Below are 56,365 nucleotides of genomic sequence, written 5' to 3' on the forward strand. Positions count from 1 at the left end.
CCCGCGGCATGCGCGAGCGCGGCGACGACAGCTTCTTTTCCGCGCCCGACCGACACGCCATGACCCAGCCTTCCGCCACGCTCGCCGCCATCCTGCGCGTCATACCCCGGCGCTATCGAAGCGCGGCCCGGCCCGTCCCTGGCGCCGTCGCGCAGCCCGATCCGGACAGCCCCATCGCGCGGCTGGCGCGCGCCGTCGAACCGCTGCAGGCCGCCGACGCCTCTGGCCACGCACCCGAGGGCGCATTGCGCGACGCGTTCGTCGACGCGCTGGCCGCGCTCATCGACGAAGCCCTGCGCCCCGATGCCGGCGACCCCGTGTTCCAGGGCGCGCTGCTGGAATACCGCCACCCCGTCGTCCGTGAATACCTGGAACTGCGCCGCCAGGAAGCCGCCGACCAGCGCCAGCTGCGCACCGCCATCAACACCGTCGCGCATCCGGCCAAGCCGCCGCGCCTGGCGCCCGGCGCGGGACGCGAGTCCCTGGCACGGCTGCACGCCGAGATCTCGTCGGGATCGTGGCAACAGGCGGCGCAGACCGCGCAAGCGTTGCTGGAGCTGCCGCAGGTCCACGCCGACGCGGACCTCGCGTCCACGCTGCGCGCGCTGCTCGACGCCCCGGCGCTCGCCCGCCTGCAACGGCTCGACACGCTGGCGTCGGACCCGCGCGTGCGGCAGTACGAAGCGATCCGCGAGAAACAAGGCCCGCGCTCCGGCAGCGACGAGGCCAATGCGCAAGGCCTGCTGGCCAGGCAACGCGGCGTCGCCGTCGAGATCCTGGCCGCGCGCGCGCTCGAAGCGCTGGCGCGGCATCTGGACCAGGCGTCCCCTTCCGAATCACGCCATGGCGACGCATCGCCCCGCTACCGCGTGGTGACCTCGCTGCGCGTGCCGTCAGCCCTGGCCGCCAATGCCGATCGCGCCAAGACGGAGTGGGACGCGGTGCTGCTGCGCCGCGCCGACGGCAACGCGAGCGAGACGCCGCTTTGGGACGTCTGCCTGCTCATCGAGGCCAAGGCCTCCGTGGACGCCGCCACGACCGACCTGCCGCGCCTGTTGCGCGGCTTGCGCCTGCTGGCCCAGGCTGAACCGGACGCGTCCTATTCCTGCGCCACGCAGCAAGGCCAGGTCCGGCTGCGCGGCGCCTCGCTGCGCGCGCTGCCGCAGGAAATGAATGATCTGGCCGACGCCGTGCTGTACTGCTGCGACGCGCCCGACGAAACCTGGACGCCGGCGCTCAACGCCGCCGGCCGCATGCAGCTGCTGTCCGCGCCGCCCAGCCTGGCCTACGCCGCCCGGCTGGCCGCCGGCGAGCCGGCCGACACGCGCATGCTCGAACCGCTGTGGCAGGACCTGCGGCAGAACCCCCGCTGGCAAGCCATGCTGAACCTGGGCGCCACCCGCCGGCTGGCGCGCGAACTGATGGTGCATCCCGACGATCTGCTTGCATCGATCAACGCTTGAGCGCGGGCAAGGGCACCATGATGGGCTGTCCCGGCGCGCTGCACCCCATGTCGCAGCAGCGTCCGGGCTGGCGGTTCTTCGTGGCCGCGCGCGCCTCGTCGTGCAGCACGCCCCGCTCCAGCAAGCGTTCCACCAGTTCCACCTTGGAACCCAGGGGATAGTTGCGCCAGATCTCCTGCTTCATCGCCGCCGGCGAACCGCCGCCATGCAGGCTGATGACCGAATACCAGCCGCCCTGGTACGAGGCGGTCAGGTCCTCGATGAAGCGCGCCGTCTGGATGCGGCGGTCGTAGGGCACGGCGGGATTGGCCTGCAGCGCCTCCGACAGCCGGGCGGCCGTGGCGGGATTGTGGTCTTCGTCCGGTCCAGGCAGCGCCACGATCAGCCCGCCGGACACCTCGTGCGCCAACCGGTGCATGTCGTAGATCTGCGTGGCCAGCAACAGCTTGCCGATATTGCTGAACACCGGGTCCGGCATGAATGAGCCGCTGTGTTCATCGCGCGCGGCGTAGACGCTGGCCGCGACGCCACAGGCATAGAAGCCTTCCGTGATCTTGATCAGCTCGACCATCGGCTCGCGCAGATTGGCCTTGGCGTCCGGATCCAGTCCGTTGGCCTCGCACATCAGCGCGCCGGCCCCGATCAAAAGATCGCCGAATCCCGCCCTGGCCGCGATGCAGCTGTGGCGGTGATGGGTGGCATAGCTGTAGGTCAGCACATGGCTGTGCTCCCAGTCGCCCGCGTAGAACACGCGCTCCCAGGGCACGAACACCCGGTCGAACATCACCACGGCCGTGGCCTGGCCGTACTTGCGCGAGAACAGCGCAGCGCCGTGTTCCAGCTTCTCGCCGGGGCGTCCGGCCGGACGCGACACGAGGGTGATGCCGGGCTCGTCCACGCGCACCGCGCAACAGACCGCGAAGTCCGCGTCCTCGGCTCCCATGTTGCGGCTGGGCATGACCAGCAGCTCGTGCATGTACGGGCCACCCGTCACGATGGCCTTGGCGCCGCTGATGACGATGCCGCGCGCATTACGCTCGACCACGCGCACATAGGCGTCGGGATTGGGCTGCTGGTGCGGCTTGAGGCTGCGATCGCCCTTGGCGTCCGTCATCGCCACGCCCAGCGACAGGTCGCGGTCCTGCGCATGCGCCAGATAGGCCTCGAAGCGGGCGCGGTGTTCCGTGCCGCCCGTGGCGTCGTCGATCCGCGCCACGGCCTGCCCGATGCCATTAAGCGCGTCGTGCGCCAGATAGCGCTGGGCGCAGCCGGTTTCCTGGCACAGCGCCCGCACCGCTTCCAGCTTGTTCAGCAGGTCGCCGGACGACTCGTTGATGTGCAGCATCCGGCTGACCACGCGGTTGCGCCGCGATTGCGTGGCCAGCGCGATGGGCGCGACCTCCTCGCGCCGCGCGAAATCATAGGTGTAGGCCAGGGCATTGACGCCCGGCCGCAGGGACGGCTCGTCCGCGACGCTCTCTATCTCGCGTCCGTCCACATAGACCCGGGGTCGGTAGCCGCGCAGCGATTCGCGGTAGTCGTCGCCGGACATCAGCTCGGCCCGGCTGGGCATTGCGGCTTCATGCAGCGCATTCATCTCCACCTCCTGTGACCCGGTTCGCCAGCAGAAACGGCGGCAGGCATGCCGCCGGCCATCAACCCATGACGTCAGCCCGCCGCAGGATGCGTTGCGCGGCGGCCTGGCCGGTCCTGCCGGCCAGCGTGCCATAGTGCGATCCCCAGGCGCCCGCCGCATCGGGACCGCGTGTATCCAGAAAGGCATCCACGACCTCGTCCGTGCCGTGGCGCAACAGCTCGGCGCCTTGCAGCGCGCGCGCCACCGCCTCGGTCATGGGACGCGCCAGGAACTCATCCCGCGCCGCGTCGCGCGCCAGCCGGCCAACATGCCGGACCAGCGCGTCGAAGCGCGCGTCCTGGCCGGCCAGCGGCCGCAATTCATCGAACAGCGCGTCCAGCGTCCGCGCATCCCTGGCCATGGCGCGGCGCACGTCCATGCACATCATGTTGGCCGTGCCTTCCCAGACGCTGTTCAGCGGCGCCTCGCGATAGACGCGGGCCATCGGGTTCTCCTCGATGAAGCCATTGCCGCCATGGCATTGCAGCGCCTCGTAGGCGATCGACGGCGCGCGCGAGCAGTTGAAGTACTTGGCGGCCGGCGTGGCCACGCGGGCCAGCAGGCGTTCGTGCTCGCTGTCGCGCATCCCGTCCGTGGCCCGGGCCACGCGCAGCGCCATCAGCGTGCAGGCCTCGACCTCCACCGCCATGTCCGCCAGCACGTTGGTCATCATGGGCCGGTCGGCGATGGGCGTGCCGAACGCGCCGCGCGTCATCGTGTGCCGCAGCGCCAGCGTCAGCGCCAGCCGCATGAGGCCGGCCGAGCCGATCGCGAAATCCAGCCGCGTCAGGTGCGAGTGCGACAGGATCTCGCGGATGCCCTTGCCCTCCTCGCCCACGCGGATCGCCAGCGTGCCGGCGTACTCGACTTCGCTTGAGGCGTTGGAGCGGTTGCCCGCCTTGTCCTTCAGGCGCTGCACATGGAAGCGGTTGTAGGAGCCATCGGGCAAGGTGCGCGGCAGGAAGAAGCAGGTGACGCCGCCGTCCACCTTGGCCAGCGTGAAAAAGCCGTCCGACTGCGGCACGGAGCAGAACCACTTGTGGCCCGTCAACTCATACCAATGCGCGGCCGCGCCGTGGTAATCGTCCGTGTGCGAGTAGCGCGCCGTGGTCTGCGTCTGGCGCAGGTCCGAGCCGCCCTGCTTCTCGGTCATGGCGTAGCCGATGACCACGGACGGCTTGCCGCCGACCTCGCGCCGGCTGAACTCGTACTCGGTGCCCAGCGACTTCCGCTTCCAGACCGCCAGCGCCGGCTCGGCCTCGAAACCCGCATGGGCGGCGTAGGCCATGCCCGTGGGACAGCCGGTGCCGTGCTCCACCTGGTTCCACAGATACGACAGCACGGCGCGCGCATAGTGGCCGCCCGGCGCGTCGGCGCGCCAGGCCAGGTTCGGCACCTCGTGCTTCCAGGCCAGCGTCATCAGCGCGTGCCAGCTGGGATGGAACTCCACCCAGTCGATGCGGTTGCCATAGCGGTCGTGCGTCTTCAGCTCGGGCGCATGCCGGTTGGCCAGCCGCGCCAGTTCCTGCGTGTGTTCGTCGCCGGCCAGCGCACCCAGCGCCGCGCAGCGCGCTTGCGCCCACGGCGCCTCGCGCGCGATGGCGGCCCGCAACACCGCGTCGCCGGTGTAGGCGTTGAAACCGCAGGCCGGCTCGGCCTGGTTCAGGACCGCATGGGTGCGGTAGCGGTCGGCGGGCGTCGCGTCCGGGGCGGAGCCGGCTATCAGCGCGGCGGGAGGCAGGGGTTGGTTCATGCGCGTCTCCGGGGTAGCTGCCGCAATGCGCCGGCAGCGGTGGCCACGCTGGCGCAGGCCAACGTGGCGATCTGGTCGGCCAGCACGGCGACATCGTGCCGATAGGCCTCGGCCTGCGATTCCTGCTGGCGGTTCAGCGGCGACAAAGGGCCGATCAGGCCCTCCATGAAGCCGCCCACGATCACGGTGGCCGCGATGTCCGCCCGCACGTCGGCGCGCATCTCGCCGGCGGCCTGCCCCTCGGCGACGATGGCGCGGATCGTTTCGCTGATGGCGGCGCGATAGGTCAGCCGCACCTCGTCGATTTCCTTGTCGCAGGGCTCGGCGATCAGCGCGTAGGCCAGCCTTGGATTGCGCATGGCGCGCTTGACGAAGGTCGCCACCGCCGAATGCAGCCGCACGGTGGCGCCGCCGTCCGCCTGGGCAATGGCGGCCAGCACGTCCACCTCGCGCTGCGAGACCAGCGCCAGCACCTCGGCGAACAGTTCCGCCTTGGATGGGAAGTACCGGTACACCGTGCCCGTCGCGATGCCGGCCGCCGCCGCCACGCTGGCAACCTGGGCCTCGGTCCAGCCGCCTTCGCTCACCAGCGCGCGGGCGGCTTGCAGGATGCGGCTGCGGTTGTCCTGGAGACGGGCTTCGACTTCGGGGGTCTGACGGTAGGCCATGAAAAAATGAACCTTGATTCACACGATTCGATGAATCCTAGTTCATTTCTTTGGGGCGTACAAGGAATTCGCCCTTCCCCCGGGGATTCCACTGATGCGGCGACAACGCACGATCCTCGGGCATGGCCCGCCGGGTCCGGCCCTGCCGGCCTGCCAGCCACCTGAGCCAGGGCGCGGCATGGAATGCGCTCATCAGCGCGTACATCCAGGCCATGCCGTCGACCCGCCAGGCGTCGCCCCCGCACAGCATCCGCATGGCGGGATCGCCGTGCCAGGCGGCCAGCGCGGCCATCGCCGCGAAGACCGGCGCGGCGGCCAGGCACAGGCTGTCGGCCAGGCGCTTCATGGCTGGCCGTACTCGTCGCGGCGGCGCAGCCACATGCCGCTCTCGTTGCGCCCTTTCGGCGCGCGGTCCAGCCAGGCGTACATGCCCCAGATCGCGTCCGTGCCGCGCGAGTACGAGGAATAGCTGTGGTAGACCACGCCGTCCTGCAGCACGAAGGCGCTCATGCCCTCGCGTTCGCGCAGGTAGGTGGACGGGTCGGTGCCGGTCGTCGCCGCCCAGGATACGAATTCCGGCGGCGGCGCCGCGGCGGCCGCCAGCTTCATGGCGGGATCGTCGCGCCGGAAGTTGTATTCCGGCCCTTCGCGCTGCTGGGTCTCGGTGAACGAGGCATTGAAGTCGTAGTTGAAATCGCTGCCGGCCGACGAGGCCCACGGGAAGGTCCAGCCCATGCGCCGCTTGTAGATCTGAAGCTTGTCCAGCGGCGCGCGCGACACCGCCCACAGCATCACGTCGTGATGCGCCAGATGCGTGACGATGCCGTTGAAGCCGTCGGCGATCGACGAGCAGGACGGGCAGCCCGCCTTGTAGTCCGGCCCGAACATGAAGTGATAGACCAGCAGCTGCGAACGTCCCTGGAACAGGTCGGCCAGCGTGGCGCTGCCGGCATCGGTCTGCAAGCGGTAGGTCTTGTCCAGCCGTACCCAGGGTAGCGCCTGGCGCTGCCGCGCCACCTCGTCGCCCTGCCGCGTCAGTTTCTTTTCCGCGTCCAGCAGTTCCAGCCGGGCGGCCAGCCATTGCTCGCGTGTTCCGATCTGGTGCGCTTGCATTCGTCTCTCCTTGTCCCCTGTGCATACGCGCCATGAACGACGCGTCCCGGGGTGGTGAGAGAGATAGTGCGGCGGATCGGGCCGGCGAAGGGAGTAACAAGTCTGGCGCGAATCGGGGCGGATCCGCCGCGCCGGCGTGGAATCAGACCCGCGTCAGATGGATGCCGAAGCCTTCCTGCCCCTCGGCCAGCTCCGGCCGCAGGGTCAGCTCCGGGATCAGATAGTCCCCCGCGTTCTGCCTGCGGAATGGAATCGGCGCCGTGGTCCAGAGTGCGTCCAGCCGCTGACCCAGGGCGTCGCAAGCCGCCGCATGGCTTGCCGCATCGATCTTGCTGGTCCGGTAGATGACATAAGGCGGCAATACATCGAAGCCCGGGTAGAACAGGATGCCGTGCTGGATCGGGAACAGGATGTCGTCGATGGGCCCGTTGATGCCGCGTGGCGCATAGTGGGCCTCCCAGCCGCCGGCCGTGACGATCAACATGGCGCGCTTGCCCGCCATCACGCCTTCGCCGAAGCGATCGCCCCAATGCGTGTCGGAATGCTCTCCCACGCCGTAGGCGAAGCCGCAAGCGTAGACCCGGTCGATCCAGCCCTTGAGAATGGCGGGCATCGAATACCACCACAACGGAAATTGCAGGATGACCGCATCGGCCCAGCGCAGCTTGTCCTGTTCGCGCGCGATATCCACGCTCTGAGTGTCGCTCTTGAACGCCAGCATGGAATCGGCCGAGGCGTCGAAGCGCGCCCCGCGCCGATACGCCGTATTGTCGTCGGCGTCCAAAGCCGCCTTCCAGCGCATCGCGTACAGGTCGGACACCTGCACCGCGTGGCCCCCGCGTTCCAGCCGCTGGACGGCGTAGTGCTTCAATGAACCGTTCAGGGAGCGGGGTTCGGGATGGGCATGAACCAGCAGGACATTCATGATTGGAGGATTCCTTCTATTGATGGAAACACGATAGACAGCCCCGGGATATATTGGAAATGAATTCCTGATATCCCAGCTATATCCATGAATAATTCCTTGAAACGTATCGACCTCAATCTGCTGGTCGTGCTGGATGCCCTGCTGGCCGAGCACAATGTGACGCGCGCGGCGAGGCGCCTGCATCTGTCGCAACCCTCCGTCAGCGTGCAGCTTGCCAAGCTGCGGGAGATCTTCGGCGATCCGCTATTGCTGCCCGGCCCGCGCGGCATGCGGCCGACGGCCCGCGCCGATGAATTGCGCGTGCCGCTGCGGGACGCGCTCGACGCCCTGGGCCATGCCATCGCGCCATCAAGCCCCTTCGAGCCCGCCGGGTCCGCCCGGACCTGGCGCATCGCCGCCTCGGACTACAGCGAATCCACCATCGTGTTGCCGGCGCTGGCGGGCCTGCGCGCCGCCGCGCCGGGCACGCGGCTGGCGCTGCTCGAGCTGACTCCGCCCACGCTGACCCGCCAGGCCGAGCTGGGCGACATTGACCTGGCTTTCCATATCAGCGCCGAAGCGCCGCCGCAGTTGCGCCGCCGCGCGATGTACACAGAGCACTATGTGCTGGCCGGACGCGCCGGGCACCCGCGCCTGAAGCGCCGCCCGACGCTCGCGCAATTCTGCAAGCTCGACCATGCGGTGGTATCGCCCGATGGCGGCGGGTTCCATGGCGTCACCGACGAGGCGCTGTCCCAGCTGGGACTGAGCCGCCGGGTCGCGCTGTCCGTTCCGCACTTCCTGTTCCTGGCCGCCGCGCTGGCCAGCACGGATCTCGTGGCGATGGTGCCGTCCCGGCTGGTGCGCGGCAATGGCGCGCTACAAGTGATCGACCCGCCTGTCGACGTACCGGGCTTTGAGATGCTCATGCTATGGCACGAGCGCGTGCACCGCGATCCGGCGCACCAGTGGCTGCGGGAACAGATCGTCAGTTCATTGGCGTCCTGATCTTGATCCGCTGTCCATCGGGCGTCCCGCGCGTCGGGCATGCCATCGGCTTCAGATCCTTGCCCAGGCAGACCCACAATTCCCTGAGCCGGTTGTTCGAGGCCACGCTGACGCGCAGGCTGTCGGCCGGCAGCGTCGGATTGAGCCGCAGGAAGGCCTGCTTGACGTCCCCCGCCGTGGCGTCGAGCAGGCGGTTGGGCGACAGGTCGGCGTTCTTGCCTGCCATGTCGCGCACGGTGGGGCGATGCAGCGTGCCGTACACGGCCTGGATGTCCGAGAAATAGCGCTCCGGCGAATTCCAGCCGCAGGTGCCGTGCGCCTGCCACTCGTTCTGCATCAGCTCCACGCCCGGCATCATGCACAGATGCTGCTTGAGCACGGACGCGGGCACGGCGCCAGCGGCCTGGCAGTTGCGCGGGTGATCGCGGCCCGAGCGGGCCTGGCCGTTCTGGGGCCACAGGCCATGCACCACCCATTCAAAGCGGTTGCCGGAAAAACACTGGAACGACTGCTTCTGCCGCTGTCCCTCGGGCCGGTTGCGCTGGGTCTCGCAATGCTCGGGCGACCAGGACAGCACCAGCGCCAGATAGTCCGTGGGCAGGTCCTTGTTGACGTAGTCCACGCGCTTGGGCGAGGCGCGCTCGACCGACGCGGGCACGGCGCAGACCTCCTGGGCGCTGGCCACGGCGGAACAGAGGGACAGCAGCGCGAAGAGCCATGCGCGCGTGCTCGCGGCCTGCCTGCGGTTGCGATTCATAGACGTTCTCCTTGCCAGTCAGCCGGACGTTCGGCGCGAGATGCCTGTTTAAACCAAATCGCCGTGATCGGGGAAGCCTGGCTCTCCGGGTCCCATTTTTGTGTTTTCTTTGTACTTATTAAAAACGCAAACCCAGGGAATTCCCCAATAAACCTGCAGCAACGGAACCGAGTACAAATCCATTATTGTATTTTTTTTGTACTTTTTATGAAAATCGCACTCCTGGGTTGCGGCGAAGTCGGCTCCTGCTACGGACAAGCCTGGACCGCCGCCGGCCATCACATCATCGGCATCTGCGAACTGCGCGACGACGAGGCCATGCGCGCCCGCGCCGCCTCGCTGAACGCCGCCCTGCACGCCGAACCGGGCCCCTGGCTGGCCGAGGCCGACATCGTGGTGTCGGCGGTCTACGGCCATAGCGCCTCGGCCGTGGCGCAGGCCTGCTTCCCTTTCCTGCGCGTGGACGCCGTCTACGCCGACTTCACCACCGCCAGCGCCGCCGACATGCAGGCCGCTGCCGGCGCGGCCCGGGCGCGCGGGCTGGCCTTCACGGACGTGGCCATCATGGGCGCCATCGCCCTGCTGGCCGAGCGCACGCCGCTGCTGTGCGCCGGCCAGGGCGCGGACCAGGTGATCGCGCTGGCCGCCAGCGGCGGCGCGCCGGCCCGCGCCATCGACGGCGCGCCCGGCGACGCCGTGCGGCTCAAGCTGCTGCGCAGCATCATGACCAAGGGCATGGAAAGCCTGGCCGTGGAATGCCTGGTCGCCGCCAACGCCATGGGCCTGCGCGCCTCGCTCTACGAGGTGCTGTCCGACATCGACCGCACGCCGCTGACCACCTTCATGGACGCCTTCGTGCGCTCGCACGTGGACCACGCCGGGCGCCGCCACGCCGAAGTCCGCGAAGCCCGCGACCAGTTGCACGAAGCCGGCCTGGAGCCGCTGGTGCTGGACGGCGTGGAGCGCCTGTTCGCGCGCACCGCGCGCCATCTGGAAGCCGCCCGCGCCCAGGGCGGCGTCGAAGTCGAAGACACCGTCCCCGCGCGGCTGGCCTGGCTGGAGCAGCTGGCCCGCCAGCGCTGAAGGCCCCGCGCATCGAATCCCGGCCGCAGCGCGCGGCCGCACTTCTAAAAACACTCGAGGAAGACAATGAAACGCATCAAGACGCTCATCGGCGCCGCGCTCCTGGGCGCCTGCGCCGTGGCTTCGGCCGCCGACCTGGGCAAAGGCCCCATCACCATCATCTCGCCGTTCCCGCCCGGCGGCGGCACCGACACGCTCACGCGCATGATCGGCAGCGCCATCGCCGAGGAAACCGGCTGGAACATCGTCGTGGAAAACAAGCCCGGCGCCGGCGGCAACCTGGCGCTGGACGCCACGGCCCGCGCGCAGCCGGACGGCCACACGCTGGTCATGGCGCAGACCGACAACATCGTGCTCAACCCCTGGCTCTACAACAAGCTCAGCTACGACACCTTCAAGGACTTCAAGCCCGTCGGCCCGGTCGCGTCCTCGCCCAGCGTGTTCGTGGTGCTGCCCGAGTCGCCCTACAAATCGATCGCCGACGTGGTCAAGACCGCCAAGGCCAAGCCCAACTTCATCTCGCTGGGCATGCCCGGCGTGGGCGGCACGGGCGACCTCACCGGCTACCTGTGGCGCCAGGCCGCCGGCATCGAGCTGATGCACGTGCCGTATCGCGGCTGGGCGCAGGCCTATCCCGACCTGGCCAGCAACCGCATCGACATGTACGTGGGCTCGGTCGCCACGCTGCTGTCGCAGATCCGAGGCGGCAAGGTCCGCGCGCTGGGCGTGGTGGCGACCGACCGCTCGCCCGCCCTGCCCGACGTGCCCACCTTCGTGGACAGCGGCTATCCCACGATCAACCAATCCATCTGGTGGGGCCTGATGGCGCCGGGCAAGACGCCCGACGACGTGGTCGCCACGCTGAACCAGGCGCTGCGCAAGGTGCAGGCCAAGCCCGAGCTGGTCAAGAAGCTGGAAGACGCCGGCTACACCGTGATGAGCGGCACGCCGGCCGACCTGGCGCAGCGCCATCGCGCCGACCACGACGTGTTCGGCAAGGTGGTCCAGGACGCCGGCATTCCCAAGCAATGACGCGGATGCGCATCAACACCGACAAGACGGAAGCAGCATGAACGGATTCCAGATACATACACGCACGCGCGCGGTCGCGCCGGACCTGGCGGAACGGTTCCGCCGGATCCCGGTGGCCAATATCAGCGACTGCATGTCGCGCATGACCGCCGGCGGCCCGCGCCTGCGGCCCATGCACGGCGGCGCGGTCATGGCCGGCCCGGCGCTCACGGTCCGCACCCGCCCCGGCGACAACCTGCTGGTGCACAAGGCGCTGGACCTGGCGCAGCCAGGCGACGTCATCGTCGTCGACGCCGGCGGCGACCTGACCAATGCCATCATCGGCGAGATCATGACCAGCTATGCCCGCTCGCGCGGCGTGGCCGGCATCGTCATCAACGGCGCGATCCGCGACTGCGGCGCGATCCGGCAGGGCGCCTTCCCCGTCTACGCCGCCGGCGTGACCCACCGCGGCCCCTACAAGGACGGCCCCGGCGAGATCAACGGCATCATCGCGCTGGACGGCATGACCATCGCGCCCGGCGACCTGATCCTGGGCGACGATGATGGCGTGCTGGCGATTCCCTGCGACCAGGCCGAGGCGCTCTATCAGGCCGCCCAGGCCAAGCACGAGGTCGAGGAACGGATGCTGGCCGACATCGCCGCCGGCACGCTGGACACCTCGTGGATCGACGCGCGCCTCAGGCAGCTCGGCTGCGCGGGGGTCTGACGATGACAGCGCCCGCACAGCGCGCGTTCACGGTCGCGCGGCTGGACTTGTGGATCGATCCCGTCTTCGACGCGACCATCCAGGACGACGCCGCGCTGCGCCTGTCCGTGCTGGCGGCCGCCGCCGAGGATGCGCGCACGGCCGAGGGCCTGGCGCAGGCGCGGGCCTATCACGTCAGCGCCGCCAAGGATGAAGTCCCGCGCCGCTGGCAGGTCACGCAGGAGCTGCTCGCGGCCTGTCCGCGACTGCTGTGCGTGTCCTCCGGCGGCGCGGGCTACGACACGGTCGATGTCGCGGCCTGCACGCGAGCGGGCGTGGCCGTGGTCAACCAGGCCGGCGCCAACGCGGCCTCGGTCGCGGAAATGACCTATGCGCTGCTGCTGTCGCTGGTCAAGCGCCTGGACGAATCGGGCGCGGCCCTGCGCGCCGGCACGGCCCGCAGCCGCGAAGCGCTGATGGGACGCGAGATCGAGGGTCGCGCCATCGGCCTCATCGGCATCGGCGAGATCGGCCGCCAGGTGGCGCGCATCGCGCAGGGCTTCGGCCTGACGGCCATCGCCTGCGATCCGCTGCTGACCGCCGAGGAAATCCGCGCGCGCGGCGCCGAGCCCGTGGACTTCGACACCCTGCTGGCGCGGGCCGACATCGTCAGCCTGCACTGCCCGCTGGACGACGCCACGCGCGGCCTGATGGACGCGCGGGCCTTTGCCCGCATGAAGCCGGGCGCGCTGTTCCTGTCGACGGCGCGCGGCGGCATCCACGACGAAGACGCGCTGCTGGCCGCGCTGGACAGCGGCCACCTGGCGGGCGCGGGGCTGGACGTGTGGCGCGTCGAGCCGCCCTCGCCGGCGTCGCGGCTGCTGCAGCACCCCGACGTGGCCAGCGCCTTCCATACCGGCGGCGTCACGCACGAAGGCCGCCGCAAGGTGGCGGCGGGCTCCGCGCGCCAGATCTCGCAAATGCTGGCCGGCATCCGGCCCGAGCGCCTGCTCAATCCCGACGTCTGGCCCCGGTTTCTGGAACGGCTGGCGCAGGCGCGGGAAGGCTGACGGCGGCAGGCCGCGGGCAGCACGCCAACGATGGGCGGATCGTCGGCGCAGGGACGGTTGCGCATGAAACGGCTGCCGACGACAGATCGCCCTCGCCCCGCTGGACACCTCCAGTCGCGGACCGCACCCGCCGTCCGCTATAGTCCAGTCTTTGGATGACACGCCCGCCTCATCATGTCCAACGCCAGCGATCACGTATACGGGGAACTGCGACGCCGCCTGATGGCGGGTTCCTTCCTGCCCGGCGAGCGGCTGCGCGAAGAGCACATCGCCGCCGAGATGTCGGTCAGCCGCACGCCCGTGCGCAACGCCATCGAACGGCTGATCGCCGACGGCCTGGTGACGCGCGAGGAGCGACGCGGCGCCGTGGTGCTGGGTTGGCAGGACCGCGACATCGACGAGGCCTTCGAGCTGCGCATGCTGCTGGAACCCTACGCCGCCGGGCTGGCCGCAAGCCACGCCAGCGACGCGCAGATCGAGGAACTGGAACGGCTGAACCAGTCCATGCAGGACGCGGTCCGCTCCACCGCCGCCGATCGCGTGCAGCAGGTCCAGCAGTTGAACAACCAGTTCCACCACAAGCTGCTGGAAGCCGCGCAGTCGGCGCGCGTGCGCACCATGGTCGAGAACCTGCTGGACATGCCGATCATCATCGGCTCGTTCTATTTCTACGGCGACGACGACATGCTGCGCAGCGTCGAGCACCACCGGCAGATCATCGCCGCGCTGCAGGCGCGCGACGCCGAATGCGCCTCGCTGGCGGTGCGCTTTCACCTGGCGGCCACGCATCTGCTGTTCCGCAACCACCGCAAGGGCAAGGCGCAGCCGGCGGCGGCGGCATGACGCGCCCGCCCGCGCACGAGACGGGATCGCGCTGACCATGTCCGACAGCATCGGCAAGCCGCCACGCGCCCGGCGCGGCGTCCTGGGATGGGGCGCCACGCGGTCCGTCCTGGACGCGCTCGCGGCCCAGGACATCCCTTTGACGCCGGAGGAACGCGAGCGGGCGAACGCCTTCGCGCACGACGCGGACCGGCGCGACTTCATCGCCTCGCACCGGCTCGCGCGCGCCATGGCCGCCTCGATCATTGGCGCGCCGCCCGGGACGATCATCTTGCGGCAGCGCTGCGACACCTGCGGCGGCCCGCATGGCCGCCCCACCCTGCCCGATCATCCCTGGCTGCATGTCAGCCTGAGCCACGCGAAGGGCGTCGTCGCCGCAGCCTGCGGCGACCGGCCCGTCGGCATCGACCTGGAACGATGGAACGCGTCGCAGCCGGATCATTCCGACCTGGACTTCGCGCTCGCCCCGGCGGAGCGCAAGCGGCTCCAGTCCATGGCCGCATCCGATGCCGGCGCCGACGCCCCCATCACGCCCGCCGCGCTGGCCTTCCTGCGGCTCTGGGTGCGCAAGGAATGCCTGGTGAAACTCGGCCGGATCACGCTGGACCAGCTGGACAGCGTGGATTTCTCCGCCTTCATGCAAACCGAGTCGGTCGCGCAAGCCGCCGTGGCGCACTTCGAGCGCCAGGGCCTGCGCTACTCCGAATGGCTCGATCCGGAACTGAGGGTCGTGGGCACGGCGGTCGGCGACGGCCCTTTCGATATCCATCAGTTCCGTTAAGGCTCCCGCTGCGCGGGACAGCCCCCGGCGCGCGGCGGCCCCGGCGGCCCAGCCTCCCGACCATGTCCGATTGCCGTCCTAGTAGTCCCGCACCGCATCGAACCAGCGCTGTGCCTGCTCCTCGGTCACGCCCAGCCGCAAGGCCGAATCCCGCTGGCTGAACTGCCAGACGGCCTCGCCGATGTCGTCGCGCTCCGAGGTCTCGATGCCCTTCATCTGGTTGAAATGCGCGGCGAAGGCCGTGATCGCGGCCTGCGCCGCCTTGATATCCGCCGCGCCGTCGAGCGCGTCCCGCGCCGCATCGTAGGCCGCGTTCGCCGCCTTGGCCTGACGGCCGCTCCAACCCGAGAAGGGCCGCCCGTACTCGCTTTGCCACCATTCCGGCTTGCGCAACTGGCTGACCGAGGCATGGCCGGTCCAGGCCCGCTGCTGTCCACGCGCCTTCATCTGAGCCCTCAGCCGCTTGCCGGCGGCCTCGTCGACGTTGTAGGCAATGAAGCGGTCCAGCAGCGGCCAGCTGTCCAGCGGCGGCATGCCCTGCAGGTCAGGCGTGAACCGGATTTCCAGGGCCCGCAGACGAGGCAGCCGCAACAGCGCGTCCCAATCGGCGAAACGGCCCCACAGCATGAGCTGCGTCAGCGCCGGAAAGCGCTCGATGCCTTGCAGGGAAATCGCCTGTCCCATCGGCCCGCCATGGAGCGACAGCGACGACGCCTGTTGCAGCAGACCCAGGTCGGGCAGGACATAAGGCGCCATGCCTGGCCGGCGGCCCGGCGTGGGCGCCAGCGTTAGCGAACCCGGCGGCTCGCCGTCGGCGGTCAGGCGCGACAGATCGCCAAACAGGTGCAGCGCGCAACCCGGCGGCAGCGTCATGTCGAGATGACCGCCGCCTTCCTCCAGGCGCAGCTGCAAGGTCTGGATCCGCGCGGCGCCGGCGTCGACGCGGCGTGCATCGCCGAATGCCGGCGTCCAGCTGAATTGCTCGATGGGGCGACGCTCGGACCAGCCGATGAAGCCGGCGTCATTACCGTGATAGCCGATATGGCGCGGCCACGGCGATCCCGCAGGCGTGGCATAGGGATCGAACGCCGGCCAGTGGATCGCCGCGTCGGGCGCCACGTGCAGATCCGCCTTCTTGCCCATGCCGGCGGGTCCGATGACCAGATCGCCGCGTCCCGCCTCCCGGATGAGCACATGACTGCCCGGCTCCGTCAGGCCGAGCGCATAGCGCCCGGCATCGCTCACGGAACCCTCAGGCTGATCGGATACGTCCATGACTGCTGGCATAGATTGCTCCTGATGATATTTAGCATGCGACCCGGCGAAGGCCGGCGGCGCCCGACGCCCTGCTCGACGCCCTCACAGCGTCATGACCGGCTGGTCTTCGATCCGGAAGAACAAGGCGCGCGGCCCGAAGAAGTCCGATCCCTCCAGATACTCGAACTCCACGCGCTGACCCGGCTCGGCCACCGGCCCGAAGTGCTCGACCCGGTACATCAGGCCCCCGATGCGATAGTTGTGAACCAACGTGGAAACGTTCGAGTTGGTCGTGCGCAAGCGATAGGTCACGACTTCCTCGACCACGCCGCGCACGCCGTGCTTGTACCGCGCGCGCTTGAGCCTGGGACTGCGCATGCCCAGCACGAGTCCCAGCAGGAAGAGAAAGCCGGCCAGCAGGATCAAGGGGCTCCAGAACAGGCTGCCGACCAGCACGACCAGGGCGACCACGTAGAAGAACTTGCGCAGGCTCAGTTCCTCATTGCGCACGGCCTCGCGGTCGGCATCGCTGATTTCCTCGACCGAATTCCAGACTTGCGTGCTCATCGGATATTCGGCCCGCAGCAGCACGGGCGGTGTGTCGGGCGACAGCGTCAGCAGATGCAGCCGCACGGGCAGGTCCGTCAGCGCCGCGGCCGCCAGGGGCCGGAAGCCATCGCGGGTGTCTCTGGACACCTCGTTCCAGAACGGCAGGGCCACATTCACGCGCTGCTCGCCAAAGGCGTAGCAGATGCCGGGCGACTCGGCCGGGCCGAAGCCGGTCAGATGGCCGGCAACGATCTGCTTGGGCATGCGCCCCTTCAAGACCTGGTTGAAGCGACGCCAGGCGCGCGGCAGCTTCAACAACCTGCGCCCGAGAAACACCGCGAAGGCACCCATCGCCGCCGTGCACAACAGGATCACCACGCCGTCGCCACTGATCAGCAAGCTGCGGTCGACAATGACCAGCACCACGAACAGGACCACGCTGCTCGCCAGCAGCAGGAACATCAGGCCGGCGAACACGGCCGTCAGCGCTCTGCCACCGCGGCTGCGGCGCAGCAGCAGGATGTCCTCGTCGGACAGGGGTTCTTCCGCGACTTGCAGGGTTGCGCTCATGCTTGCCGTCATCTCCTTCTCAAAACACGTCGCGCCACGATCGCGCTCAATAGATCCCGTAGGGAACCTCGACCGCCAGGGGCTTGCCGCCCTGGGCCGGACGCAGCGCATAGGCATGCACCATGCCGTCGTCGCTGGCCAGCGGCACATCCTTGCGCGTCACGCTGTAACGCTGGCCATCGAGTTCCAGCGTGCGCGGCGCCACCGCCCGGGCCTGGGCGGGCAGCAGCAGGCCGCCCAGCTCATCGGCCATGTCCGAGAATTCGTAGTCGAGCAAGGCGCCTTCGGCGCGCAACAGCTGCACGCGGGGCCGGTACGGCGCGGCGTCCAGGTTCCAGCCGTTGACCAGATCGGTGATCCACGGGCCCGGAATGCCGTAGTTGCTGTCCAGCTCGGCCTCGCTGATCTCCGGCCCGACCACGACCAGGCAGCACACGGTCTTGCCGGCCTTGTAGTCGTACACCGCCCACTTGCCGCCCGCGGCCGCCACGCCGGGCAGCATCGAGAAACGGTATTGCTGATTGAACTGCGCATCGGACACCTTGCGCCAGGCGCCGACGACGGGCGGCTGCGCCGAAGGCGTTGCCGACGACGCGGGCGCCTGCGCCGGTTGCTGTGCCGCTTGCTGCGCCTGGCACGCCAGCGTCATCAGCATGCCTGCGGCCAAGGCGGCGACTTTGCTCGGTAAACGGATCATGTGTGGTCCTGGGCGGTTTGAAGTGTTTCGAGGGATATTGGTCAAGCAAGGGATCAACCGGCGTCCCGCCGCGCTACCCCGGCAACTTGCCCTGCTTGCGCGTCGCGCGCTCAGCCAATCGCTGCGCCATGTCCTGCTGGCGCTGCATCAGCTCGGCGATCTGCTCGGCATACAGGTCGGTGAGGTCGCCTTCCAGCGGCTCCGGATCGGTCATGTCGTCGATCACCACGACCGTTCCCGCCTGATCCACGCCCCAGATCCGGCTGCCGTCGCCCACGATCTTCAGCACGGGCAGGATGCCGGGCAGGCCGGCCTCGGCCAGCTGGCGCTGCTGCGCCGCGATGCTGGCCCATTCAGGCAGTTCCGGCGCATCGATGCCCAGCAGCACCAGGCCGCGCCAGAAGGTCCAGGCGGGGCCGACCTCGAATTCCTTCGCATGCGGCCAGGCTTCCTCGCGCGCCATCACGCACAGGCCGTTGGCGCGCTGGCAGAAGGCCGCGAACGCCGCCGGCAGCGGGAAGCCGACAGCGGCCTCCAGGCTGTATATCGCCTGCGCGTCGGGCGCGGGCGCGGCCACGACCTCGAAGTACTCGGTGTCAACGGGATCCAGGATATCCCACATGCGTTCGTGAAACTGTTCGGCGGTCTGGGTCATGCAGGCTTCCTGAATCAAAGAAAAATACCGGCTCGCCGCGCAGGCGGGCACCTTGAAGGCACGCCACTATATCGCTGATCGCGGCGGCCCGGCGAACACCGACGGACGCGCTAGGGCGTCCCCAACGCCAACAGCGCCCTGGCGGCCTTGGCGGCGGCGGACCCACCGGCAAAGCCCGCCAGCCAGCCGCGCAGGTCCGTGTCCGTCACAGGCTGCGTATGGCGCAACGACTCATCCAGCAGCACCGTCAGCAGCGCCCCGATGCCGCGCGCCTTGGGGTCCAGGCGCGGCAACAGCTTGCCCAGCACCGCGATGACGGCCGCGGGCGCGAGCGTCGCCGCGTCGGTGAAGGACTCCGCCCAGCGCGTCAGGACGATGGCGGGCGCGCAGGCGGCGTAGGCCTGCGCCGCTGCCGCCGCGTCCACGCGGCCCGGGATCGCGGCGGCAAACACTTCCACCGCCTGCGCGCGCACCCCGGCCTGCTTGGCCGCCATGCCCAGGGCCAGCAACTGGGCCGTTACGGAATGCCAGGCGCCCGGATGCGTGGCCAGCACGCGCAGGATGGCGGCCGCGCGGTGTTCGGCATCGTCGCCCGCCGCGACATTCATCAGCACCAGATTGGCGGCGACCAGCGGCAAGGTCGACGCCGGATGGGCCAGGCCAATTTCGGCGCAGACCAGCGCATGGGCGTCGACGCCGTCGTTGTAGCGCAGCGGGCCCGACGGAATCAGCGCCGGCTGCGTCGCCGAGGGCGCTTCCACGGCCTCCGCGTGGATCACGGGGTTCCACCACACCCATTGGGGAGATCCATCGGCCTTCAAGGTTTCCGACCCACGGCTGTGCCACTCGATCCGCAAGGTGTCGGTGATGCGCGGCCACGCGCCGCCGGTGGCCTCGACCACGCGCGCGCGCTGTTCGGCCGGCACGCGCAGCAAGGCCTGGGTCAGATCCACCGGCAACGGCGCGCCGCTCCCCTTGCCCGCCTCGAAACGGGCCAGCAGGACATCGGCATCGACCCAGCCCTGCGTGTCGGTGGGCGTGGCCAGCAGCGGACGGCATGGCGCCCTGCCCTGCACGATCCCCGCCACCTCGCGCAGCCGGCTGATGAAGCTGGGCAGCATGGTGGTTTCCTCGGCGCTGGGCAGCGCCTGGGGTTCGCCCACGTTCTCCTGCACCCACTCGCCGTTGACCTGCCGGCTCTTGGTTTTCTGCCAGTACTTCCGAGGCAGGAACGCGCTCGCGGGATCATGCGCCGCCAGCAGCAGCGCCGCCGCGTAGTGCTGCTCGTCGCGCTCGGCCAGGTAGCGCGCCCGCTTCGCCAGGGGCGCGACCGTGGCCGCCACCTGCCCGGATGTCGCCAGCCAGGCCAGCGCCAGCTCGAATTCCAGCGCGTCGGCGGACGCTTCCAGCAGCGCGGCGTAGCGCTCCTGGGCGTCCTCGTCGGTCCAGGGGCGCAGCGGCACGGGCGGCGGCAAGCCGGGCAGCGCGTCGGATGAAGGCTGGGCATCACCGTCCGCCGTCAGCCCATCCCCTGCCGCGCTCCCGGCCCCGGCGTCCGGCAGCATTGCCGCCACCGCCGGCGCCAGCGCATCGCGCTGCTGTTGCGCCAGATCCTCACGCCCCAGCTTGGCCAGCGCCTTCACCGCCGCCCGCTGCACGTCGGCATGCGGATGCCCCAGGCCCAAGGCCAGCGCCTGCGCGACCGCTTCGGCTTCGACGGCGGCCCGCGCGCCCAGCGCCTCCAGCATGCGCAGCACCGACAGCGCCGCCGCTTTCGGCCCCGAGAATGCGCCGCCGCAGGCTTCCACGAAGGGCGCGGCTTCGAGCAGGCCGTGCTTGTGCAGGAACTCCAGCTGCTTGACGCCCAGCGACACCGTGGCGGTGATCGACGAACCCAGGCACAGGCGCAACAGTGGCTGGTCCGCCGCCGATTCTGCGGGCGTGGGCGCCAGGGACGCATACACGCGCGAGAACCAGCCGGCGCGATAGGCGGAGAAATCGCGGTTGAGCGCCTCCAGGCAGCCGCGCAGCACGCGGCCCCGGTCCAGCGTGCCCTCGTTGGCCAGCAGCACGACCGTGTTATGCCAGTTGAATTCCTCGCGCGAGAACTTGTCGATGTTGGCCAGCGAAATCTCGCCGCCGCCTTCCACCTCGAAGACCCGCCAGAACACCTGGTCGCGCAGCGCATGGTCATGACGCAGCATGAACAGGCGCACTTCCTGCTCGTGCCGCCCGCCCAGCCCGCCGACCATGGCCAGCACGTAGTCATCGGTGTGCTCGACCTGGAGCCCGTTGAACAGCTCATTCAGGCGGATCGGCACGAAATTCGGGCGCTGGGACCAGCCCTGCGCCATCTCGCGCAGCCGCCTGGGCGAGGCATCCACCGCGCGCAGGTCTTCCGACTGCACGCCCAGCATGGCGTCGTACAGCGCGCGCAAGCTCGCGCCTTCCTCGACCAGCCGCGCCAGGTCGCGGTAGTAGCCCAAGATATTTTCGTAAGTCGTCATGCGAGCGGCTATTCCTCGTGAGTGCGCTGCGCGGCGGCAGCGGCGGTTTCGGCCAGGGGCGTCACGCGCGGCGCGACGGTTTCCAGGCTGCGCAAGGTCACCGCCAGCACCGACCCGCCCTTGCGCCGCGCCGCCAGCGAGGCGGGCACGGCTATCGGCATGCCATAGTCATTGGACAGGCGCGCGGCGAGCTCGATGAGCTTGGCGGCCTGGGCCATCGGCTTGCCGTCGGCGTCGAACAGCCGCGGCAGCAGCGCCTCCAGCGTCTGCAGCGCGCGGCAACCGGCGAGCGCGCTGATGGAGGCCGCGTCGGCCAGCGTCTGCGCCAGCCGCCCGGCCAAGGCGAAGCCGTCCGCCAGATGCGCCGCGATCTGCCCGGCGAACGGCGCGGGATCCAGCAAGCCGGCGTCGGCCAGCCGCGCGATCGCTTCCGCCGCCTGGGCGCGCTGCTCGGTCATCTTCGCGGACGCGGCCAGCGCCAAGGCCGAATAAACCGGCCCGCCCGGCGCCTGGCGGGATGCGCCCAGCGCCGCCAGCAGCGGTCCGAGGCCGCGCACGTTGATCACATTCACCGCCGCGCACAACATCGGATGGAAATGCGCGGCCAGCGTGTCGGGGTTGGATCGCAGCAGCCAGGCCGTCCACCGCACCATCTGGTCGTAGCCGTCCAGCTCGCGCGCCTCCTGGGCGCGGAAGGTGAATTCGGCGGGCACGTCGGCGACATCCAGGGCCGGCGAAGCGCAGGCGTCGGCCGCCGCCATCCAGAACGGCTTGGGCCCTGCTCCCAACACCTGCAAGTCGCGCGAGAAGGTCCCTGCGCCGGGCTCGGCCAGCACCCGTTCCCAGACGAAGCGCTGGCCGGGGACGGCCACCGGCGGAATGAACGGTTCGCCCCGCGCCCGGCTGGCTCGCAGCTCGTGAAAGACGCCGGCCAGCAGAGCCAGCGGCGCATGCGTCGGCAGATATTGGTAGCCCGAGCGGAAGGTTCCGGTCTCGCGGATCGTCCAGTCGCCCGTCGCCGCGTCGTAGCCGCTGCTGGTGAAGGTCTGTTCCCGCAATGCCACGCCCACGGGATCCGGCTTGCCCGCGCTGGCCACGACATAGCGCGCATAGCCCTGGAAACTGACGTCATCCCGGCCCAGCAACGCGGCGGCCAGCAGGCGTCGCGGCGAGGCATTGCGCTCGTCCCACACCGATTCGATGATCTCGGCGGCGCGGTGTTGCAGCGCCTCCGGCAGTCGCAGTTGCGGGCGGCTGGCCAGGTAGTCGACGATGCGCGGCAGCTCGGCGCCGTCCCCGGCGCCCTCGAACTGCGCGCCGATCAAGGCGTGCAATGTCTCGTCGTCGACGATGGCGAGCGTTTGGTCGGGCAGATCCGGCAGCGGCTCGCGGCGCGGCGGCGGCATCGTGATTGCCCGGGCTGCGCCGTCTTTCGGCGCGCTTGGCTCGCCGCTCGCATCGGGCGGTTGCGTCTCGTCGGACGCAAGCACCAGCTTGCGCGCCAGCGGCGCGAGGTCCAGCGGCATGCCTGCCAGCGCCTCGCCGACGATCCGCGAAAGGCGATCCCGCTGCCCGGCATCGGTCTTGAGCGCGGCAAACAGCCCCAGCTGGGCCTTGACCAGCTTCTTCTCCGCACGCGTCAGGACGGCGGCTCCGGCCTCGATCACCGCGTCCACGTCCAGCTGCCCGGCGGCGCGTTTGAGCATGTCCTGGGCCAGGCCGACCGCCGTGCTCGGCGCCGTGGCCAGCACGGCGAAATACGCGTGCTGGCTGGCCGCGACCTCGTGCGCGGCCGGATCGGCCAGGCGATGCATGCGCAAATACCAGGCGATGTTCTTCGCCGAAAAATCGCGCAGCAGGGCCTCCCGCGATTCAACCAGCAGGCGCTCGCGGAACGCCGGGTCGTCCTCGCAAAGCGCCAGAACGGCCGCGTCCCATGCCGGCCCGGTGCGCTCGACAAGCTGGTAGTCGGCGCCCATGCCCTCGACCCGGAACAAGGCCCAGAACTCACGCTCGACCCAATCGGGATGCGCCCGCAGATGCGCGGCCATGAGCTTGCCGTGGTCCGCGTCCAGTTGCCCGTCCGCGCCGATGGCGCTGACCTGTTGCACGAAACACCGCAGATAGACCGCGGACAAGGGCGCGTCGCCGTCCAGCCGGACCAGCGCATGGCACACCGGCCAAGCCAGATGCTCGCTCCACCAGTACTGCTCCACCAGCAGATCGATGAATGCGGCGCGCCACGCGGCGTCCCGTCCGGCCGCCGCGTGGATCACGGCCGGCGCCATCTCGCCATGGCGCGCGCCATACTCGCGCTTGCGCTCCATATCCGCCGGCGTCAGCGTCTCCGCCGCGAGCTTGGGCTTGCCCAGCGCCGCCAGCACGAAGCAGGCCCGGGGCGTCGGCCCTTCCGCGCCGAACAGGCGCGATGGCGGCAAGGCCTTGGCCAGCGCGGCGCGATCGTCCTCGTCCGCGCCGTCCAGGGCGCGCGCGAACGGCGCGATATCCGCCGCGTCGCCGCCGGCGGCCTCGCGCAGCGCCGCGCGGCGTTCGGTCAGGGTCAAGGTCATGCTTCGGCTCCAGGCGCATTGAGGGGATCCAGGAACATGCGCACCGCCAGCGTGTGCTTGCAGGGCCCGCGCGTGCCTTGATACTTGGCGTGCCAGGGGCAGGTGCAGCGGTCTTGCGCAGGCTCCGCGCCCAGCGCGATCCGGTAGCGCTGCTGCGCCGAGTGCACCGTGTACTGCCCCTCGCCTTCGCGCCGCACGCCGCCGCCGGCCACCAGCTTGCGCGCCTCGGCCAGTCGGGGATGCAACGTATCGAGCAACCCCGCCTGCACCGGCAGCGGACGATGGAAGTACGCGCCCGCCGCCAGGTCGAACCCCACCTGGCCAGAAGACGCCAGCACGCCCAGCGCGGACGCGATCTGCGCTTCGGGCAACAAGGCCCGGGCGGCCAGCTGCGCGATATCGATGCGCGGCTCGAAGGCCAGCAGCGTCGACACGAACGCCGCGTCCTCGTTCGCATCGCCGCCCGCGACCAGGTGCAGCACCGCGCCCTCGCCCGAGAAACCGCGCGCCTTTTCCGGGCTGAGGCCCAGCGTGACGCGCGCGCCAGGCAGCTCCAGCACCCAGGCGCTGGCCTGCGGCAGCGCGCCCGCCGCCGTCTCCGCGCCATAGGCGCGCAGCGCGGTGGCATGGCGCAGCAAGGGCTCCAGCACGCGCAACCGCTCCGGCCCCGCCACGCAGACCGCGCCGGGCGTCGCCTGCGTGGCCAGCCGCAGCGAGCGGGCCGCCTGGGTCGCCCACATCACGGTCTTGGTCGCCGATGAGCGCGGCAGCGCCTGCACGAACTGGCGCAGGGCCGCCCCCGTCAGCTCATGGCGGCACGCCATGCCCGCCGACAGCATCTGCGTCTCGGCAAAACCCTTGAGCCAGCGCGTGGGCAATGGCACCTTTTCCTCGACGATCTCGCCCGAACCGGTAGACACCCGCAAGGCATCGCTGCCCACGTTCAGGTGCAGCGGCTCCGACGCGCGCAGCCCCGCCAGCGCCTGGCGCAGCGGCGGATTCACATCCACATTGGTCACGCCCGGCGCCACGTGCGTGGCGTCCAGCGCCGCCGCGTCCACGTCCAGGCGCGCATACACGCCGCAGCACACGCTGAACGACTCGAAGCGCAGGCCCTCGGGCGTGGACGTCACGACCGGATCGGCAGCCCGCAGCACCGCCGCCAGCGTATTCGGCGGCACATAGAACCGCGTGCGCGCCACCCGCGCCAGCATCAGCAGCGCTTGCGCCACCACGGCCGGCTGCGCCACGAAACCGGAAAAAAAGAAGGGATGCGCCACCGCGCCCGACAGCGCGACGCCGCCGCTGGTGGCCAGGCTCAGGTCGGCCTGGCCCGGGCGCTGCGCGAATTCGGAAGGGGCAAGATAGGCATAGGCCAGCTCCGCCATTCAGGGACTCCTTGATGCGGACTGGACGCCGCGATGATCCGCCGCCGTCGCGATCAGGGACGGGAACAGGTGATCTGGCTGAGGCGGGCGTCCGCCATGGGACGACTGCGCCGATGAGACGGTCAGCTGCGTGGTCATTGGGCCACATGTTAACTGGCGTCGGCCGTTGGGAACGGCCTGCGCGGCGGGACGGGCCGTCGCCGCCACGGCGCCAGCCTCGCGGCGGGAGAGCCCCGGGACGCCGTCGGGCGACTTGCCCCTGCCGCGTCCGGCCATCACAGCCTGACTGGGTGACCGTTTGACGGCGTTGACGATGCGTATCGACAAAGCGTGTCGCCAAACGGCATTGACAAAAAATATAGCTTGCTAGCATCATAGCAACATGAGTGATGACAGCGTCAAACAGTTCAACGTGTACCTGCCGGTCAGCCTGATCCGGGAGGTCAAACACCATGCGATCGAAGCCGAGCTTTCGCTGTCGGCCCTGGTCGCCGAAGCCCTGCGGGCCTATCTGGCCGGCCACGCCGACAAGCCCGCCGACCCAAACTAGGAGCCATCCCATGAAAACCGAAGGTGTAGAGGCCATATTCCTGACGACCCACAACTGGGGCAAGTCGGCCAAGTTCTTCCAGTCCCTGGGCTACACGCTCGACTTCGAAACCGACCACAACTCCGGCCAGCTGCGCAACGGCCCCGGCCCGTACCTCTTCATCGCCGAGGTGCCCGCCAGCGAACCGCCGGCCATGCGGCTGGTGATGAAGGTGGCCGATGCCAGGGCGCTCCAGCTCGACCCCGGTGTCGACATCGTCAGCCCGTTCCAGGACACCCATTGGGGCACCCAGGAAATGACCGTGCGCGATCCCGATGGCCGCGACTGGAGCCTTCAGGCGCCCAAGTAAGAAAGCGGAGCCGCCATGCAAGGCCGCAAAACCCCAGAGCACAGCAAGGCCCCCGCCCCGGACAGCACGGCCGAGCGCACGGCGCTGTGGCGCGCCCTGCATCTGGAGGCCGATGCGCCGCCCCATGTCTTCGAGGACGACATCGGCCTGCGGCTGCTGGCCCCGCCGGACAGCTGGCGCCAGCGCCCCGACATGGATCCGGTCTTCACCCGGACCTTCCGCGCGTCCATGGTCGCGCGGGCGCGTTTCGTGGAAGACCTGGTGCTGGAACAGGCCGCCCAGGGCGTCGCGCAGTATGTGATCCTGGGCGCGGGCCTGGACAGCTTCGCCCAGCGCCGGCCCGACATCGCCAGCCGCATGCGCGTGTTCGAAGTGGATCAGCCCGCGCCGCAGGAATGGAAGCGCCGGCGGCTGGTCGAGCTGGGCCATGGCGTGCCGGACTGGCTGAAACTGGTCCCGGTGGACTTCGAGGCCGGCGCTTCCGCCTGGCAAGCGCTGGCCGAGGCGGGCTTCGATGCGACGCGACCGGCATTCGTCGCGTCCACGGGCGTCAGCATGTATCTGACCCGGGACGCGACGCTGGCCACGTTTCGCCAGGTGGCCGCGCTGGCGCCCGGCTCCACGCTCGCCATGACGTTCATGCTGCCGGTGGAACAGATGGCGCCCGAGGTCCGGCCAGGGATTGAGATGGCGATCAAGGGCGCCCGCGCCAGCGGGACGCCGTTCATCAGCTTCTATGCGCCGGCCCAGATCATGGCGATGGCGCGAGAGGCGGGGTTCCGCCATGTCCGGCATGTTACGCCTTCCGTGCTCGCGCAGCGGTACTTCGCGGGGCGAACGGACGGCTTGAGCTTGTCGAGCGCCGAAGAATTTCTGATTGCGGGCACCTAGCCGGCGAGTGCTGCCCCTACACTCGCGCCATGCATATCCTCATCCGCGTCTTCGGCACGCTGGCCGTGACCGCCCTGCTGACATATCCACTCTGGGCGCCACAGTGGGGCGCGGGCCTGTTGGGAGAGATATTCCTCGTCCCCTTCCCCGGCAACCTCGCGCTCGTGCTGGGCTTTCTTGCCCTGGTCGCCCTGTACTGCGCGACCTTGCAGCGCACGCTGCGCCTGACCGGCGCGCGCGGCAACGTGGTGTGGTGGATGTTCGCCATTCCAGCGAACTTCGTCGAGGACTTCTACATCATCCACGGGATCGGCCAGGCCCTGCGACCCCATTGCGACGCGCGGCGGCTGCGGACCTGGCTGATGCTGGGCAATGGCTGGTGCGTCCTGCAGATCCTGTCGCTGTTTCCTGGCCACGTCGGCATGAGCGCCGGCCTGCTGGCCATCGCGCTATGGCTGGCCCACTGGCGGCTCACCATCGCCATCAACCGAAGCCTGCGCTGATTCCCGGCCACCAAACCGCGCGCCACCCGACGCGGCAAGCGCCCCGCCCGCTAGGCGGGTACGACCTCAATCGCGATCTTCCCCCGCAGCCCGTTATTGCGACTCTCCAGCCGCGCATGCGCCGCCGGAATATCAGCCAGCCCATAGACCGCGCCCACATGCGGCCGCAACCGGCCCTGCGCCACCAATGCGCTCAGCTCATCGAGCTTGCCGCGATTCTGCCGGGTGAACACGAAGTGATAGGCCGCGTTCTTGCCCCAGGCCTGGATCAGGTTCTGCGGCTGCGCGATGTCCACGATCGAAACCACGCGACCCAGTTGCGCCAGCGCGTCGGGGCTGCGCGACAGGGTATCGCCGCCGATGGTATCGAACACGACATCCACGCCCCGGCCATCCGTGGCCCGCAAGACGGCATCGACATAGTCCTCCCTTTCATAGTCGATCAGCACGTCCGCGCCCATCTCGCGCGCGAAGGCGAAGTTCGCTTCGCGCACGGTCGTGAGCACCCGGGCGCCGATGGCCTTGGCAAGCTGGATCGCCACGTGGCCAACCCCGCCGGCGCCGCCGTGGATCAGGATGTTCTCCCCCACCCGCAGCCCCGCGCGCGCGACCAGCGCCTCCCAGGCCGTCCCGCCCACCAGGCTCAGGCTGGCCGCCTCCAGATGGCTCAGCGCGGCGGGCTTCCTGCCGACGATGCCTTCGGCGGCCACGTGGTATTCGGCGTAGCTGCCCTGCCCCTCGAAGATCTGCGGCGTGTACCAGACCTCGTCGCCCGGCGTGTAGGCCGTTACTCCCGGCCCGACGGCCTCGACCACGCCCGAGACATCGTGGCCGGTAATGGCCGGCAAGGGCACCAGATCGGGATAGTCGCCGCGACGGACCTGGTAATCCAGCGGATTGATCGACGTGGCATGCACCCGCACCAGCACCTGCCCCGCCTGTGGCACGGGCTTGGGCACGTCGCACAGTTCGAACGACTCGGGGCCGCCGAATGACTTGAGCACGATTGCTTTCATTTCAACTCCTGATTTCGATAAAAAGGGATATCGGGATTTTTCGATATTTGCCGGCAAAAAAATTCAGAGCTCTTTCCCGATCAGCTTGGCAAAGGCACTGATGTTGGCTTCATTGCGCTTGTAGTAGGTCCACTGGCCGATGCGCCGGACCTCGACCAGGCCCGCGCGTTGCAGGGTGGCCAGGTAGTCGGACACCGTGGACTGCGACAGCCCGACGCCTTCCTGGATGCTGCTGACGCAGACGCCCACCGTATGCACGTCGCCCTCGTCCTGCGGCGGGAAATGCCGCTCGGGATCCTTCAGGCCTTTGAGGATGTCGAGGCGGGTGCGGTTCGAGAGGGCTTTGAAAATGTCTAGCAGGTCCATGGCGGGATCATATCGGAAATTACCGATATGTCAATATGCGAACCGTACGCTGTCATGGCGTGCGATCGAGAATCTTGGATCCTGGCGGTGAGCCAGCCGCGTCCAGCACGAAGCGTTCATCCACTACGTCCACCTCCTGGATATCGGCCCGTCCCAGGTAGGTCGCGATCTTGCGCCGCTCCGACAGGATGCGCGCGCGCAGTTCCTGGTTGGTCCACCACGCGTCCCTGGAGACGCCGAAATAGTTCATGGCATCGCACGCCACGGTCTTGATCTCCGGCCAATGGCGGCGCAGCGTCATCACATAGCGTCGCTTGGCGTAGATCTTGCCGATCAGCAGCAGACGGTCCACGCCCACGCCATGCATCTTCTCGCGCGACAACTGTATGTTCTCCTTGGTGTTGCCCGATGCCGTCTCCAGGATGAGCGCGCGGTGGTCCAGGCCGGCTTCCACCAATCGCGCCGCCAGTTCCTCGGCCTCGCTGGGCTCCCGCCCCTGCGTGCTGCCACCCGACACGATGAGCGTCTCGAAATAACCCATCCGATGCAGGAAGGCGACACGGGCCACGAGCGGCGCCTGGGCATGTCGGCTGCCGAAGAGCAAGGCATGCCGGCAGCGGAACAGGCGCGTCCGGGGCGCGATGTAGTCCATCAGCCGCAATCTCGACGCATAGGGATTTCGCATCTGCCGCCCTCGCCTCCTTGGGATGGACAGACGATAGCGCCCCTTCATCAACCTGGCGAGTCCGCGCAACCTTCCGTACAATGCTCTGCGTGGCTATGGGACACCTTCCTTCTCACCCTGATTACCTAGGGGTCCCGCTCTCCACACCGCGCCTGCGTCACGCAGGCGTTTTCACATCGGCGTCGCCATGACGCCGCCGCTCGCTCGCCGCGGCGAGCCACCGGAGCAAGGCAAGCATGAATCAGGAACTGTTCCTGCGCCGCGCCACCAAGGTCCACGTCCCCGTGGGTTCTGGCGGCGCCACGCGCGCCCAGGTCGCGTCGGCCATCCAGGAAATCGCGGCGTTCCATTGCATTCTGTCCGAGTCGGTGATCGAGCGGATCGGCATGCTGTCCGCCGATGAACTCGCGCGCTGGCTGCGCGACATGCTTGGCGTGCTGCGCCGCCGGGTCGGCGCGCACGTGCAGCACCAGCCGTTCTATCCGGGCTTCCCCGAGCAGGTGCTGAAAGCCTCGAAAGCGGAGCTGTACCTGACGGCCGTCATGCACTACCTCACGCTGCGCCGCCTGCCGGCGCACGAGCATGCCCGCCCGCCCTTGCTCGAGGGCAAGCTCGTGCCCTGGCTCGTCGAACTGGGCAGCGTCGCTGAATTCGAGTCGCTGCTGGCGCCGCTGGTCTCGTCGCGCACCTCGCTGTCCGACGTGGACGCCGCCGATGTCGCCTGGTTCATCCGGCAATATCGCGGCGATGTCTTCCGCTTGCTGCCCGAGGACGTGCCATTCCGCGAGATCCGCGCGCTGGTTGGCGGCGCGCTGGTCCAGCACGTGCCGGGCGATGCGCGGATGGACGAATTCCTGGATCGCAACGTCGAGACCGCGACCGACGCGCTGCGGCTGGCGGTGGCCCTGAGCGGCGGAGATGTGTCGCTGACCACGGCGACGACACGCTTCATGCCGATGAAGCGCGGCGTGCGCCGCCTGCTGCTGCGCCTGCTCGATCGCGCGCCCAACGCCGTGGAAGACGTGATGCGCCACGCCGAGCGCTGGAAGCGCCTGGCCGAAGTGCTGCACCCGGGCGACTACGCCGACAAATACCCGCGCGCCCTGGCGGCCATCACGGCGGCGCGACGCGACGACGCGCCGGCCTCGTTCGGGTCGCGCGTCGAGACACTGCTGGCCCAACGGCACATCGCCGCGCTCACACCCCTGCTGCAACAACGTCCCGGCGAATTCGCGCGCAGGCTGGATGTGACCTTGCGCCGCTCGACCGAACCGGACGCCGTGCTGGACGCATTCGAAACGGTGGCGGCGCAAGCGTCCACGCCGATCCTGCTGCAGGTGCTGGCCCAGGCCCGGGCGCCGCGCCCCCTGCCCTTGCGGGCCTTCACGCCCAAGGGCGCACTGGCCAAGGTCTACGGCATCCCGGATCACCGCGAGCCGCTGGCGCCCGAAGCGCTGGCGCGCGCGGCCCGGATCTGCCAGGACGCGCTCATCAAGCGCTTCGCCGCGCTGCCGCCGCTGGGCCGCTGCTTCGTCGACCCCGCGCTGCGCGACTACATCGTGCCGCTGGCGCAGCGCGCCGCATCGAAGTCATTGCGCACGCTGGTGCGCGGCAGTCGCCTGCCGCTGCCGGACACACGCTTCATCCGCCTGTTCCTGTGGTGGAAGAACGGCCGCGCGCGCACGGACATCGACCTGTCCGCCGCTTTCTTCGACGCCAATTTCGTGTTCATGCAGACGGTCGCGTACTACAACCTGAAGGGCTTCGGCGGCTACCACAGCGGCGACATCGTCGACGCCCCGCAAGGCGCCTCGGAGTTCATCGACCTGGACATCGACGCCCTCGTCGAGAAAGGCATCCGCTACGTCGTCACGTCCATCAACTCCTACACCCAGCAGCCGTACTGCGACCTGCCCGAGTGCTTCGCCGGCTGGATGGCCCGCGCCGATTTGGCCTCGGGCGAAGTGTACGAGCCACGCACGGTGGTCGACCGGATCGACATCGCGTCGGACACGCAGATCTGCCTGCCCTTCGTGATGGACCTGCAGGAACGGCGCGTGATCTGGGCCGACCTGGGACTGACGTCCACGCCGCGCTGGAACAATGTGCGGAACAACCTGAGCGGGGTGTCCCTGATGCTGCGGGCATTGGTGCACACGCCTCGGCCGGATCTGGAGACGCTGTTTGACCTGCACGCGCGGGCGCGGGGAGAACGGGTCGAAACGCGGCAGCCGGCACAGGCGGTATTTACGCCCCACGAGGGCGTGACGCCGTTCGACGTGGACGAGATCAGGTCAAGGTATCTTTGACTGGCGGTTGACGATCCGCCCGCGTCGCGCAGGCGGATCGCAACCCCGACCACCCGTGATTGCTAGCCGGCCGTTGCGCCGATTCGCAGCACATTGAAATCGCGCTGCATGTAGCGATTCATCACCTGGGAAAAAATCGGATTCCCCGCATTCTCCGCCTTGGCGCCCGTCACGCTGACGACCGCCGCACACAGCTTGTCCGACGGAACGGCGCGTCCGGACACCTCGGCAGTCACCACGCCCGCCATGTCCTGCTTCCATGCGGCGCCGATGCCCTCCACCGCCTGCCTGGCGGTGGCGCAATCCGCATAGGACAGCGACATCACGAACGCGGGCGCATTGTTGACCTGCGCGTCCGCGATGAAGCCGGCGAAGTATGGCGGAATGCCGCGTCCGCTCGATTCAGCCAGGGCCTTGAGCCTCTGCGACGCGGAGTCCGTGTCTCCCGGCGCGGAAGACAACACCTGCGCCGGATCGAGCGCCGCAAGCCCCAGGACGGGCGAGATGATTGCCGCCTGCACGATACGGCCGCCGCCCGCGGGCACCGCTACTTTCAAGCCGTTCAGCGCGGCGGCAACGATGCCGCTGTCCGCCACGGACGGCGCGGGCTTGGCCAGGGCCGCCATGCCGCCGGGCGCCCACGCCTGGACCAGCGCCGTGTCCAGAGGCAGGACAAAGCTCGCCTTGCCCATGTCCCCTCGCCACGGATCGCGGCCGCTGGCCTTCGTCATGTCCATCTTGTTGGCCTCGCCATTGGCGATCAAGCCCGGCACACCGCCGCCGACCTCAGTGAAATCGACCTGCTTCAGGCTGGCCACCAGTTTTTCTACCGATTGCTTGTCCTTGAGCCCCCAGTAGGTGACATTGCCCGGCGCCTGACCGAACGCGGCGAAATACGAAAGCGTGTCGAAGGGAATCTTGGCGTTCGTCGACCATTGGTCCAGGCCATGGCCGACGGATTGCAGCGGACGGATCCATTGCGCCAGGGCCAGCCGGCGCATGCCGTCAGACGTCGGGCCGGACGGCTCCAGCCCTCGCCATGCCTGCACATCAATGAAGTACAGCTGCATGGCCTCCGGGGCGGTCAGCGCCTGTTCCGGAACCTGCTTCAAGGCTTGCTGCAAGGTTTGCGTGCTGTCCTGGGCCTGGGCCAGGGTCGTGAATCCAGTCATCAAACACAGTGCGAGGGCCTTCAAGCGCATCGGGGGAACTCCTGTTTGGGGTGCTTTCGGTGGTTGCGCGATGGCTGTCCGCGTGTGGCGAGAACAAGGGCAAGCGCGCGGTCGGCGGAGTATATCAATGCGAAAAGCGCGGCAAGAATCGGCGGTCGCGCGGACTCATCGAGGCCGTGCATGCCCCACGCCATGCACCACCACGGGGAACATGCCGCGCCACTGCGCCGCCTTGGTGCGTGACGCCGCCCTGTCCCGTCCTCCGCCAGGGGGAAAAGACGCGACCTTGCCCGCAACGGTGTTGGCACGATTGTTGCTTGATGAAAAGCATACGGGAGCGGCATGCGTGCCGCGAACCAAATGGTTGGCTAGGGTTCCGATCCGCATCACGCGGATGTCTGGTCCGAGAGCCGACGACCTCGGTTGAGGTTACACGGCGGGACAAAAGCCCGGGAGAGCGGCGCCATCGGCGTCCGGCTGCTCCCGTTGCCCGTCCTCTCAACCGGAGTGTCCCGATATGATTTTGCGCCGTCTCGCGGGTCTGACGACCCTTTGCCTTGCAACACTGTGGGGCGCCCCGGCCAGCGCCGCCCCGAAAACCAGTTTCAACATCTGCTGGACCATTTATGCCGGCTGGATGCCCTGGGACTACGCACAGGCCCAGGGCATCGTTGCCAAGTGGGCCAGGAGGTACGGCATCGACATCCAGGTCACCCAGCTCAATGACTATGTCGAATCGCTGAACCAGTACACCGCCGGCAAGTTCGACGGCTGCACCATGACCAACATGGACGCGCTCACGGTGCCGGCGGCCAGCGGCGTGGACAGCACGGCGCTGTTGGCGGGCAGCTACTCCAACGGCAACGACGGCATCGTCCTGAAAGGGACCGGCAAGACGCTCGAGGACCTGAAGGGCCAGAGCGTGCATCTCGTGCAATTCTCCGTGTCCCACTATCTGCTCGCGCGCGGCCTGGAGGCCGCCGGCCTGCGCGAGCGCGACATCAAGGTCGTCAATACCTCGGACGCCGACATCGTCGGCGCCTTCGCGGCGCCCAGGGTGCAGGCCGTGGTGACCTGGAATCCCCAGCTGTCCGCCATCGCCGCCACGCCCGGCAGCACCAAGGTCTTCGACTCCAGCAAGGTGCCCGGCGAGATCATCGACCTGATGGTCGTCAACAGCGCGACGCTCAAGGACAACCCCGCCCTGGGCAAGGCCCTCACCGGCGCCTGGTTCGAGGTCATGGCCCTGATGAAAGCCAATGACAGCGCCGCGCTCACGCAGATGGCGAAGGCCGGTGGCGCCACTGTCGCCGACTACCGGGCCCAGCTCGCGACCACGGCCATGATGTACACGGCAGCGGGGCAACTGGCCTTTGTCTCCAGCCCGAAGCTCCCCGACACCATGAAGCGCGTCGCGCAGTTCTCGTTCGACAAGGGCCTGCTCGGCGAGGGCGCGCGCAGCGCCGACGCCATCGGGATGTCGTTTCCCGGCGGCGCCACCGTCGGCAACGCCAAGAACACCAAACTCCGGTTCGACGCGACTTACCTGAAGCTCGCGGCGGACGGCGAGCTCTGAGCGCGAGGCATCCATGCGTTTCATCAATCGCCGCCCCGAACGGGGCGAACGCTGGCTGCTCGCGCTGCTGCCGTTCATCCTGCTGGCGCTGGTCTACGTGGTCGCCTCGTCCGCGCGGCTGGCCGACAACCCGGACGACCGCCTGTTGCCGAGCGTCGCGCAAATGCTCGACGCCATCGCGCGGATGGCCTTCACCGAGGACGCACGCACCGGCGCCGTGCTGCTCTGGTCCGATACGCTGGCCAGCCTGACACGCCTGGCGCTGGGCATCGGGGTGTCCGCCCTGGCCGGCCTGGGCCTGGGCATCGCCTCCGGCGCCTTTCCGATGCTGCGGGCGACCCTGTCGCCCCTGATGGCGGTCCTCTCGATGATCCCGCCGCTGGCGATCCTGCCCATCCTGTTCATCGTCTTCGGACTCGACGAACTCTCCAAGGTCATGCTCATCGTCATCGGCATCACGCCGGTGCTGGCGCGCGACCTGGAGCAGCGGGCCCGCGAGATTCCGGCCGAACTGCTGGTCAAGGCGCAGACCCTGGGCGCCAACAGCTGGACGGCGGTGCTGCGCGTGATACTGCCGCAATTGCTGGCGCGGCTGCTGCTATCGCTGCGGCTGATGCTCGGGGCGGCCTGGCTATTCCTGATCTCGTCCGAGGCGATTTCGGCGACGGCCGGCCTGGGCTACCGGATCTTCCTGGTGCGACGCTACATGTCGATGGATGTCATCCTGCCCTATGTGGCCTGGATCACGCTCCTGGCTTGGGCGATGGACTGGGCGTTGCGCCTGATCCACCGCAAGTGCTTCCCCTGGTCCGAGGGGAGCGCGCCATGAGTTTCATCGAGATTCGCAACGTCTGGCAGCGCTATGGCGACCAGGTCGTGCTCGAACAGCTGAACCTGCGTATCGCCGAAGGCGAGTTCTGCACGCTGGTGGGCGCCTCGGGCTGTGGCAAGTCCACCTTTCTGCGGCTGCTGCTCGGCCAGGAGCGGCCCAGCAAGGGCGAACTGCGGCTCGAGGGCCGGCCGTTGCCCGCCGAGCCCGATGCCCAGCGCGGCGTGGTGTTCCAGCGCTACTCGGTCTTTCCTCATTTGAACGTGCTGGACAACGTGGCCGTGGGGCTGGAATTGCGGGCCGCGCCACTGCTCGGCCGCCTGCTGGGCCAGCGCAAGCGCGCCGCGCGCGAGGCCGCAGCGGAAATGCTCCACCGGGTCGGTCTCGGTCACGCGCTGGCGCGCTACCCCAACCAGCTCTCGGGCGGCATGCAGCAACGCCTGGCCATCGCCCAGGCGCTCATCACCCGGCCGCGCATGCTGCTGCTCGACGAGCCCTTCGGCGCGCTGGACCCCGGCATACGCAAGGACATGCACGCGCTGCTGCTCGAACTCTGGCGCGAGGCCCGGCTGACGGTATTCATGGTGACCCACGATCTGTCGGAGGGATTCCATCTTGGCACGCGACTGCTGGTGTTCGACAAGGTGCGCATCGATCCCCAGGCGCCGCAGGCCTATGGCGCCCGCATCACCTACGACATCCCGCTCAACCCGGACCGCGCGGCGGGCGCCAAGGCCGTGGCCTCGTTGCCGCCCCACGTCGTCGCGCGCGCCCTGCCCCCCGACGCAAATATCCACACAAAGGGAACATCATGAACACCGACAGCCTTTTCATTGAAGCCCCGCTGTACGAGGAGACCCTCCCCGGCGGCGGCCACGCGTCTTTCATCCTCAAGCGCGGCCAGGTCCTGCGCATCACCGACCTCGAGGGCGGCGCCAACGTCGGCATGATGTTGCTCAATGCCCGCCAGCCCAGCGAGCGCCTGAACCTGCCCGACACCCTCAAGGGCCAACACACCTTCCGGCTGACCGAAGGACATTGCCTGTATTCGGACATGGGGCGCGTGCTGGCCGCCATCGTGTCCGACAGCTGCGGCTGGCACGACAGCGTAGGCGGCGTGCTGGACGCCGGCGAAGTGCAGGCCAAGTACGGTTCCGGCCGCTACCAGGAACTGCGCAACGGCTTCTTCCGCAACGGCCACGACAACCTGCTGGTCGAGATGGGCAAGTGGAACCTGGATCTCGAAGACCTGTTGATGGTCGTCAACCTGTTCAGCAAGGTCACCGCCGATGAGAACGGAATCCTGCGCTACGTCAGCGGCAATTCCCAGGCCGGCGACCATGTCGCGCTCTATGCGCCGATGGACACGCTGGTGGTCCTGACAGCGTTGCAGCACCCGATGGACCCGAGTCCGCGCTATGCGCCCCGGCCGGTCCGGATGGCCTGGGGCCAGGCCCGCACCGCAAGCATCGCCGATGCCTGCCGCGCATCGCGCCCGGAAAACGCCCGGGCTTTCCACAATACCGAACGCCTCTACCTCTGAGGAGCCCCGCCATGTCATTGACCGCCAGCCAACTCACGCCCGAGACCGCCCTGTTTCGCCACGTCATTCCCGCCGGCGAGCCCTACCTCTTCGAGGTGAAGGCCGGGCAGACCTTGCGCCTGCTCGACCTGGAAGGCAACCAGGCCGTGGATACGCTGTTCTACAGCGCCGCCAACCCGCGCGAGCGCTACGACCCGCAACGCACGCTGCGCCGCCAGGACAAGATCTACCTGACCACCGGCAGCGTGCTCTATTCCAACCTGGGCAATCCGCTGCTGACCATCGTGGCCGACACCTGCGGCCGCCATGACACGCTGGGCGGCGCCTGCGCCCAGGAAAGCAACACGGTGCGCTACGCGCTGGGCAAGCGCCACATGCACAGCTGCCGCGACAACTTCCTGCGCGCCTGCCTGCACGACGGTCGGCTGGACAAGCGCGATATCGGCGCCAACATCAACTTCTTCATGAACGTCCCGGTCACTCCCGAGGGCGGGCTGACCTTCGAGGATGGCCTCTCGGGTCCGGGCAAGTATGTCGAGCTGAAAGCCGCCATGGACGTCATCGTGCTGATTTCCAACTGCCCGCAGCTGAACAACCCCTGCAACGGCTGGAACCCGACGCCCGCCGAAGTGCTGGTCTGGGACTGACGGACGCGGCGCCGTCGAGCGCCGCCGAACATCGCTCTTCCCTGTCGAGAATCGAGGCCGCGCTCGCGCGCCTCGCTCTCCCGCCCCGGACGACCGGGGCGCGCTATGTCATCGCGGGACGGCCCGCCACTCGAGACCGATCGAATGTTCAAGAAACTCCTGATTGCCAATCGCGGCGCCATCGCCTGCCGTATCGAGCGCACGCTGCGCGCGATGGGCGTGCAGAGCATCGCCGTCTATTCCGACGCCGACGCGGGCAGCCTGCACGTGGCCCAGGCCGACAAGGCGTACTGCCTTGGTGATGGCGCCGCGAACAATACCTACCTCGTAACAGACAAACTGCTCGACGCCGCGCGCGACGCCGGCGCCGACGCGATCCATCCCGGCTACGGCTTCCTGTCGGAGAATGCCGCCTTCGCGCAGGCCTGCATGGCCGCCGGCATCGCCTTCGTCGGACCCACGCCCGAGCAGCTGCGGGTTTTCGGCCTGAAGCACACCGCGCGGGCGCTGGCCCGTGAACAGGGCGTGCCGATGCTCGAAGGCACCGACTTGCTGGACAGCCCCGCAACCGCCCTGGCCGCGGCCGAACAGGTCGGCTATCCGGTGATGCTCAAGAGCACCGCCGGCGGCGGCGGCATCGGCATGCGGGTGTGCCGGTCACCGCAGGAGCTACAGGACGCCTTCGCTGTCGTGCAGCGCCTGGGGCAGAGCAACTTCAGCGATGCGGGCGTCTTCATCGAGCGCTACATCGAACGCGCCCGCCACCTGGAAGTGCAGGTCTTCGGCGACGGCCAGGGCGGCGTGCTGACCCTGGGCGTGCGCGACTGCTCGGTGCAGCGACGCAACCAGAAAGTCATCGAGGAAACCCCCGCGCCCAACCTGCCCGATGCCATCGCCAACGCGCTCTGCGAGGCGGCCGTGACGCTGGCGCGCGCGGTGCGCTATCGCAGCGCCGGCACGGTGGAGTTCGTCTATGACAGCGATGCGCAACGCTTCTATTTCCTGGAGGTCAACACCCGGCTGCAGGTCGAGCACGGCGTCACCGAGCAGGTCTGGGGCGTGGACCTCGTGCGCTGGATGATCGAACTCGCCGCCGGCACGCTGCCCCCGCTGGAGCAACTCGCGCAGGGGCTGCGGCCCCAGGGACACGCCATCCAGGCGCGGCTGTACGCCGAAGATCCCGGACGCGATTTCCAGCCCAGTCCGGGCCTGCTGAGCGAGGTGGCCTTCCCCGCCGCCGACGGTCGCGCGCTGCGGATCGACACCTGGGTGGAAGCCGGTTGCGAAATCCCGCCGTTCTTCGACCCCATGATCGCCAAGGTGATCGCCTGCGCGCCCACCCGCGACGCGGCGCGCGACGCGTTGGACGCAGCCCTGGCGCAGACCCGTCTCTACGGCGTGGAGACCAATCGCGACTATCTGCGCCAGATCCTCGCGGATGCGCCCTTTTCCAGCGGATCGCCCTGGACGCGCTGCCTGGAAACACTGGCCTACCGCAGCACGGCGCTCGACGTGCTGTCCTCGGGCACGCTGACCACGGTGCAGGATTGGCCAGGCCGCCAGGGCTACTGGGCCGTGGGCGTGCCGCCTTCCGGTCCCATGGACGACCGCGCGCTGCGCCTGGGCAACCGGCTGCTGGGTAACGCCGAAGGCGCGGCCGGGCTCGAGATCACGATGTCGGGACCGCGACTGCGCTTTCGCGCGCCCGCGGTGGTGGCGGTCACCGGCGCGCGGTTGCCGGTCCTGCTCGATGGCGCCGAGCAGCCCATGGACACGGCCTTGTTCGTGCCCGCTGGCGCGACGCTCACGCTTGGCGCCATCCAGGGCGCGGGCGTCCGAAGCTACCTCGCCCTGCGCGGCGGCCTGCAATTGCCGGATTACCTGGGCAGCAAGAGCACCTTCACCCTGGGCCAGTTCGGCGGTCACGGCGGCCGGGCGCTGCGGGCCGGCGATGTCCTGCGCCTGCCGACGCTCGACGACGCCTCGGCCGGCGCCAGCTTGCCGCCGGCACTGCTCGCCCCGCTGCCCCCCCTGCGCCGGATCCGCGTGATCTACGGTCCCCACGGCGCTCCCGAGTATTTCACCGCCGGGTACATCGAGACTTTCTTCGCCGCCCAATGGGAGGTGCACTTCAACTCCAGCCGCACGGGCGTCCGGCTGATCGGTCCCAGGCCCGAATGGGCCCGCGACAGCGGCGGGGAAGCGGGCCTGCATCCTTCCAACATCCACGACAACCCGTATGCCGTGGGGGCCGTGGATTTCACGGGAGACATGCCGGTGATCCTGGGACCCGATGGTCCGAGCCTGGGCGGTTTTGTGTGCCCGGTGACGGTCATCGAGGCGGACCTGTGGCAGCTCGGCCAGCTCAAGGCGGGCGACAGCGTGCAGTTCATTGCGGTGGATCTGCCCACGGCCCGCCGCCTGGCCGATGCGCGCGACCAGGAAAGCGCGACGCTGACCCCGGACCAACAGGACTGGCAAGCCACGGCCCCTGCCTCGCCGATCGTGCTCGACACGGGCGCCGGCGACCAGCGCCTGGTGGCCCGCCTGTCGGGCGACACCCATCTGCTGCTCGAAGTGGGCGCGCCCGAGCTGGACCTCGTCACGCGCTTCCGGGCGCACGCCCTCATGCAGGCCCTGCAGGCGCAGGATATCGATGGCATCGTCGACCTGACGCCCGGCATCCGCTCGCTGCAGGTCCACTATTGCCCGCGCAAGCTGCCGCTGCCGGTGTTGCTGCAGGACATCGCGGCGCAATGGACGCGCGTCAGCGCCGCCCGCGACCTGAGCGTGCCCTCCCGCGTCGTGCACCTGCCGCTGTCCTGGGACGATCCGGCCTGCCAGCTCGCCATCGACAAATACATGACCACCGTGCGCAAGGATGCCCCATGGTGCCCGAGCAACCTTGAATTCATCCGTCGCATCAACGACCTGCCCGACATCGACGCGGTCCGCCAGACGGTCTTCGACGCCAGCTACCTGGTGATGGGCCTGGGCGACGTCTATCTTGGCGCGCCGGTGGCCACGCCGCTGGATCCGCGACATCGCCTGGTCACCACCAAATACAATCCCGCGCGCACCTGGACCGCCGAAAACTCGGTGGGCATCGGCGGCGCGTATCTCTGCGTCTACGGCATGGAAGGACCCGGCGGCTACCAGTTCGTCGGCCGCACGCTGCAGATGTGGAACCGCTATCGGACCGTGCCCGCCTTCGACGGCCAGCCCTGGCTGCTGCGCTTCTTCGACCAGCTGCGCTTCTACCCGGTCAGCGCCGAGGAGCTGGCGCGCATCCGGCGAGACTTTCCGCTGGGACGGTTCCCCTTGCGGATCGAGCCGGCGGAACTGCACCTGGCCCAATACCAGGACTTTCTGCGCCGCGAGGCCGAGGACATCGCGGCCTTCAAGTCACATCAGGCCGCGGCCTTCGACGCGGAGCGCCAGCGCTGGATCGACACCGGACAGGCGCACTTCGAAAGCGACGACACGGCGGCAGGCGCCCCCCAGGCCGAAGCGCCGCTGCCCGAAGGCTGCCACGGCGTGGAAAGCGATATCACCGGCAACCTGTGGCAGGTGCGGGTACAGGTCGGCCAGCAAGTACAGGCTGGCCAGGAACTCGTCGTCCTGGAATCGATGAAAATGGAAATCACCTTGAATGCGCCACAGGCCGGCGTCGTGCGCGAAGTACGCGCGCAACCCGGCGCCTCGGTGCGCGCGGGCCAGTGCGTCGTGGTCATCGAAGCCAATCGAGGAGATTCAAGCCGGTAAGCATCCCCCCTCAACAAAACCAGAATTGGTACCGTCCAGACATTTGACGGTACCAACCCTGGTCATTCAAGGTCCGGCCTTGTGATACCGCCAACCATGCCGGCGGTTCCACCGGGTTTGCCAAGGCGGCTTGAGATGCCGTGGAACGCCAACGTGTAATGACCCAGCAGAACCTGCTCAGGTTAAGTGGCTAATGCAAACGCCTCAGCCGGAGTCTTCATCTCGAGCGCCTGGTGCGGGCGTCGGTGATTGTAAAAACGTATCCAGTCGCCTACAACGCGGCTGGCGTGCTGGATATTCTCGAAGCGATGCCAATGCGCGCATTGTTCTTTGAAGGTACGGATGACACGCTCAACCATGCCGTTTTGCTGCGGGCAATGCGGCGTGATGAACTCCTGGCGCAGCCCGTAGCCTCGCGCCAGCGCGGTGTAGCTGCCAGACGTGAAGACCAGTCCGTTGTCCGATCGCAGCAGGAACGGCGCAGGCACGCGCCCCAGTGTTCCGAAACGGGCGATCAGGGCGTGTTCCAAGGCACTGCCAGCGGTGCAGGCCTTGCCGCAGCGCGACAAATGCCAGCCGAGCAACTCGCGGGTATGGCAGTCGATCACCAGCGCCAGCGTCGCCCAGCCATCGCGGCCCGCCCAGACACGGCATAGGTCCGTTGACCAACGCTCGTTGGGCTTGCTAGCCACCGACGGCAGCGCCTGGATTCGTGGTCTGAAGCCAATCGGCCGCTTGCGGACCTGCCAGCCCATCAGTTGGAACACGCGCTGCACGGTGTTCTTGTTGAACCCCAACAGATGCGCAACCGTCCGGTAGCCAAACGACGGCGACTCTTCAATCATCGCCTTGATCGGGGCGACGAACTTCGGATCGACCTTCGGCGGCGATTTGACCGGTTTGTAGTAAACCGGACGGCGCGGCACGCCAAACCAGCGGCACAGCTTGGCAATCGAGACGGTGATGCCTTCGGCTTGCAGTCCCTGGCGGATCATCGGGGACGCCCAGTCTCGATCACTTCTCGTCCTCGCCCAGCAGGGACTGCAATTTTCTTCTCGCGCGCTGCGCGTTCTCCATGCCCCGCTTGCCGTCATCGACCCACTGCTCGACCTCCGACGAGGGCGACAGATCGTATTGGCGGCTCGCTTCGGCCACGGTGGTCTTGCCCTGGATGATGTCCAGTACCAGCGCACTCTTGCGCTTGGCCGTCCAGCGTTTGATGTCGTTTTCCATTTTCGTGCTCATCGTCAACTCCATTGATTATGACGTGAGCAGGTTTTCACTGGGTCAATACAGCCGAGGGGTCGAGACTCCCGCGGCGGCTTGCTGCGCGGCACGGACAGAGCGCCCACCATCGCCGAAGATGCACAGGTGCCCCAGCACGAGAGCAGTCGACCGTCTGCCTGACGATCAGTGATGGTCAATCGTCAGGAACAAGCTCATCTTCCGAGTCAGCACGGGCAGATCGGAAACCTCGCACTCCCAAACGATCAGAACCTGCCAGCCCAGGGCGTCCAGAGCCATCACTACCTGACCATCGCGTCGAATATTGCCCTCTAGCTTTTTCAGCCAGAACTGCGCGTTTGACTTTGGCGTATAGGCAAATCTGCATCCGGTATGTCGATGCCAGAAACAGCCATGGACAAAAATCACCTTCTTCAGACGCGGAAAAACCAAATCCGGAGAACCCGGCAGATCCTTGCGGTGCAGTCGATAACGGAAGCCCATTCCGTGGACAAGCTTGCGGACGACCAGTTCCGGCTTGGTATTCTTTCCCTTGATACCTGCCATCATTCGGGAGCGCTTTTCAGGTGTAACGATATCCATTAGCATTTCTACCGGGCCACATATTCGCGGATGTCGGGGCGAGGGTGCTTGCCAGCCGAATAGCCGTCTCGTCATCAATCTCCTCATCGGCACCATCCTCGCTTGATTCGATCGAGCTTGCAAACGCCTGCCGAACACGTAGAAGAAAAAATGCCCATGTGAAATTCATACAATCATGAAAGCGCACCTAATCTGTGCCTTCGCAGGCTCTGAGGCGAGACATTCCTGCGGCTTCATTACACTATGACACAATGCAGCATTTGGCGTCCGGCAGACGAATCGTCAAGCCGGGTTGCGGTGCGTGGTATGAACAGGCTTGAACCTCCGACCACCTGCACTCCGTGCTGGTGGTCCTGGCGCATGTTCCCTATGAGAGATACCGGATGTCCATCCAAACCGAGCTGCGAAAGTCGCAGTCCAGCAAGATCTACGAAAAGCACGCCCCCACGGCTGCCGACCTGCCCTCCCCGACCGGCAAGAATTCCCGCACCTCGCCCTCGGACCACGAGTTGATCCGCGACAAGCTGCAGCGCATACAGAACGGCGGAAAGATCCGCTACATGGATATGTTCGCCGGATGTGGCGGCATCTCCCTGGGCTTCCTGACCGCCGGTTTCACGCCGGTCGCATCCATAGAAATGGACCCGTGGGCTGCAAAGTCGCACGGAGCCAACTTCGGCTCGCGCTCTGTCGGGGGTGACAAGGAAGCGCACCACACCCCCCGCGACGCGGTAACCGAAACCGCAGACACCGTCTTTGGCGATCTGGGGCTGCAGGGTGCCACGGACTGCCAGATCGATGTGCTCGTCGGCGGCCCCCCCTGTCAGGCGTTCGCCCGTGTAGGCCGGGCCAAACTCCGCGAGCAGGCTCGGCTGCGCGAAGAGGTAACGGCAGACCAGGCATTCCTCGTGGACGGTCGGGTGAGCCTGTGGGAGCGGTACGTCGCGTTCATCCGGGCGACAAAACCTGTCGCGCTACTTATGGAGAACGTGCCGGACATCCTGAACCATGGCGGCACCAACGTTGCCGAGCTGGTTTCGAAGAGCCTTGCCGATGAAGGCTACGACGTTGCCTACACGCTGCTGAACTCCGTTTGGTACGGGGTTCCTCAGATGCGGGAGCGGATGATTCTTGTCGGTATTCACCGGTCTGCCGGCATCAAACCCCGGTTTCCCGTGCCGACGCACCACCTCGTTCTGCCCTCCGGCTATACCAGCTCCAAGAATGCCGCGCGCCGCGTGCTGAAGGCCGAAGGCTCGGCGCACCATCGCTGGATCCCGGACCCCGCACCCGACTCTCCCGCAGCCACCTCGGCCTCCGACGCCCTTGCGGATCTCCCGCCCCGATTTGCCAGAGAACTGCTGAGTAGTGGCGCCATCCGCCGCGGGGCAAAGGATCCGGCAGAGTCCGTCGAGTACACGACAAAAAATCCGACAACACCCTACTCACGTCTGATGCGGGAGTGGAAGGGCTTTGCGACCAAGTCCACGACCGGCCATGTCTTCCGATACCTCCCCCGGGATTACAAGATCTTTGCCGAGATTCAGCCTGGCTGGGAGTACCCGCAGGTGCATGCCTATGTCGAGCAGAAGATCGCTACTTGGCTAGCCAACCGCAAGAAGCGCGGCTTGCCTACAGATCCGCGAAACGCGGATGTCATTTCCTACATCACGGCTTGGCGCATTCCGTACGACCCAGGAAAGTTTCCGAACAAGTGGTGGAAGCTCCGCGCTGATGCTCCGGTACGTACGCTGATGGCGCACCTCGGCAAGGACTCCTATTCCCACATCCACTTTGACTCGGATCAGGCACGCACTATCACGGTACGTGAGGCTGCGCGGCTCCAATCTTTCCCGGACGGTTTCATTTTCAAGGGATCGATGAACCCGGCATTCAAACAGATCGGCAACGCCGTGCCGCCGCTGTTTGCCTATGCCATTGCTCGTGGAATCCGGGAGTGCCTGGGCGCCCCCAGGACGCCAGACATGCGCGTATCCCTGCTGGGCCTGGACCCGTCACAGATCAAGACCACCGAGGGAACGAAGTGAAGTTCACCATCCTCCGGCTGCTGAAACCGTCCGAACTGGGTATGTTTCATGAATACCGCCGTCAGGGGAAGGAGCGCGCCAAACAGCGCGCCATCAACTTCGACTGGGATGTCGTCGACACAGTCTTTCCCTCCGCCGAAGACCAGGACATCATCGCCATCAACTGCCGGCGCCTGGAAGACGAGGACACCGTCGTAGAGATTGCCTCTTGGCTGAAGCGGCAGCACCGAAACTGGAGATTCGAAGGCGACTGCCCGACGAGTCTCTTTTACAGATTTGTCGACCCTGGTGTTCTGTTTGCAATGGTCGTGGACGCCTCGACTACCCCGGCCAATGCATCCTGGGTTGTCATCCCCGCAGACCACCCAGCCCATTCTTCGATCCTCGGCCATGGAGAAAGCGCCCGGCTAGGTAAATCCGCAATGATCGCGTTGTACGGTGATGAGGGCCAGCACTGCCAGACAGTGCTCTCGGATCACTTCCCGCAGGTATTCAAGGAGGCAAAAACAGTGTCCGCGACGTCATACAAAGAAAACGACAATAACCACAACGACGATGACGCCGCCCCGGACCCGCTCGGCCTTTTCAAGATCCTGGCGCGTGCCGGTCACAGTCTGCCCAGCGCTGTGGCCGATCTCGTGGACAACAGCCTTTCGCATGGCGCGCGGGAAATCAACATCACATTCCCGAATCCCAATGCGGGCGGCCGATGGATGTGCATCCGCGACGACGGCACGGGCATGACGCCATCGGGCCTGCGAGACGCAATGAAGATCGGGCACCAGCGTGAATACGACGATGGCGACCTGGGCAAGTTCGGCTATGGGCTCAAGGGTGCGGCTTGGTCTCAGGCCGATCGCCTGACGGTAGTGTCGAAGGCTGCCGAAAACCATTCTACAACCCTCACCTGGGACAAGGAACATCTTGCCAAGACGCGCCGTTGGGCGCTGCTAAGCGACCCGGTGGCTCCCGAGCATGTCTCTGCTGTGGCCATCGGCGACTCGGGCACAGCCGTGCTGCTCACGCAGATGCGTCCCTCATTGGAGCCTGCCAGGGGCAAGTCAGATTCCCCCTATGCGCAGGAGCTTGCCGCCATCAAGTCGCACCTCGAACTTGTCTTCCACCGGTACCTTGAAGGCAAGGCGCGCGGGCGCGAGAAGGTCGTCATCCGATTGAATGATGACATCCTACGCGCCAACAACCCCATGGGACATCCTCTGACGAAGGAGTATGACCAGCATCGCATCGAGCTTCCCGGTCTTACGCCGGACAAGACGCCGGCACTCTATGTACGAGCTTATGTCACACCGAACGAGGCAGAGTTCGACGAGTACGTCAAGGATTTGCCACCGCTGGAGCAACGCGTCGAACGCGACCGCCACACCCTGAACGGCAGGGCCAACGATGCACAGGGCATGTACTTCTATCGGCTTGACCGGCTTATCAAATGGGGTGGCTGGGAAGATCTCTTCGCCAAGGATGAACACACCAAGCTAATTCGTGTCGCAGTCGACTTTGACAGACTGGCAGATGAGCAGTTGCAGGTAGATATCAGCAAGCAGCTCATTCGCCTGCCCTTTGCGATCACTAAGCCCCTCGAAGCCCTGATTAAAGGCCCTCGCGCAGCCGCCCGCCTCCGGTACAACAAAAAGGAAAAGCCTGCGCCGGCACCGAAAGGAGGCGGCCGTACTGTGTCGCCGACAGTCACGCCAGCGCCGGGCGGTTTGATCCCTCCAACGACAGCGCCGGGAGCCCCCCCGGCTCCAGCTCCCACAGCGAAGAAAGACAGGACTTCAATCCGCCTCGTCAGCAGCGGCGACAAGCCATGGCAACGCAAGACGGGATTCAAGGGCGAAGAAGTCGAGGTCACCCCCCTGATGCCGACGCTGGTGACGCTCGTACAGCTCATTGACAAGGATGCCGAGGTCAAGACTGCTCTCTCTGAATTCCTTCGCGCGCTGGAAACAGCCGGTGTCCCGGACCAGTTTTCGGACAAGGCCTGATGCAGATCCGACTTCCGCTTCCCCTCACGCTGAAGCCCAGGCTGGCCCTGTGGACCGACGGAACCGCCTGGACCAACTGGTCCCGGCATGAAGCTTATCTGAGGTCTCAACCCAAGTGGAAGCCGCACCAGATTGCGTCGGTCGCGGAAGAGTCACTGCGGATCATCTCAAAGACAACGCCCATCGCTCGCCCGGAATTTCAGTGCCGCGGACTGGTCGTCGGCTACGTCCAGTCAGGCAAGACAGCCAATTTCACAGCTGTGGCGGCGCGCGCGGCTGATGTCGGCTATCGCCTGATCATTGTTCTTTCCGGCATCCACGATTCGCTACGGAACCAGACGCAGCAGCGCCTGGATCTGGAGCTTGCCGGGACCGGCGTCGACTGGATCACGCTGACCGATGAGGCTGCAGACTTTCGTGAACCGAAGGTGGCCGACGGATTCGCATCGACGGGTACAGTTCTGATCGTCGCCAAAAAGATCACGCCGATCCTGAAGCGGCTCAACCAGTGGTTCGAAAATCTCGAAGGCCGCCTCGCTGATGTACCGGTTCTTCTCATCGATGACGAGGCCGATCAGGCTTCCATCAATACACGCGGAAATCGACGTGATCCCAGTATCGACGCGGACACCGAACCGGATGCCGACACGGCCCCGTCACTGACCAACGCGCTAATTCGCGACATTCTCAACAAGATTCCGCGGGCTACATACATCGCCTACACGGCGACGCCATTCGCCAACATCCTTATAGACCCCGACGCCTGCGACAACCAAGTCGGAGAAGACCTGTTCCCCAGGGACTTCGTCGTGCAGCTTCCGCGGCCTGACGGCTACACAGGGACCGAGGAGCTTTTCGGCATCAGTGCGCAGGGCCGTGACGTACTCCGCCCCGTAGACCCCGCGGATGTGAAGGCTCTGAAGTCGAAGCAGCGCAAAAGGAGTGAGACGATCGTTGCCCGGGGTCCACTGGATCTACCCCAGTCGCTCGCCGATGCCCTTCTGACGTTTGCACTGGCCGGCGCCATCAGGTTGCTGCGCGGCCAGTCGGGCAAGCCGAACACGATGCTGGTGCACGTATCCCAGCTCCAGCAGGACCAGTTGCGCATTGGTGAAGCGATCGAGGAACAGATCCGCAACTGGTTCCATCATGAGAGTGCCGAACCCGGTGTACTCAAGCAGATGTTCCGGTCAACGCTCACAGGACTGGGACAGATTGATCTGCCCTGCAGCGAAGAGCTTCTCCTGGAAGAGGCAGTGACGAACTTGGCCCGTCTGGTCGTCGTTGTGCTCAACAGCACGACGGGCGACGAACTGGAGTACGACGCCAAGCCTGGGCGGCAGCTCGTTGCAGTGGGCGGCAATCGGCTGTCGCGCGGCCTGACGCTTGAGGGACTGACAATCGCCTACTTCCTGCGCACCACAACGCTGGCGGACTCGCTGCTGCAGATGGCCCGCTGGTATGGTTTCAGGACTGGCTATGAAGACCTGATCCGCATCTGGACAACCGAGGGCATCGCTCAGTGGTTTGTGGAACTCGCGCTAGTTGAGGAATCCCTGCGAGATTCCATCACAGCGCTGAACAAGGCCGGCCGCAGGCCAGACCAGATGGCCATCCGGATGCGCGCCCATTCAAAGCTCCTGCTCACCAGCAAGAACAAGAGCAGGATGCAGACTGACGATGCACAGTCATGGTCTGGCGAGAACCCGCAGACAATTCTGTTTCCCATGCAGGATCAGGAATTGCTGGAACGGAACTTTGACCTCGCGTCTGCCCTGCTGCGACAGCATCCCCCGACACAGGATGCACACGGCGGCGCCATCGCCCACGATGTGCCGGCCGAGGACATCGCACTGTTCCTGCGGCGTTATGAAGGACACCCGAACAGCATTGCGTTTCAGGGCGCAGAGATTGCCGACTGGATCCTGGAACGCGCTGAAGCGGGAGAGCTGACGAACTGGACCATATTCGTAGCCAACCCGCAGCGGGAACGCGAGGTTCTGCTAGGTGGAAGGCCGTTCGGCCTTGTTCGACGTTCGTTGCAGGCCAACGAATCGATCGGCATCCTTATCGATCCTCGCCATGAAGGTGTTGATCTGCATGGCGGGCCGGAAAACTACCGCGCTGCCTCAGGCTTCAATGCCCGCGCAATGCGCGAGGACCGACCTGCGCAGCAGGGCTTGCTCCTGCTCTACCCCCTCGATCCCGAACCGCTCCGCGCGCCAACACAGGCCGTGCTGGGCCTCGCGTTATCGCTGCCCCGCACTGCGGATGGCGAACAACGGTTCGTCGTGAACCGTGGGGTCCGCAATGGTTGAGATCACACAGGACCGTTGGGCAAGTCTGCGGAAGCAGCGGCTTCCACACGAGGGCATCTACGAACAAGCTGCAAAAGACCTGGAAGCGGCGCTGATCGGCGTGTCAGACGATGGACGGCTGCACCTGCTTCTGGCAATCGACGTCGCCCCGAAAAACCTGCCGCCGGACCTGCAAAGCCTTCAGGTCCGCATCCTGGAAGGCGAACAGACTTGGCTGGATGTCTCAGCCCGCAGCCACCACGAAGAACTACTTACGCTAGTCACCAACAAAGTCCTCTATGCCATCCGCATCGAAGGCCGCGACCCTGCTGTCTCGGTTGAACGGATCATCGACGACATGCGCGCGGCATTGCGCCCGCTCACACTTGAGCTCAGCACGACAGAGCAGATCGGCCTATTCGGCGAACTCTGGGTGCTCTCGAATGTGCTGTTCCCAACCCTCGGCAGCCGGGTCTGCCACCTCTGGAGCGGCCCGGAAAGCGAGCGACACGATTTCGTCGGACAAAACGTCCACGTCGAAGTAAAGACCACCACGCGATCGGAGCCGAAACACGAGATTTCCCGCCTCGATCAGCTCAAGGCCCCCGCCAGCAAACGCCTTCTGTTCGTGAGCGTGATGCTGGAGAAAAGCCTGGGCGGCGACGAAACCCTGGCAGACCGCATCGATGAAATTCGAGAGAAGCTGGGATCGGATGGGCGTGCACTCGACGCCTTCGATTCACGCCTGGCTCAACTCGGCTGGCATGAAGGCCTTCGGCAGACCGGAGCCTTGCTGCGGTTCACATTCCGCGACGTTCACGTCTTCGAGGTTGCCGGCGACTTCCCCAGGCTACCCGATGACTACTTGCCGCCACTTGGCGTGACCGGAATCAAGTACAGCATCAACGTCGGAAGCCTCCCGTCGCTCGACGTTTCCGAAGTCCAGGAAGTTCTCTTGACCGCCTGATGCGCCACCTCGCGACCGACCCTGGCGGCACGTTACGGGAGTGCGATGCAAACGCCGTCGATAGCAATCCTGGGCATCTTCACGCTCCCGGTCCACGCCCCTTCTCTCGCTGCGTCTGTAGCGCTGGCGAAGCGCCCTCCCAGCAGCCGCTTGGCCCGTCGCAGCTTTTCTCGGGCTTCGGCTAGTGAAATGCCTCCGAAGCCGTAACGGCCTATGCTCAACGTCTCTCGTCGGCCATTGATCCGGTAGTCGTAACGGAAGGTCATAGTGCCTTCCGGTGAAACGATGGCGTACATGGCATCGCGATCGGCGACCGTGTAAAGGATCGCGCGGGGTTTCAAGTTCCGCCAGGCAAAGTCTGTCAGCACGGGAATAGTCTCCTGATTGAAACGGCCGATTGCCGTCACCTATCACGAGACCTACCTATCCTTGCGAGCCCGCATAAATCCTGATGTCTAAGAGAAAGAACTACCGTCGCTGACGGTAGTTCTTCCGAGGCTACGCCAACCCCAGCCCAAAGAGCTTGCGCACCCCGTCAAATTTACCGTCAGCTTGGCTGCCTGGAAGCTCTTGAAGATAAATAGCTCACACGAAATCACCTTTAAAATCAAAAGCCTAGAAGAATCACATTCTTGTTGATAATCTTTTGAGAGTCTTTCTAGACTTTTGATTTATAAGGGAAAACTGCTTCCCCTCACTCCCACTCAATCGTCGCAGGCGGCTTGCTCGACACGTCATACACCACCCGGTTAATCCCGCGAACCTCATTAATAATCCGCGAAGAAACCCGAGCCAGCAGCGGATGCGGCAGCGGCGCCCAGTCGGCCGTCATGAAGTCAAACGTCTGCACCGCGCGCAGCGCGACGACATACTCATACGTCCGCCCATCGCCCATCACCCCCACCGACTTCACCGGCAGGAACACGGCAAACGCCTGCGACGTCAGCTCGTACCAGGTCAGGCCGCTGGCCTCGTCCTTGGTGTTGCGCAGTTCTTCGATGAAGATCGCATCCGCGCGACGCAGCAGTTCAGCGTACTCGTGCTTGACTTCACCCAGGATCCGCACGCCCAGGCCGGGACCCGGGAACGGATGACGGTAGACCATCTGCGGCGGCAGGCCCAGGGCCACGCCCAGTTCGCGGACTTCGTCCTTGAACAGTTCGCGCAGCGGCTCCAGCAGCTTCAGGTTCAACGTGTCGGGCAGGCCGCCGACATTGTGGTGCGACTTGATCGAGGTGGCCTTGCCGGTCTTGGCGCCGGCCGATTCGATGACGTCGGGGTAGATGGTGCCCTGGGCCAGCCACTTGGCGCTCTTCTGCTTGCCGGCCTGGTCCTGGAACACTTCCACGAATTCGCGGCCGATGATCTTGCGCTTGGCTTCGGGATCGGCCACGCCGGACAGCTTGCCCATGAACTGGGCGGTCGCGTCGATGTGGATGATCTTGACGCCCATGTTCTCGGCGAAGGTCTGCATGACCTGCTTGCCTTCGTCCAGGCGCAGCAGGCCGTGGTCGACGAAAACGCAGGTGAGCTTGTCGCCGATGGCCTTGTGGATCAGGGCCGCGGCCACCGAGGAATCCACGCCGCCGGACAGGCCCAGGATGACTTCATCGTCGCCGACCTGCTCGCGGATGCGGGCCACGGCTTCAGCCACGTAGTCGGGCATGTTCCAGTCGCCCTGGCAGCCGCAGATCTCGTTGACGAAGCGCGACAGCATGGCCTTGCCCTGCACGGTGTGCGTGACTTCGGGATGGAACTGCACGGCGTAGAACTTGCGGTCTTCGTCGGCCATGCCGGCGATCGGGCAGGACGGCGTGGACGCCATCAGCTTGAAGCCCGGCGGCAGCGCGGTGACCTTGTCGCCGTGGCTCATCCAGACCTTGAGCATGCCGTGGCCTTCGTCCGTCGTGAAGTCGGCCAGGCCGTCGAGCAGCTTGGTGTGGCCGTGCGCGCGGACTTCGGCGTAGCCGAATTCACGGTGGTCGGAGAAGCTGACGACGCCGCCCAGCTGCTGCGCCATGGACTGCATGCCGTAGCAGATGCCCAGCACCGGCACGCCCAGCTCGAACACGGCGTGCGGCACGCGCATGGAGCCTTCTTCGTAGGCCGAGGCGTGGCTGCCGGACAGGATGATGCCCTTCAGGCCCTGGGCCAGCTGCTCGCGCACGAAGGCGTCGTCGACGTCGCCAGGATGGACTTCGGAATAGACGCCGGCTTCGCGGACGCGACGGGCGATCAGTTGGGTGACTTGCGAACCGTAGTCCAGGATGAGGATGCGCTGGTGCATGAGACTCTACCTATTGGAAATAAAACCGCACCGGCAGAACCGCTGACTGATTTTGCGATTCTGCCGGTGCGCGATGCCTGACATTGTAGTTGACTGTGCGGATCAGTCGGCGCGGTAGTTGGGCGCTTCCTTGGTGATCTGCACGTCGTGCACGTGCGACTCGCGCACGCCCGCGGAGGTGATCTCCACGAATTCGGTCTTGGTGCGCATGTCGTCGATGGTGGCGCAGCCGCAGTAGCCCATCGAGGCGCGGATGCCGCCGACCAGTTGGTAAATGATGGCCAGCACGCTGCCCTTGTAAGGGACGCGGCCTTCGATGCCTTCGGGGACCAGCTTGTCGGCGTTGTTGGCCGGGTCCTGGAAGTATCGGTCGGCCGAGCCTTCCGTCATGGCGCCCAGGCTGCCCATGCCGCGGTACGACTTGTACGAACGGCCCTGGAACAGCACGACTTCGCCGGGGGACTCTTCCGTGCCGGCGAACATGCCGCCCATCATGCAGGCGGAGGCGCCGGCGGCGATGGCCTTGGCCACGTCGCCCGAGTAGCGGATGCCGCCGTCGGCGATGAGCGGCACGCCCGTGCCTTCCAGCGCCTTGGCCACGTCGGAGATCGCGGTGATCTGCGGCACGCCCACGCCCGCGACGATGCGGGTGGTGCAGATGGAGCCGGGGCCGATGCCGACCTTGACGCCGTCGGCGCCGTACTCGACCAGCGCGCGCGCGGCGGCGGCGGTGGCGATGTTGCCGCCGATGACTTCAACCTTGGGGAAATTCTGCTTGACCCAGCGCACGCCTTCCAGCACGCCACGGGAGTGGCCATGCGCGGTGTCGACGATCAGCACGTCGACGCCCGCGGCGACCAGCTTCTCGACCCGCTCTTCGGTGCCGGCGCCCACGCCCACCGCCGCGCCCACGCGCAGCTGGCCCAGGGCGTCCTTGTTGGCGACCGGGTGCTCGGTGTTCTTGACGATGTCCTTGACCGTGGCCAGGCCGCGCAGCTCGAAACCGTCGTTGACGATCAGCACGCGCTCCAGGCGATGCTTGTGCATCAGGGCCTGGGCTTCGTCCAGCGTGGCGCCTTCCTTCATCGTGACCAGGCGATCCTGCGGGGTCATGATGTTGCGCAGCGGCTGGTCGAGGTTCTCTTCGAAGCGCAGGTCGCGGTTGGTGACGATGCCGACCAGCTTGCCGCCTTCGACCACCGGCAGGCCGGAGATGCCGTGCTGGCGCTGCAGCGCGATGGCGTCGCGCACCTTCATCAGCGGGGTGACGGTGACCGGATCGATCACGATGCCGAACTCATGACGCTTGACGCGGGCCACTTCACGGGCCTGGGCGTCGGCGGACAGGTTCTTGTGGATGATCCCGATGCCACCCTCTTGCGCCATGGCGATGGCCAGGCGCGACTCCGTCACGGTGTCCATGGCGGCGGACACAAGCGGGATGTTCAGGGTGATGTTGCGAGACAGGCGCGTGGCCAGGGAAGTGTCGCGAGGCAGGACCTCGGAATACGCAGGCACCAGCAACACATCGTCGAAGGTGAGCGCTTTTTGTACGAGACGCATGGGTAACTCCGGGCGCAAAGCAAGATTATACGCCGCGCAGGCAATTTTTCTAGGTGTTCTCCCTAGGAAAATTTTGGGGGGCTTTATGAATCAAGCACTTAGCGGCCGCAAAAGCGCCCTTCCCGGTTGGCGGCTTCGCGGTCATCGCCCGTCGGCGCACGCCAGACCTGTCAGGCTGGTCGGGGAGTGTTTATTTAGGGACGCGCTCGTTGCCTTTCTCCAACAGAAACTCATCTGCTCCCTATTTTTTTGACGCATCTGATCCTTCACATCGCAGCAGTCGCAAAAACGCTGATATCTTGCGTGCGCGGAGTCGAAAGGCCCGGTTGCACACGACACGATCCGGCAGCCGTTCCAGCGGCTCAAACCCACGGAATCTCTCCCCAAAACATGAAGAAAACTCTGATCGCCGCCGCCCTGTTCGCTGGCTTCGCCGGCGCTGCCCAGGCGGAAACGTCCGTCACCCTGTACGGCGTGATCGACACCGGGCTCGGCTACAACAAGATCAGCGGCGCCGCTGACGGCTACAACGGCAGCCGTGTCGGCATGATCAACGGCATGCAGAACGGTTCGCGTTGGGGCCTGCGCGGCTCGGAAGACCTAGGCGACGGCCTGCGCGCCGTCTTCCAGCTGGAATCGGCCTTCAACTCCGGCAACGGCAAGCAAGGCGCCGGCGTGGCCGGCCAGGGCTCGCGCCTCTTCGATCGCCAATCCACGATCGGCCTGGCCAGCGACAGCTGGGGCCGCCTGGACTTCGGCCGCCAGACCAATATCGCGTCGAAGTACTTCGAATCGATCGATCCGTTCGGTACCAACTACGGCATGGCCAGCATGGGCGTCGGCATGAGCGCGGCCAATATGCAGCGCTATGACAACATGGTCATGTACCAGACCCCGTCGTTCAGCGGCCTGCAATTCGGCGTCGGCTACTCGTTCAGCGCCAACGACGAAAGCCTGGCCCGCGGCCGCGTGAACTTCCGCACGGCGGACAACCTCCGCGCCCTGACGACCGGCGTGCGCTACGTCAACGGCCCGCTGAACGTCGCGCTGACCTACGACCAGTTGAACCCGTCGAACGCGGAAGCCAAGAACGCCGGCCAGGTCACCCCGCGCTCGTTCATGATTGGCGGTTCGTACGACTTCGAAGTGGTCAAGCTGGCCCTGGCCTATGCGCGCACCACCAACGGCTGGTTCGCCATTTCCAACCCCACTGGCGCCAGCGGGGAAATGGTCCGCGATCGCAAGGTCACCGACCTGGGCTTTGGCTCCAACGCCGCGACCAAGGACTTCAAAGCCAACTCCTACATGGTCGGCCTGTCGGCCCCGATCGGCGGCGCGTCCAGCGTGTTCACCTCCTGGCAGCACGTGTCGGCCAACGACAAACTGACCGAGGATGACGCCACGATGAACATCTTCTCGCTGGGCTACACCTACGACCTGTCCAAGCGCACCAACCTCTATGCCTACGGTTCGTACGGCAAGAACTACGCGTTCAACGACGGCGTGAAGGCCACGGCGATCGGCGTGGGCCTGCGTCACCGCTTCTGATTCCGTGCGGGGCCTCGCCCCGCGAGCGGATGGACGGTCTCCACTCGGAGACCCACACTCACCCGCGGGTCGAATGCAATAGGAAAAGCCACCTCTCGAGTGGCTTTTTTTGCGTCGAGCCTCCACGTGCTCCTTGCTTAATTCAGCAAGATCGCAGCCGCTGCCCGGCTTTCCGGCGCTGGCAGCGGACTCGTAAGGCCACCGCCCAGCCTGATCCACGACGATGAGTCGGTTGCCGTCGACCAGCTTGCTCATTTATTTTCACCCGGACAATATTGACAGGCGTTTTTACCCGGAACATAATTCGCACTCAGACATGCATCCTCTTTCTCCGGACTCCCATCCATGGCCCACTCGACCGATCTCCACACCGCTTTCACCGGCCACCGCGTGCTCGCTTCGGGTGTCTTGGCCGATGTAGCGCTCGCCGTCAAGCACGCCCCGCCCTCGTCGCCGTCCGCCCCCGTTCTGATCTTCAACGACAGGACCGGCCACCAGGTCGACCTGAACCTGAGCGGCACCGACGAGGAAGTCGCCGCGCGCCACGCGCCCGCGCCGGAACCGGCCGTTGCGTCCGCCAGCGACGACGCAACACCCGAAGCCCCGCGCGGCCGTGGTCGCCCCAAGCT

48 protein-coding genes, 1 pseudogene and 1 riboswitch (1 of these 50 cut by a window edge) are annotated in these 56,365 nt (G+C 66.9%); of the genes and pseudogenes, 25 read left to right on the forward strand and 24 right to left on the reverse strand.

All coding sequences use genetic code 11. The features are described 5' to 3' along the window. Window positions 1–8 precede the first annotated feature (8 nt). The gene (locus AC6LJ9_RS11060) at window positions 9–1,463 is read left to right on the forward strand and encodes a 3-deoxy-D-arabino-heptulosonate 7-phosphate synthase (protein WP_498147634.1); all 1,455 of its coding nucleotides are present in this window, start codon (window positions 9–11) and stop codon (window positions 1,461–1,463) included. Here the strand turns inward: AC6LJ9_RS11060 and AC6LJ9_RS11065 are convergent. The 6 genes from AC6LJ9_RS11065 to AC6LJ9_RS11090 form a co-directional block, all read right to left on the reverse strand. After that, the gene (locus AC6LJ9_RS11065; RefSeq protein WP_498147574.1) at window positions 1,453–3,060 is read right to left on the reverse strand and encodes a 4-hydroxyphenylacetate 3-hydroxylase family protein; all 1,608 of its coding nucleotides are present in this window, start codon (window positions 3,058–3,060) and stop codon (window positions 1,453–1,455) included. The two genes, AC6LJ9_RS11060 and AC6LJ9_RS11065, sit on opposite strands and share 11 nt — an antisense overlap. Window positions 3,061–3,118: 58 nt before the next feature. Beyond that, window positions 3,119–4,852, reverse strand: coding sequence for an acyl-CoA dehydrogenase family protein (locus tag AC6LJ9_RS11070; RefSeq protein ID WP_498147575.1), 1,734 nt, complete (start codon window positions 4,850–4,852; stop codon window positions 3,119–3,121). Next, complete coding sequence (locus AC6LJ9_RS11075) at window positions 4,849–5,520, reverse strand: TetR/AcrR family transcriptional regulator (RefSeq protein ID WP_212315677.1); 672 nt, start codon at window positions 5,518–5,520, stop codon at window positions 4,849–4,851. The genes AC6LJ9_RS11070 and AC6LJ9_RS11075 overlap by 4 nt, the downstream gene beginning before the upstream one ends. 37 nt (window positions 5,521–5,557) lie before the next feature. Next, window positions 5,558–5,866 carry a hypothetical protein gene (locus tag AC6LJ9_RS11080; protein WP_498147576.1) on the reverse strand — a complete coding sequence of 103 codons (309 nt, stop codon included), beginning with the start codon at window positions 5,864–5,866 and terminating at the stop codon, window positions 5,558–5,560. Then, entirely contained in the window at window positions 5,863–6,633 is a 771-nt protein-coding gene (locus AC6LJ9_RS11085; protein ID WP_498147577.1) for a DUF899 domain-containing protein, read from the reverse strand. Before AC6LJ9_RS11085 ends, AC6LJ9_RS11080 begins: the two co-directional genes overlap by 4 nt. A 142-nt stretch (window positions 6,634–6,775) precedes the next feature. Beyond that, a complete protein-coding gene (locus tag AC6LJ9_RS11090) occupies window positions 6,776–7,558 on the reverse strand; it encodes an NAD(P)H-dependent oxidoreductase (protein ID WP_498147578.1) in 783 nt (260 codons plus the stop codon). Between the two features lie 87 nt (window positions 7,559–7,645). On the opposite strand from AC6LJ9_RS11090, the gene AC6LJ9_RS11095 reads away from it, so the two are divergent. Beyond that, a complete protein-coding gene (locus AC6LJ9_RS11095) occupies window positions 7,646–8,548 on the forward strand; it encodes a LysR family transcriptional regulator (RefSeq protein WP_498147579.1) in 903 nt (300 codons plus the stop codon). On the opposite strand, the gene AC6LJ9_RS11100 is transcribed toward AC6LJ9_RS11095, so the two are convergent. Then, on the reverse strand, window positions 8,529–9,305 hold the full coding sequence (locus AC6LJ9_RS11100) for a ribonuclease T2 family protein (protein WP_498147580.1): 777 nt from the start codon (window positions 9,303–9,305) through the stop codon (window positions 8,529–8,531). The genes AC6LJ9_RS11095 and AC6LJ9_RS11100 overlap by 20 nt on opposite strands. Window positions 9,306–9,512: 207 nt before the next feature. Between AC6LJ9_RS11100 and AC6LJ9_RS11105 the strand changes: the two genes are divergently transcribed. From AC6LJ9_RS11105 to AC6LJ9_RS11130, 6 genes are all read left to right on the forward strand, one after another. Beyond that, entirely contained in the window at window positions 9,513–10,388 is an 876-nt protein-coding gene (locus AC6LJ9_RS11105) for a DUF1932 domain-containing protein (RefSeq protein WP_498147581.1), read from the forward strand. A 66-nt stretch (window positions 10,389–10,454) separates the two neighbouring features. After that, a complete protein-coding gene (locus tag AC6LJ9_RS11110; protein WP_498147582.1) occupies window positions 10,455–11,420 on the forward strand; it encodes a Bug family tripartite tricarboxylate transporter substrate binding protein in 966 nt (321 codons plus the stop codon). Window positions 11,421–11,457: 37 nt separating this feature from the next. Further along, window positions 11,458–12,129 (forward strand): RraA family protein, encoded by a 672-nt coding sequence (locus AC6LJ9_RS11115; RefSeq protein ID WP_498147583.1) that lies wholly within the window; start codon window positions 11,458–11,460, stop codon window positions 12,127–12,129. A 2-nt stretch (window positions 12,130–12,131) separates the two neighbouring features. Continuing rightward, on the forward strand, window positions 12,132–13,178 hold the full coding sequence (locus AC6LJ9_RS11120; protein ID WP_498147584.1) for an NAD(P)-dependent oxidoreductase: 1,047 nt from the start codon (window positions 12,132–12,134) through the stop codon (window positions 13,176–13,178). A gap of 174 nt (window positions 13,179–13,352) precedes the next feature. After that, window positions 13,353–14,021, forward strand: a complete 669-nt coding sequence (locus tag AC6LJ9_RS11125; protein ID WP_498147585.1) for a GntR family transcriptional regulator — start codon at window positions 13,353–13,355, stop codon at window positions 14,019–14,021. Between the two features lie 37 nt (window positions 14,022–14,058). After that, a complete protein-coding gene (locus AC6LJ9_RS11130) occupies window positions 14,059–14,802 on the forward strand; it encodes a 4'-phosphopantetheinyl transferase family protein (RefSeq protein ID WP_498147586.1) in 744 nt (247 codons plus the stop codon). Between the two features lie 78 nt (window positions 14,803–14,880). Here the strand turns inward: AC6LJ9_RS11130 and AC6LJ9_RS11135 are convergent, their stop codons facing one another. The 7 genes from AC6LJ9_RS11135 to AC6LJ9_RS11165 form a co-directional block, all read right to left on the reverse strand. Further along, a complete protein-coding gene (locus AC6LJ9_RS11135; RefSeq protein ID WP_498147587.1) occupies window positions 14,881–16,089 on the reverse strand; it encodes a hypothetical protein in 1,209 nt (402 codons plus the stop codon). Between the two features lie 72 nt (window positions 16,090–16,161). After that, a complete protein-coding gene (locus AC6LJ9_RS11140) occupies window positions 16,162–17,178 on the reverse strand; it encodes a hypothetical protein (RefSeq protein WP_498147588.1) in 1,017 nt (338 codons plus the stop codon). Window positions 17,179–17,224: 46 nt separating this feature from the next. Beyond that, a complete protein-coding gene (locus AC6LJ9_RS11145) occupies window positions 17,225–17,875 on the reverse strand; it encodes a hypothetical protein (RefSeq protein WP_498147589.1) in 651 nt (216 codons plus the stop codon). A gap of 73 nt (window positions 17,876–17,948) precedes the next feature. Further along, window positions 17,949–18,530 carry an SMI1/KNR4 family protein gene (locus AC6LJ9_RS11150; protein WP_498147590.1) on the reverse strand — a complete coding sequence of 194 codons (582 nt, stop codon included), beginning with the start codon at window positions 18,528–18,530 and terminating at the stop codon, window positions 17,949–17,951. 110 nt (window positions 18,531–18,640) lie between these two features. Then, window positions 18,641–21,037, reverse strand: coding sequence for a DUF6493 family protein (locus AC6LJ9_RS11155; protein WP_498147591.1), 2,397 nt, complete (start codon window positions 21,035–21,037; stop codon window positions 18,641–18,643). An 8-nt stretch (window positions 21,038–21,045) separates the two neighbouring features. Then, window positions 21,046–23,607, reverse strand: coding sequence for a DUF6493 family protein (locus AC6LJ9_RS11160; RefSeq protein ID WP_498147592.1), 2,562 nt, complete (start codon window positions 23,605–23,607; stop codon window positions 21,046–21,048). Further along, on the reverse strand, window positions 23,604–24,995 hold the full coding sequence (locus tag AC6LJ9_RS11165) for an SWIM zinc finger family protein (RefSeq protein WP_498147593.1): 1,392 nt from the start codon (window positions 24,993–24,995) through the stop codon (window positions 23,604–23,606). The genes AC6LJ9_RS11160 and AC6LJ9_RS11165 overlap by 4 nt, the downstream gene beginning before the upstream one ends. Window positions 24,996–25,377: 382 nt before the next feature. On the opposite strand from AC6LJ9_RS11165, the gene AC6LJ9_RS11170 reads away from it, so the two are divergent. The 4 genes from AC6LJ9_RS11170 to AC6LJ9_RS11185 are packed head-to-tail and all read left to right on the forward strand — an operon-like array spanning window position 25,378 to window position 27,288. Beyond that, on the forward strand, window positions 25,378–25,545 hold the full coding sequence (locus tag AC6LJ9_RS11170; RefSeq protein WP_498147594.1) for a ribbon-helix-helix domain-containing protein: 168 nt from the start codon (window positions 25,378–25,380) through the stop codon (window positions 25,543–25,545). 10 nt (window positions 25,546–25,555) lie between these two features. Next, window positions 25,556–25,894 (forward strand): VOC family protein, encoded by a 339-nt coding sequence (locus AC6LJ9_RS11175; RefSeq protein ID WP_498147595.1) that lies wholly within the window; start codon window positions 25,556–25,558, stop codon window positions 25,892–25,894. A 15-nt stretch (window positions 25,895–25,909) separates the two neighbouring features. Then, window positions 25,910–26,785 (forward strand): class I SAM-dependent methyltransferase, encoded by an 876-nt coding sequence (locus AC6LJ9_RS11180; RefSeq protein ID WP_498147596.1) that lies wholly within the window; start codon window positions 25,910–25,912, stop codon window positions 26,783–26,785. 29 nt (window positions 26,786–26,814) lie between these two features. After that, complete coding sequence (locus tag AC6LJ9_RS11185) at window positions 26,815–27,288, forward strand: hypothetical protein (protein ID WP_498147597.1); 474 nt, start codon at window positions 26,815–26,817, stop codon at window positions 27,286–27,288. A gap of 50 nt (window positions 27,289–27,338) precedes the next feature. Here the strand turns inward: AC6LJ9_RS11185 and AC6LJ9_RS11190 are convergent, their stop codons facing one another. From AC6LJ9_RS11190 to AC6LJ9_RS11200, 3 genes are all read right to left on the reverse strand, one after another. After that, window positions 27,339–28,304, reverse strand: coding sequence for a zinc-dependent alcohol dehydrogenase family protein (locus AC6LJ9_RS11190; RefSeq protein ID WP_498147598.1), 966 nt, complete (start codon window positions 28,302–28,304; stop codon window positions 27,339–27,341). Between the two features lie 63 nt (window positions 28,305–28,367). Beyond that, window positions 28,368–28,670, reverse strand: a complete 303-nt coding sequence (locus AC6LJ9_RS11195; RefSeq protein WP_212322539.1) for an ArsR/SmtB family transcription factor — start codon at window positions 28,668–28,670, stop codon at window positions 28,368–28,370. A 52-nt stretch (window positions 28,671–28,722) separates the two neighbouring features. Continuing rightward, window positions 28,723–29,355, reverse strand: coding sequence for a YdcF family protein (locus tag AC6LJ9_RS11200; RefSeq protein WP_498147599.1), 633 nt, complete (start codon window positions 29,353–29,355; stop codon window positions 28,723–28,725). 236 nt (window positions 29,356–29,591) lie between these two features. Here AC6LJ9_RS11200 and AC6LJ9_RS11205 point away from each other — a divergent pair, with 236 nt between their 5' ends. Next, window positions 29,592–31,664 carry a TerD family protein gene (locus AC6LJ9_RS11205; protein ID WP_498147600.1) on the forward strand — a complete coding sequence of 691 codons (2,073 nt, stop codon included), beginning with the start codon at window positions 29,592–29,594 and terminating at the stop codon, window positions 31,662–31,664. A 62-nt stretch (window positions 31,665–31,726) separates the two neighbouring features. On the opposite strand, the gene AC6LJ9_RS11210 is transcribed toward AC6LJ9_RS11205, so the two are convergent. Next, a complete protein-coding gene (locus AC6LJ9_RS11210; protein WP_498147601.1) occupies window positions 31,727–32,866 on the reverse strand; it encodes a hypothetical protein in 1,140 nt (379 codons plus the stop codon). A 327-nt stretch (window positions 32,867–33,193) separates the two neighbouring features. Then, window positions 33,194–33,294: riboswitch (guanidine-I (ykkC/yxkD leader) on the forward strand. Window positions 33,295–33,353: 59 nt separating this feature from the next. Here AC6LJ9_RS11210 and AC6LJ9_RS11215 point away from each other — a divergent pair. The 6 genes from AC6LJ9_RS11215 to uca all read left to right on the forward strand — a co-directional run bounded on the left by AC6LJ9_RS11215 (window position 33,354) and on the right by uca (window position 41,196). Beyond that, the gene (locus tag AC6LJ9_RS11215) at window positions 33,354–34,412 is read left to right on the forward strand and encodes a putative urea ABC transporter substrate-binding protein (RefSeq protein WP_498147602.1); all 1,059 of its coding nucleotides are present in this window, start codon (window positions 33,354–33,356) and stop codon (window positions 34,410–34,412) included. 13 nt (window positions 34,413–34,425) lie between these two features. Beyond that, window positions 34,426–35,241, forward strand: a complete 816-nt coding sequence (locus AC6LJ9_RS11220) for an ABC transporter permease (RefSeq protein ID WP_498147603.1) — start codon at window positions 34,426–34,428, stop codon at window positions 35,239–35,241. After that, on the forward strand, window positions 35,238–36,056 hold the full coding sequence (locus tag AC6LJ9_RS11225) for an ABC transporter ATP-binding protein (protein WP_498147604.1): 819 nt from the start codon (window positions 35,238–35,240) through the stop codon (window positions 36,054–36,056). Before AC6LJ9_RS11220 ends, AC6LJ9_RS11225 begins: the two co-directional genes overlap by 4 nt. Beyond that, window positions 36,053–36,784 (forward strand): urea amidolyase associated protein UAAP1, encoded by a 732-nt coding sequence (locus AC6LJ9_RS11230; RefSeq protein ID WP_498147605.1) that lies wholly within the window; start codon window positions 36,053–36,055, stop codon window positions 36,782–36,784. The genes AC6LJ9_RS11225 and AC6LJ9_RS11230 overlap by 4 nt, the downstream gene beginning before the upstream one ends. Window positions 36,785–36,795: 11 nt before the next feature. Next, complete coding sequence (locus AC6LJ9_RS11235; RefSeq protein WP_392411436.1) at window positions 36,796–37,431, forward strand: urea amidolyase associated protein UAAP2; 636 nt, start codon at window positions 36,796–36,798, stop codon at window positions 37,429–37,431. A 144-nt stretch (window positions 37,432–37,575) separates the two neighbouring features. After that, window positions 37,576–41,196, forward strand: coding sequence for an urea carboxylase (gene uca / locus AC6LJ9_RS11240; protein WP_498147606.1), 3,621 nt, complete (start codon window positions 37,576–37,578; stop codon window positions 41,194–41,196). A 182-nt stretch (window positions 41,197–41,378) separates the two neighbouring features. On the opposite strand, the gene AC6LJ9_RS11245 is transcribed toward uca, so the two are convergent. From AC6LJ9_RS11245 to AC6LJ9_RS11255, 3 genes are all read right to left on the reverse strand, one after another. Continuing rightward, entirely contained in the window at window positions 41,379–42,290 is a 912-nt protein-coding gene (locus tag AC6LJ9_RS11245; RefSeq protein WP_498147607.1) for an IS3 family transposase, read from the reverse strand. Continuing rightward, window positions 42,211–42,441: a DUF1153 domain-containing protein gene (locus tag AC6LJ9_RS11250; RefSeq protein ID WP_498147608.1), complete on the reverse strand. Its 231-nt coding sequence runs from the start codon at window positions 42,439–42,441 to the stop codon at window positions 42,211–42,213. Before AC6LJ9_RS11250 ends, AC6LJ9_RS11245 begins: the two co-directional genes overlap by 80 nt. A gap of 165 nt (window positions 42,442–42,606) precedes the next feature. After that, a complete protein-coding gene (locus AC6LJ9_RS11255; RefSeq protein ID WP_498147609.1) occupies window positions 42,607–43,023 on the reverse strand; it encodes a very short patch repair endonuclease in 417 nt (138 codons plus the stop codon). 383 nt (window positions 43,024–43,406) lie between these two features. Here AC6LJ9_RS11255 and AC6LJ9_RS11260 point away from each other — a divergent pair, with 383 nt between their 5' ends. From AC6LJ9_RS11260 to AC6LJ9_RS11275, 4 genes are read left to right on the forward strand one after another with little or no spacing between them, the layout of a single operon-like run. Beyond that, the gene (locus tag AC6LJ9_RS11260) at window positions 43,407–45,071 is read left to right on the forward strand and encodes a DNA cytosine methyltransferase (protein WP_498147610.1); all 1,665 of its coding nucleotides are present in this window, start codon (window positions 43,407–43,409) and stop codon (window positions 45,069–45,071) included. After that, window positions 45,068–47,074, forward strand: a complete 2,007-nt coding sequence (locus tag AC6LJ9_RS11265; protein WP_498147611.1) for an ATP-binding protein — start codon at window positions 45,068–45,070, stop codon at window positions 47,072–47,074. The genes AC6LJ9_RS11260 and AC6LJ9_RS11265 overlap by 4 nt, the downstream gene beginning before the upstream one ends. Continuing rightward, window positions 47,074–49,392, forward strand: coding sequence for a Z1 domain-containing protein (locus AC6LJ9_RS11270; RefSeq protein ID WP_498147612.1), 2,319 nt, complete (start codon window positions 47,074–47,076; stop codon window positions 49,390–49,392). Before AC6LJ9_RS11265 ends, AC6LJ9_RS11270 begins: the two co-directional genes overlap by 1 nt. Beyond that, window positions 49,385–50,338: a PD-(D/E)XK motif protein gene (locus AC6LJ9_RS11275; RefSeq protein ID WP_498147613.1), complete on the forward strand. Its 954-nt coding sequence runs from the start codon at window positions 49,385–49,387 to the stop codon at window positions 50,336–50,338. The genes AC6LJ9_RS11270 and AC6LJ9_RS11275 overlap by 8 nt, the downstream gene beginning before the upstream one ends. A gap of 94 nt (window positions 50,339–50,432) precedes the next feature. On the opposite strand, the pseudogene AC6LJ9_RS11280 reads toward AC6LJ9_RS11275, so the two are convergent. The 3 genes and pseudogenes from AC6LJ9_RS11280 to guaB all read right to left on the reverse strand — a co-directional run. Then, window positions 50,433–50,706 (reverse strand): annotated as a pseudogene (locus AC6LJ9_RS11280) (Arm DNA-binding domain-containing protein); the annotation flags it as partial. A 326-nt stretch (window positions 50,707–51,032) separates the two neighbouring features. Beyond that, window positions 51,033–52,625 carry a glutamine-hydrolyzing GMP synthase gene (gene guaA / locus AC6LJ9_RS11285; protein ID WP_103274871.1) on the reverse strand — a complete coding sequence of 531 codons (1,593 nt, stop codon included), beginning with the start codon at window positions 52,623–52,625 and terminating at the stop codon, window positions 51,033–51,035. 102 nt (window positions 52,626–52,727) lie between these two features. Continuing rightward, the gene (guaB, locus tag AC6LJ9_RS11290) at window positions 52,728–54,188 is read right to left on the reverse strand and encodes an IMP dehydrogenase (protein WP_103274872.1); all 1,461 of its coding nucleotides are present in this window, start codon (window positions 54,186–54,188) and stop codon (window positions 52,728–52,730) included. A 390-nt stretch (window positions 54,189–54,578) separates the two neighbouring features. Here guaB and AC6LJ9_RS11295 point away from each other — a divergent pair, with 390 nt between their 5' ends. Together AC6LJ9_RS11295 and AC6LJ9_RS11300 are read left to right on the forward strand one after the other, a co-directional pair. Further along, the gene (locus AC6LJ9_RS11295) at window positions 54,579–55,736 is read left to right on the forward strand and encodes a porin (RefSeq protein WP_212318514.1); all 1,158 of its coding nucleotides are present in this window, start codon (window positions 54,579–54,581) and stop codon (window positions 55,734–55,736) included. 345 nt (window positions 55,737–56,081) lie between these two features. After that, window positions 56,082–56,365 carry the 5' end (the start) of a DUF2239 family protein gene (locus tag AC6LJ9_RS11300; RefSeq protein WP_498147614.1) on the forward strand. The gene runs 328 nt beyond the window's last position, so the window shows 284 of its 612 coding nt (coding positions 1–284); the start codon lies at window positions 56,082–56,084; its stop codon lies beyond the right edge, outside the window.

It is taken from the genome of Achromobacter sp. 1011811831, assembly GCF_059760905.1.

What these genes read in the sequence shown, in the direction of transcription:
- AC6LJ9_RS11130 (WP_498147586.1), top strand. Translation starts at nt 14,059, where the DNA reads ATGTCCGACAGCATCGGCAAGCCGCCACGCGCCCGGCGCGGCGTCCTG.
- uca (WP_498147606.1), top strand. Translation starts at nt 37,576, where the DNA reads ATGTTCAAGAAACTCCTGATTGCCAATCGCGGCGCCATCGCCTGCCGT.
- AC6LJ9_RS11160 (WP_498147592.1), bottom strand. Translation starts at nt 23,607, where the DNA reads ATGACCTTGACCCTGACCGAACGCCGCGCGGCGCTGCGCGAGGCCGCC.
- AC6LJ9_RS11080 (WP_498147576.1), bottom strand. Translation starts at nt 5,866, where the DNA reads ATGAAGCGCCTGGCCGACAGCCTGTGCCTGGCCGCCGCGCCGGTCTTC.
- AC6LJ9_RS11060 (WP_498147634.1), top strand. Translation starts at nt 9, where the DNA reads ATGCGCGAGCGCGGCGACGACAGCTTCTTTTCCGCGCCCGACCGACAC.
- AC6LJ9_RS11200 (WP_498147599.1), bottom strand. Translation starts at nt 29,355, where the DNA reads ATGCGAAATCCCTATGCGTCGAGATTGCGGCTGATGGACTACATCGCG.
- AC6LJ9_RS11135 (WP_498147587.1), bottom strand. Translation starts at nt 16,089, where the DNA reads ATGCCAGCAGTCATGGACGTATCCGATCAGCCTGAGGGTTCCGTGAGC.
- AC6LJ9_RS11105 (WP_498147581.1), top strand. Translation starts at nt 9,513, where the DNA reads ATGAAAATCGCACTCCTGGGTTGCGGCGAAGTCGGCTCCTGCTACGGA.
- AC6LJ9_RS11095 (WP_498147579.1), top strand. Translation starts at nt 7,646, where the DNA reads ATGAATAATTCCTTGAAACGTATCGACCTCAATCTGCTGGTCGTGCTG.
- AC6LJ9_RS11140 (WP_498147588.1), bottom strand. Translation starts at nt 17,178, where the DNA reads ATGAGCGCAACCCTGCAAGTCGCGGAAGAACCCCTGTCCGACGAGGAC.
- AC6LJ9_RS11085 (WP_498147577.1), bottom strand. Translation starts at nt 6,633, where the DNA reads ATGCAAGCGCACCAGATCGGAACACGCGAGCAATGGCTGGCCGCCCGG.
- AC6LJ9_RS11295 (WP_212318514.1), top strand. Translation starts at nt 54,579, where the DNA reads ATGAAGAAAACTCTGATCGCCGCCGCCCTGTTCGCTGGCTTCGCCGGC.
- AC6LJ9_RS11145 (WP_498147589.1), bottom strand. Translation starts at nt 17,875, where the DNA reads ATGATCCGTTTACCGAGCAAAGTCGCCGCCTTGGCCGCAGGCATGCTG.
- AC6LJ9_RS11210 (WP_498147601.1), bottom strand. Translation starts at nt 32,866, where the DNA reads ATGCGCTTGAAGGCCCTCGCACTGTGTTTGATGACTGGATTCACGACC.
- guaA (WP_103274871.1), bottom strand. Translation starts at nt 52,625, where the DNA reads ATGCACCAGCGCATCCTCATCCTGGACTACGGTTCGCAAGTCACCCAA.
- AC6LJ9_RS11215 (WP_498147602.1), top strand. Translation starts at nt 33,354, where the DNA reads ATGATTTTGCGCCGTCTCGCGGGTCTGACGACCCTTTGCCTTGCAACA.
- guaB (WP_103274872.1), bottom strand. Translation starts at nt 54,188, where the DNA reads ATGCGTCTCGTACAAAAAGCGCTCACCTTCGACGATGTGTTGCTGGTG.
- AC6LJ9_RS11100 (WP_498147580.1), bottom strand. Translation starts at nt 9,305, where the DNA reads ATGAATCGCAACCGCAGGCAGGCCGCGAGCACGCGCGCATGGCTCTTC.
- AC6LJ9_RS11225 (WP_498147604.1), top strand. Translation starts at nt 35,238, where the DNA reads ATGAGTTTCATCGAGATTCGCAACGTCTGGCAGCGCTATGGCGACCAG.
- AC6LJ9_RS11090 (WP_498147578.1), bottom strand. Translation starts at nt 7,558, where the DNA reads ATGAATGTCCTGCTGGTTCATGCCCATCCCGAACCCCGCTCCCTGAAC.
- AC6LJ9_RS11110 (WP_498147582.1), top strand. Translation starts at nt 10,455, where the DNA reads ATGAAACGCATCAAGACGCTCATCGGCGCCGCGCTCCTGGGCGCCTGC.
- AC6LJ9_RS11075 (WP_212315677.1), bottom strand. Translation starts at nt 5,520, where the DNA reads ATGGCCTACCGTCAGACCCCCGAAGTCGAAGCCCGTCTCCAGGACAAC.
- AC6LJ9_RS11120 (WP_498147584.1), top strand. Translation starts at nt 12,132, where the DNA reads ATGACAGCGCCCGCACAGCGCGCGTTCACGGTCGCGCGGCTGGACTTG.
- AC6LJ9_RS11260 (WP_498147610.1), top strand. Translation starts at nt 43,407, where the DNA reads ATGTCCATCCAAACCGAGCTGCGAAAGTCGCAGTCCAGCAAGATCTAC.
- AC6LJ9_RS11070 (WP_498147575.1), bottom strand. Translation starts at nt 4,852, where the DNA reads ATGAACCAACCCCTGCCTCCCGCCGCGCTGATAGCCGGCTCCGCCCCG.
- AC6LJ9_RS11165 (WP_498147593.1), bottom strand. Translation starts at nt 24,995, where the DNA reads ATGGCGGAGCTGGCCTATGCCTATCTTGCCCCTTCCGAATTCGCGCAG.
- AC6LJ9_RS11220 (WP_498147603.1), top strand. Translation starts at nt 34,426, where the DNA reads ATGCGTTTCATCAATCGCCGCCCCGAACGGGGCGAACGCTGGCTGCTC.
- AC6LJ9_RS11115 (WP_498147583.1), top strand. Translation starts at nt 11,458, where the DNA reads ATGAACGGATTCCAGATACATACACGCACGCGCGCGGTCGCGCCGGAC.
- AC6LJ9_RS11170 (WP_498147594.1), top strand. Translation starts at nt 25,378, where the DNA reads ATGAGTGATGACAGCGTCAAACAGTTCAACGTGTACCTGCCGGTCAGC.
- AC6LJ9_RS11190 (WP_498147598.1), bottom strand. Translation starts at nt 28,304, where the DNA reads ATGAAAGCAATCGTGCTCAAGTCATTCGGCGGCCCCGAGTCGTTCGAA.
- AC6LJ9_RS11185 (WP_498147597.1), top strand. Translation starts at nt 26,815, where the DNA reads ATGCATATCCTCATCCGCGTCTTCGGCACGCTGGCCGTGACCGCCCTG.
- AC6LJ9_RS11150 (WP_498147590.1), bottom strand. Translation starts at nt 18,530, where the DNA reads ATGACCCAGACCGCCGAACAGTTTCACGAACGCATGTGGGATATCCTG.
- AC6LJ9_RS11205 (WP_498147600.1), top strand. Translation starts at nt 29,592, where the DNA reads ATGAATCAGGAACTGTTCCTGCGCCGCGCCACCAAGGTCCACGTCCCC.
- AC6LJ9_RS11270 (WP_498147612.1), top strand. Translation starts at nt 47,074, where the DNA reads ATGCAGATCCGACTTCCGCTTCCCCTCACGCTGAAGCCCAGGCTGGCC.
- AC6LJ9_RS11275 (WP_498147613.1), top strand. Translation starts at nt 49,385, where the DNA reads ATGGTTGAGATCACACAGGACCGTTGGGCAAGTCTGCGGAAGCAGCGG.
- AC6LJ9_RS11245 (WP_498147607.1), bottom strand. Translation starts at nt 42,290, where the DNA reads ATGACGGCAAGCGGGGCATGGAGAACGCGCAGCGCGCGAGAAGAAAAT.
- AC6LJ9_RS11230 (WP_498147605.1), top strand. Translation starts at nt 36,053, where the DNA reads ATGAACACCGACAGCCTTTTCATTGAAGCCCCGCTGTACGAGGAGACC.
- AC6LJ9_RS11235 (WP_392411436.1), top strand. Translation starts at nt 36,796, where the DNA reads ATGTCATTGACCGCCAGCCAACTCACGCCCGAGACCGCCCTGTTTCGC.
- AC6LJ9_RS11255 (WP_498147609.1), bottom strand. Translation starts at nt 43,023, where the DNA reads ATGGATATCGTTACACCTGAAAAGCGCTCCCGAATGATGGCAGGTATC.
- AC6LJ9_RS11155 (WP_498147591.1), bottom strand. Translation starts at nt 21,037, where the DNA reads ATGACGACTTACGAAAATATCTTGGGCTACTACCGCGACCTGGCGCGG.
- AC6LJ9_RS11250 (WP_498147608.1), bottom strand. Translation starts at nt 42,441, where the DNA reads ATGAGCACGAAAATGGAAAACGACATCAAACGCTGGACGGCCAAGCGC.
- AC6LJ9_RS11195 (WP_212322539.1), bottom strand. Translation starts at nt 28,670, where the DNA reads ATGGACCTGCTAGACATTTTCAAAGCCCTCTCGAACCGCACCCGCCTC.
- AC6LJ9_RS11180 (WP_498147596.1), top strand. Translation starts at nt 25,910, where the DNA reads ATGCAAGGCCGCAAAACCCCAGAGCACAGCAAGGCCCCCGCCCCGGAC.
- AC6LJ9_RS11175 (WP_498147595.1), top strand. Translation starts at nt 25,556, where the DNA reads ATGAAAACCGAAGGTGTAGAGGCCATATTCCTGACGACCCACAACTGG.
- AC6LJ9_RS11065 (WP_498147574.1), bottom strand. Translation starts at nt 3,060, where the DNA reads ATGAATGCGCTGCATGAAGCCGCAATGCCCAGCCGGGCCGAGCTGATG.
- AC6LJ9_RS11125 (WP_498147585.1), top strand. Translation starts at nt 13,353, where the DNA reads ATGTCCAACGCCAGCGATCACGTATACGGGGAACTGCGACGCCGCCTG.